The 45,885-nt window shown below is 57.9% G+C and carries 47 protein-coding genes and 2 pseudogenes; 25 read left to right on the top strand and 24 right to left on the bottom strand.

Features of this window, described 5'->3' with window-relative positions; all coding sequences use genetic code 11:
• Positions 1–133: 133 nt before the first annotated feature.
• The 8 genes and pseudogenes from AC07E3_RS19255 to AC07E3_RS19220 form a co-directional block, all read right to left on the bottom strand.
• Positions 134–759: pseudogene (locus tag AC07E3_RS19255) on the bottom strand (IS5 family transposase); the annotation flags it as partial.
• Positions 760–892: 133 nt separating this feature from the next.
• Positions 893–1,600 carry a hypothetical protein gene (locus tag AC07E3_RS19250; protein ID WP_478364125.1) on the bottom strand — a complete coding sequence of 236 codons (708 nt, stop codon included), beginning with the start codon at positions 1,598–1,600 and terminating at the stop codon, positions 893–895.
• Positions 1,597–2,436: an FkbM family methyltransferase gene (locus AC07E3_RS19245; RefSeq protein ID WP_478364123.1), complete on the bottom strand. Its 840-nt coding sequence runs from the start codon at positions 2,434–2,436 to the stop codon at positions 1,597–1,599. The genes AC07E3_RS19250 and AC07E3_RS19245 overlap by 4 nt, the downstream gene beginning before the upstream one ends.
• A complete protein-coding gene (locus tag AC07E3_RS19240) occupies positions 2,433–3,551 on the bottom strand; it encodes a glycosyltransferase family 2 protein (RefSeq protein ID WP_478364121.1) in 1,119 nt (372 codons plus the stop codon). Before AC07E3_RS19240 ends, AC07E3_RS19245 begins: the two co-directional genes overlap by 4 nt.
• 33 nt (positions 3,552–3,584) lie before the next feature.
• A complete protein-coding gene (locus AC07E3_RS19235) occupies positions 3,585–4,523 on the bottom strand; it encodes a glycosyltransferase (RefSeq protein ID WP_478364119.1) in 939 nt (312 codons plus the stop codon).
• A gap of 93 nt (positions 4,524–4,616) precedes the next feature.
• Positions 4,617–5,036 carry a dual specificity protein phosphatase family protein gene (locus AC07E3_RS19230; protein WP_478364117.1) on the bottom strand — a complete coding sequence of 140 codons (420 nt, stop codon included), beginning with the start codon at positions 5,034–5,036 and terminating at the stop codon, positions 4,617–4,619.
• A complete protein-coding gene (locus tag AC07E3_RS19225) occupies positions 5,033–5,485 on the bottom strand; it encodes an NUDIX hydrolase (RefSeq protein ID WP_478364133.1) in 453 nt (150 codons plus the stop codon). The genes AC07E3_RS19230 and AC07E3_RS19225 overlap by 4 nt, the downstream gene beginning before the upstream one ends.
• Before the next feature lie 25 nt (positions 5,486–5,510).
• A complete protein-coding gene (locus AC07E3_RS19220; RefSeq protein WP_478364115.1) occupies positions 5,511–6,125 on the bottom strand; it encodes a hypothetical protein in 615 nt (204 codons plus the stop codon).
• Positions 6,126–6,390: 265 nt separating this feature from the next.
• Between AC07E3_RS19220 and AC07E3_RS19215 the strand changes: the two genes are divergently transcribed.
• Complete coding sequence (locus AC07E3_RS19215; RefSeq protein ID WP_478364113.1) at positions 6,391–7,440, top strand: hypothetical protein; 1,050 nt, start codon at positions 6,391–6,393, stop codon at positions 7,438–7,440.
• A gap of 40 nt (positions 7,441–7,480) precedes the next feature.
• On the opposite strand, the gene AC07E3_RS19210 is transcribed toward AC07E3_RS19215, so the two are convergent.
• The 5 genes from AC07E3_RS19210 to AC07E3_RS19190 all read right to left on the bottom strand — a co-directional run bounded on the left by AC07E3_RS19210 (position 7,481) and on the right by AC07E3_RS19190 (position 12,980).
• On the bottom strand, positions 7,481–8,425 hold the full coding sequence (locus AC07E3_RS19210) for a hypothetical protein (RefSeq protein WP_478364111.1): 945 nt from the start codon (positions 8,423–8,425) through the stop codon (positions 7,481–7,483).
• 205 nt (positions 8,426–8,630) lie between these two features.
• Entirely contained in the window at positions 8,631–10,787 is a 2,157-nt protein-coding gene (locus tag AC07E3_RS19205) for a peptidase domain-containing ABC transporter (RefSeq protein WP_478364109.1), read from the bottom strand.
• Positions 10,788–10,789: 2 nt separating this feature from the next.
• The gene (locus tag AC07E3_RS19200) at positions 10,790–11,995 is read right to left on the bottom strand and encodes an HlyD family secretion protein (protein WP_478364107.1); all 1,206 of its coding nucleotides are present in this window, start codon (positions 11,993–11,995) and stop codon (positions 10,790–10,792) included.
• Positions 11,996–12,114: 119 nt separating this feature from the next.
• Positions 12,115–12,279: a hypothetical protein gene (locus AC07E3_RS19195; protein ID WP_478364105.1), complete on the bottom strand. Its 165-nt coding sequence runs from the start codon at positions 12,277–12,279 to the stop codon at positions 12,115–12,117.
• Between the two features lie 89 nt (positions 12,280–12,368).
• Positions 12,369–12,980, bottom strand: a complete 612-nt coding sequence (locus AC07E3_RS19190) for a recombinase family protein (protein ID WP_478364103.1) — start codon at positions 12,978–12,980, stop codon at positions 12,369–12,371.
• A gap of 131 nt (positions 12,981–13,111) precedes the next feature.
• On the opposite strand from AC07E3_RS19190, the gene AC07E3_RS19185 reads away from it, so the two are divergent.
• The 3 genes from AC07E3_RS19185 to AC07E3_RS19175 are packed head-to-tail and all read left to right on the top strand — an operon-like array spanning position 13,112 to position 16,370.
• Positions 13,112–13,732, top strand: coding sequence for a recombinase family protein (locus AC07E3_RS19185; RefSeq protein ID WP_478364101.1), 621 nt, complete (start codon positions 13,112–13,114; stop codon positions 13,730–13,732).
• Positions 13,733–13,746: 14 nt separating this feature from the next.
• A complete protein-coding gene (locus tag AC07E3_RS19180; RefSeq protein WP_478364131.1) occupies positions 13,747–15,399 on the top strand; it encodes a transposase family protein in 1,653 nt (550 codons plus the stop codon).
• Positions 15,393–16,370: an ExeA family protein gene (locus AC07E3_RS19175; RefSeq protein ID WP_478364099.1), complete on the top strand. Its 978-nt coding sequence runs from the start codon at positions 15,393–15,395 to the stop codon at positions 16,368–16,370. The genes AC07E3_RS19180 and AC07E3_RS19175 overlap by 7 nt, the downstream gene beginning before the upstream one ends.
• Before the next feature lie 211 nt (positions 16,371–16,581).
• Here AC07E3_RS19175 and AC07E3_RS19170 read toward each other — a convergent pair whose 3' ends face one another.
• On the bottom strand, positions 16,582–17,133 hold the full coding sequence (locus AC07E3_RS19170; protein WP_478364129.1) for a recombinase family protein: 552 nt from the start codon (positions 17,131–17,133) through the stop codon (positions 16,582–16,584).
• 166 nt (positions 17,134–17,299) lie between these two features.
• Here AC07E3_RS19170 and AC07E3_RS19165 point away from each other — a divergent pair, with 166 nt between their 5' ends.
• The 4 genes from AC07E3_RS19165 (at position 17,300) to repC (ending at position 24,551) form a co-directional block, all read left to right on the top strand.
• The gene (locus AC07E3_RS19165; protein WP_478364097.1) at positions 17,300–20,278 is read left to right on the top strand and encodes a Tn3 family transposase; all 2,979 of its coding nucleotides are present in this window, start codon (positions 17,300–17,302) and stop codon (positions 20,276–20,278) included.
• A gap of 450 nt (positions 20,279–20,728) precedes the next feature.
• Positions 20,729–21,970: a plasmid partitioning protein RepA gene (gene repA / locus AC07E3_RS19160; protein WP_478364096.1), complete on the top strand. Its 1,242-nt coding sequence runs from the start codon at positions 20,729–20,731 to the stop codon at positions 21,968–21,970.
• Between the two features lie 78 nt (positions 21,971–22,048).
• Positions 22,049–23,044 carry a plasmid partitioning protein RepB gene (repB, locus tag AC07E3_RS19155; RefSeq protein WP_478364094.1) on the top strand — a complete coding sequence of 332 codons (996 nt, stop codon included), beginning with the start codon at positions 22,049–22,051 and terminating at the stop codon, positions 23,042–23,044.
• Between the two features lie 190 nt (positions 23,045–23,234).
• On the top strand, positions 23,235–24,551 hold the full coding sequence (gene repC / locus AC07E3_RS19150; RefSeq protein ID WP_478364092.1) for a plasmid replication protein RepC: 1,317 nt from the start codon (positions 23,235–23,237) through the stop codon (positions 24,549–24,551).
• Positions 24,552–24,594: 43 nt separating this feature from the next.
• On the opposite strand, the gene AC07E3_RS19145 is transcribed toward repC, so the two are convergent.
• Together AC07E3_RS19145 and AC07E3_RS19140 are read right to left on the bottom strand one after the other, a co-directional pair.
• Positions 24,595–24,804, bottom strand: a complete 210-nt coding sequence (locus AC07E3_RS19145) for a hypothetical protein (RefSeq protein ID WP_478364090.1) — start codon at positions 24,802–24,804, stop codon at positions 24,595–24,597.
• A gap of 85 nt (positions 24,805–24,889) precedes the next feature.
• Complete coding sequence (locus tag AC07E3_RS19140) at positions 24,890–25,831, bottom strand: recombinase family protein (RefSeq protein ID WP_478364088.1); 942 nt, start codon at positions 25,829–25,831, stop codon at positions 24,890–24,892.
• 283 nt (positions 25,832–26,114) lie between these two features.
• Here AC07E3_RS19140 and AC07E3_RS19135 point away from each other — a divergent pair, with 283 nt between their 5' ends.
• Positions 26,115–27,233 carry an RHE_PE00001 family protein gene (locus AC07E3_RS19135; protein WP_478364086.1) on the top strand — a complete coding sequence of 373 codons (1,119 nt, stop codon included), beginning with the start codon at positions 26,115–26,117 and terminating at the stop codon, positions 27,231–27,233.
• A 47-nt stretch (positions 27,234–27,280) separates the two neighbouring features.
• On the opposite strand, the gene AC07E3_RS19130 is transcribed toward AC07E3_RS19135, so the two are convergent.
• The 6 genes from AC07E3_RS19130 to AC07E3_RS19105 all read right to left on the bottom strand — a co-directional run bounded on the left by AC07E3_RS19130 (position 27,281) and on the right by AC07E3_RS19105 (position 32,579).
• Positions 27,281–27,811, bottom strand: a complete 531-nt coding sequence (locus AC07E3_RS19130) for an RES family NAD+ phosphorylase (protein WP_478364084.1) — start codon at positions 27,809–27,811, stop codon at positions 27,281–27,283.
• Between the two features lie 71 nt (positions 27,812–27,882).
• Positions 27,883–28,599, bottom strand: a complete 717-nt coding sequence (locus tag AC07E3_RS19125; protein WP_478364082.1) for an antitoxin Xre/MbcA/ParS-like domain-containing protein — start codon at positions 28,597–28,599, stop codon at positions 27,883–27,885.
• A gap of 353 nt (positions 28,600–28,952) precedes the next feature.
• A complete protein-coding gene (locus tag AC07E3_RS19120; RefSeq protein ID WP_478364080.1) occupies positions 28,953–30,044 on the bottom strand; it encodes a beta family protein in 1,092 nt (363 codons plus the stop codon).
• On the bottom strand, positions 30,013–31,191 hold the full coding sequence (locus tag AC07E3_RS19115; RefSeq protein WP_478364078.1) for an ImmA/IrrE family metallo-endopeptidase: 1,179 nt from the start codon (positions 31,189–31,191) through the stop codon (positions 30,013–30,015). Before AC07E3_RS19115 ends, AC07E3_RS19120 begins: the two co-directional genes overlap by 32 nt.
• 653 nt (positions 31,192–31,844) lie before the next feature.
• Positions 31,845–32,309, bottom strand: coding sequence for a type II CBASS E2 protein (locus AC07E3_RS19110; RefSeq protein WP_478364076.1), 465 nt, complete (start codon positions 32,307–32,309; stop codon positions 31,845–31,847).
• A complete protein-coding gene (locus AC07E3_RS19105) occupies positions 32,310–32,579 on the bottom strand; it encodes a hypothetical protein (RefSeq protein WP_478364075.1) in 270 nt (89 codons plus the stop codon). It abuts the gene before it with no gap.
• Between the two features lie 791 nt (positions 32,580–33,370).
• Between AC07E3_RS19105 and AC07E3_RS19100 the strand changes: the two genes are divergently transcribed.
• The 10 genes from AC07E3_RS19100 to AC07E3_RS19055 all read left to right on the top strand — a co-directional run bounded on the left by AC07E3_RS19100 (position 33,371) and on the right by AC07E3_RS19055 (position 40,044).
• Positions 33,371–33,709, top strand: a complete 339-nt coding sequence (locus tag AC07E3_RS19100) for a single-stranded DNA-binding protein (RefSeq protein WP_478364074.1) — start codon at positions 33,371–33,373, stop codon at positions 33,707–33,709.
• Between the two features lie 471 nt (positions 33,710–34,180).
• Positions 34,181–34,864 (top strand): thermonuclease family protein, encoded by a 684-nt coding sequence (locus tag AC07E3_RS19095; RefSeq protein ID WP_478364073.1) that lies wholly within the window; start codon positions 34,181–34,183, stop codon positions 34,862–34,864.
• 10 nt (positions 34,865–34,874) lie between these two features.
• On the top strand, positions 34,875–35,492 hold the full coding sequence (locus AC07E3_RS19090; RefSeq protein ID WP_478364072.1) for a hypothetical protein: 618 nt from the start codon (positions 34,875–34,877) through the stop codon (positions 35,490–35,492).
• A gap of 504 nt (positions 35,493–35,996) precedes the next feature.
• Positions 35,997–36,608: a DUF3846 domain-containing protein gene (locus AC07E3_RS19085; protein ID WP_478364071.1), complete on the top strand. Its 612-nt coding sequence runs from the start codon at positions 35,997–35,999 to the stop codon at positions 36,606–36,608.
• A gap of 13 nt (positions 36,609–36,621) precedes the next feature.
• The gene (locus AC07E3_RS19080) at positions 36,622–37,443 is read left to right on the top strand and encodes a methyltransferase (RefSeq protein ID WP_478364070.1); all 822 of its coding nucleotides are present in this window, start codon (positions 36,622–36,624) and stop codon (positions 37,441–37,443) included.
• An 11-nt stretch (positions 37,444–37,454) separates the two neighbouring features.
• Complete coding sequence (locus AC07E3_RS19075) at positions 37,455–37,697, top strand: hypothetical protein (RefSeq protein WP_478364069.1); 243 nt, start codon at positions 37,455–37,457, stop codon at positions 37,695–37,697.
• 248 nt (positions 37,698–37,945) lie between these two features.
• On the top strand, positions 37,946–38,092 hold the full coding sequence (locus tag AC07E3_RS19070; protein WP_478364068.1) for a hypothetical protein: 147 nt from the start codon (positions 37,946–37,948) through the stop codon (positions 38,090–38,092).
• Positions 38,089–38,385: a hypothetical protein gene (locus AC07E3_RS19065; RefSeq protein WP_478364067.1), complete on the top strand. Its 297-nt coding sequence runs from the start codon at positions 38,089–38,091 to the stop codon at positions 38,383–38,385. The genes AC07E3_RS19070 and AC07E3_RS19065 overlap by 4 nt, the downstream gene beginning before the upstream one ends.
• An 11-nt stretch (positions 38,386–38,396) precedes the next feature.
• Positions 38,397–38,633: an amino acid transporter gene (locus AC07E3_RS19060; RefSeq protein ID WP_478364066.1), complete on the top strand. Its 237-nt coding sequence runs from the start codon at positions 38,397–38,399 to the stop codon at positions 38,631–38,633.
• 547 nt (positions 38,634–39,180) lie between these two features.
• The gene (locus AC07E3_RS19055) at positions 39,181–40,044 is read left to right on the top strand and encodes a DUF932 domain-containing protein (RefSeq protein ID WP_478364065.1); all 864 of its coding nucleotides are present in this window, start codon (positions 39,181–39,183) and stop codon (positions 40,042–40,044) included.
• Positions 40,045–40,171: 127 nt separating this feature from the next.
• Here the strand turns inward: AC07E3_RS19055 and AC07E3_RS19050 are convergent, their stop codons facing one another.
• Positions 40,172–41,104 carry a Fic/DOC family protein gene (locus AC07E3_RS19050; RefSeq protein ID WP_478364063.1) on the bottom strand — a complete coding sequence of 311 codons (933 nt, stop codon included), beginning with the start codon at positions 41,102–41,104 and terminating at the stop codon, positions 40,172–40,174.
• A complete protein-coding gene (locus AC07E3_RS19045; RefSeq protein ID WP_478364061.1) occupies positions 41,104–41,394 on the bottom strand; it encodes a hypothetical protein in 291 nt (96 codons plus the stop codon). Before AC07E3_RS19045 ends, AC07E3_RS19050 begins: the two co-directional genes overlap by 1 nt.
• A 309-nt stretch (positions 41,395–41,703) precedes the next feature.
• Between AC07E3_RS19045 and AC07E3_RS19040 the strand changes: the two genes are divergently transcribed.
• From AC07E3_RS19040 to AC07E3_RS19015, 6 genes and pseudogenes are all read left to right on the top strand, one after another.
• On the top strand, positions 41,704–42,447 hold the full coding sequence (locus AC07E3_RS19040; protein WP_478364059.1) for a ParA family protein: 744 nt from the start codon (positions 41,704–41,706) through the stop codon (positions 42,445–42,447).
• 19 nt (positions 42,448–42,466) lie between these two features.
• Positions 42,467–42,628: pseudogene (locus AC07E3_RS19035) on the top strand (hypothetical protein); the annotation flags it as partial.
• A gap of 122 nt (positions 42,629–42,750) precedes the next feature.
• Complete coding sequence (locus AC07E3_RS19030) at positions 42,751–43,368, top strand: KorB domain-containing protein (protein ID WP_478364127.1); 618 nt, start codon at positions 42,751–42,753, stop codon at positions 43,366–43,368.
• Between the two features lie 14 nt (positions 43,369–43,382).
• Positions 43,383–43,733 carry a hypothetical protein gene (locus AC07E3_RS19025; protein ID WP_478364057.1) on the top strand — a complete coding sequence of 117 codons (351 nt, stop codon included), beginning with the start codon at positions 43,383–43,385 and terminating at the stop codon, positions 43,731–43,733.
• Positions 43,734–44,150: 417 nt separating this feature from the next.
• Positions 44,151–44,690: a plasmid mobilization protein gene (locus tag AC07E3_RS19020; protein WP_478364055.1), complete on the top strand. Its 540-nt coding sequence runs from the start codon at positions 44,151–44,153 to the stop codon at positions 44,688–44,690.
• Complete coding sequence (locus AC07E3_RS19015; protein WP_478364053.1) at positions 44,677–45,792, top strand: relaxase/mobilization nuclease domain-containing protein; 1,116 nt, start codon at positions 44,677–44,679, stop codon at positions 45,790–45,792. Before AC07E3_RS19020 ends, AC07E3_RS19015 begins: the two co-directional genes overlap by 14 nt.
• The last annotated feature ends 93 nt before the right edge of the window (positions 45,793–45,885 follow it).

Below are 45,885 nucleotides of genomic sequence, written 5' to 3'. Positions count from 1 at the left end.
TCATCAGATGCTGGCCTCCTTCCCAGCCAGCATCTTGAATCACAAAATCGGCAATCCGGGAATCCCTACCGATTCAGTCAAGCTCTGAACCGCTCTAGGCCTCAGTGTCTGAATCAAAATGAGTGTCGTGTTTTCAAGGCCTTGCGAGCCTGCGGGTGAGCAGGCGAATATTTGCGATGAAGATCCAGGCCTCGGCGGATGCGATGGTTTGTTCGAAGTCCTTGGCCAGCCTTCGGCACCGACCGAGCCAGGCGAAGGTGCGTTCCACCACCCATCGGCGTGGCAAGACCTCGAAGCCTTTGACGCTGTCCGAGCGCTTGATGATTCCAGCGTGAACGTCCCGACCTTTTGCAATGCGCCCCTCAGCTTCGGCCCGGCATAGCCGCCATCGGCAAAGACATGGCGCAGCCAACGCCAGCGTTTGCGGATCGATTTCAGGACGACGGGTGCGCCGTCACGGTCCTGGATGTCGGCAGCATGGACGATGAGACCGACCAGCAGGCCAAGCGTGTCGACGACGATATGGCGCTTTCTGCCGTTGATCTTCTTGCCGGCATCAAACCCACGAATTCCACCGCTTTCGGTGGTTCGCACGGACTGGCTGTCGATGACGCCGGCGGTGGGGCTTGCCTCTCGGCCGGCCCGTTCGCGCGCCGCCATCACCAGTTCATTGTTGATCGTGCGCAGCAGGCCGTCGTCACGCCAGCGGTAGAAATATTTCTGCACCGTCGAGAACGGCGGGAAGTCCTTGGGCAGAAGGGGGTCGGCTCCGGAAGAGTGTGAAATGACACCCTAAGCGCCCTTGGTGGGTCTCGGCCATATGAGACCTCAGAACATAGCCATTTCTAACGGAAATGGGTGTGTTCGAGCACTCTGGTTCGCTGGGCGTCTATCATGATCCAAAACCACCCGAACCGCGCGGGGGTACGCCACAGGTCGGAATTGAATGCGCTGCAATCATCCGTGAGATTTCTTCGACTATCTCAGGTGCAGAATTCCTTGAGGTATCGAATTCATACATCCGACCAGCTTTCTTAAAGGATCTACGAAATGACGACAAAAATCGCGCTGTCGCTTCTGGCGAGGCTGTGGTCTTTCTATCGATAACGGTCGCATCATCTCGTCGTCTTAGTCTGGACGATCTGACCTCATGCGGTGCGTATAACAGAATATGAAAATCAAAGCGGCGGTATAAGGGGCGCAGAAAGAGTGCAAGGTACGATAAGGAATATAGCCGGCACGAAACTCCATAGGCTATCACGCGGTCAATATGCGATTCACAAAGGATCACATCACATTCGCCCTTGGGCCAAGAGCGGTCAAAGAAAGCAGCTAGGCTGTACATCGAATTTAATAGAGCACTTGAGTGGCTCTTATTGGCATCAAAGCGGTCGAGATATCGGTGAAACCAAGTGCGATGAATAGCGCCCTTGCACCGTGTGACACGATAGCCGCCTGCCTTCAACCTGCTTTCTAAAAGTTCTACTACTGTAGTTTTTCCGCAGAGATCCGGACCATCAACCACAATCGAAACTGGTCTTGCATTAACAACTCGTCGAATAGAGATATCTTGAGCGATTCGCCCTTCAGCAACGTTCATATGGGGTCCACCTGGTTGCCATCACCCATTCTCCTACTCGGGAATTTGGCGTGTGTATCGTGCCACCCAGGCTTTCCGAGCAGAAATGTTAGCACTCTCACCAATCGTGCGCTCTTAACCAACGGTCGATCGCCAATCAAACGATGTCGAATTAAAATGGGAATGTAGAAAGCGAAAGCTAGCGGCAGCGAAAGCCACCGGCCAGGCGCTTCCTCACCAAACAATCCGCTGGTCGCCCATGAGAACCTTCGTTCGACATATGCACCTTCGAGAGGTGGGTAAGGTGAGACTTGAGTGTGTATTTCATGTTGAGGAACAATTTTAAACCTATTATATCCTAGAATGGATAACGTGCGCAACTCAGTCCATATGGCTCTCAACGATGTCTTTGATGATTCGAGTGATATGTATTGTGGCTTAGAGGAAGACTCTCTAAATCCTTGCAATGCTATTAAATCGGTTCCTTCTATATCTATTTTTGCGTAATAGGGAATACCATGCTTCTTTATGATCTCGTCCATAGTAATTGACCGAACTTGGCATCCAATACTTGGTGCCCCCTTTCGCTCATTTCGGGCTTTCCATTGCTTTTGTGTCGTATTGAACTGGCTATTGGATGCATTTTTGTACAACGTAGCAGTTCCTGCATGCTCAGAAATCGCTGCGTTCACAACCAAAAGATGACCAGATTCAATATAAGATGAAAGACGCGTGGACGATATTTCACAAAGTTCAGGATCGGCATCCACGCCTACAACCCTGAAACCCTTTTGTAGATAAAATTCAGCATCAGTTCCGTCATGCATACCAATATCATAGATAAGCTTTGGATTCATTTGCTTATATCGACAGTCCCTTGAGATCGCTTTCGAGATTCCCTATCCAGCACCGTCGCAGGGATCCTGTGCCCTTCTGCTATTTGAATGCGTCCCCACGATTGCTGCTTCGAGGTATTATGCAAATGGCGCCTACCAAGAAGTTCCGCAATGACACCAAAAGCAACAGATAAATCTCGGATAGGCTTCAGAAGAAGCCAATCAATCCAGCCTGGCTTTCGGATAAAAACTCGTTGGATAAGGAACGCGAGAAGTGCCGCGGCTATAATTACCAGGCCAAATGGGTAAACGGAAAGCATTGTAATAGAGAGTAGTAATAGAAGTGGTCGCCATAACAGAACGTGAATACGGGACCAACGGGACATTGATCGAAATAGTTTTCCATATCGTCGTCGGCACATAACAATGCCACGTCCGGATAGAATTGACTTTCTTAGGAGATCCATAAAGGACAACGGATCACGATGGACCACCGCCATGTCGCGACAGAAGATAGTGGGATATCCTTGGCGTATCATTTCAAGTTGGACATTAACGTCTTCGAACGCTTTTCCTTCAAAGTCGGCGTCATAAATACCAACCGCCTGCGCTGCGGAGACGCTGACGACCATATTGCCCCCTGCGCAAAGCGCATGGGGATTTGCCGTTAACGTGTGCGCCGCTCCTTTAAGTTGACTTAATTGAGTTTTGCTCGACTTGCGCGCTTCCCGCTGGCGGACGTAGCCACCTAATCGGGACGATGACTCCTCGACCCGAGGACCGAATATCAGCCCCGAATTAGGAAAGTGGGAGACAGCGCTCCATAAGGCGGCGGACCACGTAGACGTTGGAAAACAGTCATCATCTAGGAATGCGATAAAGTCTGGTGAATACGCGTGTGCGAGCTCACGAACCGCAAATGCTCTGGCCTGCCCTATACTGAGGGGAATTTCGGGTGTGTAGACGTCCAACCCTAATGCCGAAAGCGCCCTTGCGCTCTCGGTGGCTGCCTCGCATGGCCCACACGATAAAATCACCGTGATCGGCCAGCTGCATTTGGCTGCAGATAATGCCGTAGCGATCGCATCTATGTTGTTATGCCGTGCATACGATATAATGCATGCGACAACTGTCATGTTTACCATCGTTGATATGAATAAAGCCTTTGATTAAGTTATTGCTCGAATTAACTTGTCTATAACCTTTGATGTTCTGAGTGGGAAAACCATACCGCGTCCATTTTCAGAGAGATTTTCCAAATAATATGGTTGACTAAAAAGAGGGACAATAGCCTCTGCGATGCATGACTCATTTGCGTCTGAAGATACTTTGATTCCTGATACACCGTGGATGACCCGCTCTTCGAGTGCCGCGACATTAGAAACAACTGGAACCGCTCCCATTGCCGCAGCCTCCAGTGCAGCTATGCAGCACATTTCCTCATAGTTAGTGGGGTAAAGGAAGCAACAGGCTTGCCCAAGTAACTCTAGGTAACGCTGCCTGGGCAATGGACCGTGATGGATTACGCCAGGAACTCTTAATGAGTCTGCAGAGACGTCATTCTTGAAGAAGTTGGAAGCATCATTCTCGCTGTAACCCCATAATTCGTAACCACCAGTGATGTGGAGTACAGCATCTGGCCAGTGTTGTCTTATCAGAGGCCAAGTCCTTAGCAGTCGGTCCAGGCCCCGATATGGCGCGGAAGTATGGATAAAGCTAAAAGGTACTTTATCATAGCTAAGGTCAAAAAGACGATCTTCAACGCCGCAAGTTCCGATAAAAAACGGCACATCATTTGGAAAGAGTTGGCCCAAGCGTTCATACTGGGCCCACGAAACGTACCAGATCAGATCGCAATTCTCGCTTGAGATGGCGCCCGCATCACTAACGTTTCTATCGCCGAGGAAAAGAACCTGACGATCTGCCCTGCGCTTGCCACGTAGAATCGTCGGTTCTCTACACGCAACAATTACGTCATATATGCCTTCTTGGCTCGAGAACGCTTTTATTGGCGCATAAGAAACCCCGTCGTGTATTTCACGAGAGGGGTCATGTGAAAATACCTCAACTGCATTTCCTCGCCTTGCGAGTTCCTGGGCCCAGAGCACGAAAGTGGTTTCATTTCCTCCAAGCCCAGGTCCGACTAATGCGCTGAAAGAAAGTCTGGTTGACTTCGGTGAGATTATCGCGATCCGCACCTGCTACCCCTGTGTGCCCGAATGTATCCTGCTTCGTAAGAATGGAATCGCCTCATAGCCTGGAAGAGGTGCTCCCCTCGATGCCTGATACATCAATATCGCCCGCTCAAGGTCCCGGTGTTGATCAGCAAGATATGCAATCGCAAATAGCCCCGTTCGGTCGGTTCCGTTCATGCAATGAACGAAAATCTTCTGGCCATTCTTCTGCAATGAGCGAACGAATTTAACCAAGCGCTGAACTCGCGCAAAAGGGAAATCCGATTCCCAATAAGACAGCGGAAAATGGATTAACCGCACGCCACTGTACTTTGTCGGCTCACTTCGGCGCAAAGATACACAAACGGTCACGCATAGGTTCGCCAGATCGGCCGCGGCTGGTTGCGGCCCAATCCAGAGGCCAGCACCAAGCTGGAAAATATTCATAGGCCTGATCGCCTTGCGTTGGCGATCTGCCATAGCGCTTGCGCATCCCGAAGCTGATCCGATCCGTGGTCGCCCCATTGTAGAAGATTTGCAACTTCTTCTGGAGGGTGAAATTCTCGCGCGTAATGTTTGCCAGTTGCCGGGTCAGCAGTTTGCGGTAGAAGCCTAGAGATGGCTGCAACAAACCGCACCTGAGCAAATGACCGACGATTGTCTCGGCTCATCTCGTCGACGTGAACATAACCCAGCAATACCGGGTATGAAAACTCTGCTTGGGCTTCTTCCATGCACTCCCTAGTAAGGGTCTGTAGCCAATCTTCCCCGTTCTCAGGGTGCCCACCTGGTAGGTTATAGCGACCAGAGTCATTCAAGACGAGAACTAACCCATCATCGTTATACAGGACGCCATAAACCTGTTCTACGGGCAGAGATCGCGGCGGGAATTCCATGCTCCACTTGACAGAATACTGAGTGTCACTCATACTTTTTATTCTCTTCAATTTTTTCTGAGATTCGCTCTACAAGATTTCTCACAACCTCATCTGCATTTTCACCATTATTCTTAATGATTTCATATCCATTTTTTATGCAGAATAATTTATATGCCGCGCAAAGTTTCAAGTACATTGCCCGATCCTTTCCAAATCTCCTTACGTCCCTCAAATCAATATTCTCGACTGAATGCCTGAAGCGATATGCACGGATGCCGATTCGGCTGTCAATGAAGACCGCGAGATGTGGTCTCGGCAAGAACCTTGAGACGATGGCAGTGAAAAGAAAGCCAGCTCGCCGCCTCATGACCAGATCGTATGCTAAGACCCTAGGCCAGTAAGTCTCTTGAAGAGTGATTGAGGAACTCGGAGGTCTGTAGAATGAGTCGCAGATATAGGCGGCATGAAACACTATGCTCTTTGCCCAAGCATGGATATTTGGCCTCTGCGCCCACTCTACCAGTTCGGCAATCCACCCACGCGAAAGAGAGGTCCGACTGTAAACGACTGTATGTCCAATCTCCTCTAGAGATTGACGTAGAGCTGTGGCAATTGTTGATTTACCCGAAAAATCGGGACCATCGATCGCGATCAGCATCAAATTCCTCGTGGCCTCGGTTAGCCTTCGACTGTCTCCAGCTGCTCAATAGCTGGTCGCCAGCTGAGCAGACGTGGCAGACGAACGCCCTGCGCACAGGAATGTGCCGAGCAATCGACACCATCAGTACCGAAAGAATCAATTTGTGCAAGCTGGCCGCCTCCACTTACCCACACTGCAGAAATGACCTACAAAGCCGGCCTCACTAAGTGAGCTTGTCCTTTCTCCACCATGGGTGCCGCCCCATCAGCAAGGGTTCTGCAAAGTGAACGCCGATCTAGCGAAAATTGTAAGAGATTACTTCGATTCTCACTTCCGGAATCAAGCAGATGCGTTAGCCGCAACTGGCTCGCAAGCCCTTGGAATTGCTAGCTCACGGTCCGACATAGATCTTGTGCTCCTTGCCCAAAACTCATCTGAACTCACCGCAAAGGACGGCACCTACGTTTGTGACGTTATTTCTGGCCGACGGGTAGAGACGCTGGTGATCACATATGACCGCCTCGACCGTATCATCCGAGCTGCTGACGACCGGGATTATAATCGGCTGAGTGATGATGAGAAGCGAGAGGTGGAACGGTTAGTCTCAGCCACGCCAATTGTTGGACACGAAAAATGGCAACAGGCCATGGCCAGCTTTAGACGCGAGCAGTACACTCAACAATTGGTGGAGGACTACCTGAGGGTCGCAGCAGCAAATTTCGAGGACTTAGCAGGCGTCTTGCTCGACGGCGATTATCTCCTGGGGGTCGATTTCTATCGATTTCTAATTCAGACGGAGCTTGAAGCACTGCTTTGTCTTTGTGGTGATACCTATGGAAGAAGAAAGTGGATTCTTCGTAGATTGATGAAAAACGCGAAAATTAGCGCCGAAATTTGCGATGGATTTAAAGAATTTAACTTCAACATGATTAATGATAGGTTTAGCTCTATAGAGGAATGGATGGGGGATGCTCTGTTATTTCACCAGAATATTCAGTATAGTATATTGTCACTTCTGCATTCATTGCCGCCTGTAGATCATACGAATGTTTCGGGTGAGGACGACGGACCCGTCATTAAAACAAGGCCGGCACTCCTTGTGTCAAATTCCAATAAAAGATGGTTTGTCCGAACAGAAAGTTCTGACAGCATGATCGATAAATTAACTGCCGCCATACTTTTGGCGTGTCATAAACCAATAACGTTGCCCGCATTGATGAGATATATTCAAAATCACCCTTTCTCGGATGAATTCTCAACTGAGGAGCTTTCAGCAATTGCAAGGGATCGCGTATCGCAGCTCTCGGATGCACAATTGCTTTACAGCACGTGAGGAAAAGAAAGCGCAGAACTCAGGCACTTTGCCGCTAGGCTCACTCATAAGGAGCCGGACCAAAAAGCAGGCTTAGATGCTCGGGAGTGATCTTATCCTGGGTGGGCGGAAGAAGCTCCAGTTCATCTATCGCTTGGCATATCTGTGATAAACTCTCAGACATCAGATCGGCAAAATCATCCCAATCGTTCTCCGACATTGAGATGGCCGCTGGCGAGGTTGAAAGGAGTGAGTGCACCTGTGCCAGCATTGCGTGAATAGATTGAATGGCGGTTCCTGTTCGCTCTGTGTTCCATACCTGCCTGGTATAAGTTGATAGAACTGTCTCTGCGAACGGATGATTGAGGTTCACGTGCCGAAAAACGTTCAGTGCGTAGGGGAAGCTCACACGCAGATGCGATCGTAAGTCGAGTTCGCCGCACCGGGATTTCATTACGGAAAGCCGTATATAGTTGTACAGGATCGCTGAAAGCTCACTGCCCCACGCAAGCGATGCATAATCCAGTATAGCCGGTACCGTGAACTCTGAGGGCGGTGAGAGAACTGGCGCCTCTTGTGAGCTTGGTGAGATGCCAATGTCCAAGAGGCGCTTAATCAGATTGGGCGGGCCGGCGCACACTTCCTTACTTCCGACCAGCTTCGAATTGGCCTCAACATAGCTGTACAAATTCTCTCCGGATGGGTCCGGAGGGATCGGCGGTGAATCGGTTTCTGAAGCGAAGAACGTGAGATCGATTAATCCCTGAGATAATTTCGATGTGAGGGCGACATAGGGTGGAAGAGTACGGTCTGCACCCATCAGATTCGCAAGCAACCAAAGCTGCGGCGCTCTAAATCCGGCGTATCCGGTCCGGAGTAGCTGAGGAACGACGTCTCCAGACGGGCTGGGCCATGTTCTCTTTTGCACACAGCCGGCAAGGCATTCGAAATAGGCGGTGGTGGCGTTGATGTGCTTCGTCAAGTGGCGCAGTGCGGCCGCATTCATTGGCTTCTCGTGGTGATGACGGGAGCCAGGGAAAGGGCAGCGTTTATAATCCGACGAGCCGGGGGGAAAGAGCAGTGAACGGCCCTCCAGGACTGTCCTGCCATCGATATCCAGGCCTTCCATGGGTAGGAACGATCTGAATGCGCTAAATGCGAGCGGGAAGCTTATATTGACCGGATACGGAATTGATGGACTGTCTTGCATGTCAATCACAAGGCTCTTCACGACTAATCTCGCTGAGTTCGGTCAACTCGCGTGTTGCAGAATCGAGGTTGAAGACGCGGTCGGCCTGCGCAATTGTCGATTCGCGGTGCGCGGTCATGATGATGGTCTTGTTAAGACGTCGCAGTGCAGAAAAAATCTGACCTTCGGTCTTCTGATCCAGGTTGCCGGTGAATTCATCCAGCAAAAGCGTGTCCGCCTTCGAGTAAAGTGCCCGAGCGAGAAAGATTCGCTGCTTCTCACCCACTGACAACATCGTTGAGTTGGAAGAAAGGATTGTGTGTAGCCCCATGCGCAATTTGGGCAAGAACGCGGACATGGCTGAAGCTTCACAGACTCCCTCTATCAGTTCCATATCGGGATTCGGGCTGAAGTGAGAGATATTCTGGAGGACGGTTCCACTGAAGATGTGATCCTCCTGCATGACGGTGGCGACATGCTGAACGAGCGAACGTCGATGCCAATTTTGCAGGGGCTGCCCAAACCAACATATCTCTCCAGCATCTACAGGCAATAGCCCGGTGACCACACGCAGCAAGGTGCTTTTCCCGCAGCCTGATTGCCCCGTGATCGCAATGATTTCTCCTGGCTTCACTTCGAACGACACATTCCGAAACAGCCTTCTGGAGGTCCGATCAAACCGGAATGCAACCTCGGAGCACGACAAAACCGTACCCCTCCTGGGCTGCAAGTTAACCGACGGACCGACAGCATCGGTAGGATGATCGTCGGCCGGGGTATCGATTTTAGACGGAGCGATCATAGGATCTCGCTCCGCAACCAGCAGCGTGCTGAGGTCAGCCAAAATATAGCGGATATCGACAAGGCCCGTTAATCGGCGCAGCAAGTTGGCCAAGCTCAAAGTGAGGAAGGCCTGGTACAGAGAGAAAGAAAGAAACACGGCGAACGTCGCGGCGCCCGACAGGACTTCATAGCCAGCCAGCGCAACCAGCACACAACGAGCGACGCTCAGCAACGCATTTCCAGCCAGTTCCGCGCGGGCCAAAAGACCATTCAAAGAATCATGAGCCGTGGCGGCACGGCGGTACGCCGCCTGCCAAATACTCGATCGTGGCACCTCAAGGCCATTCAGCTTGACGGCTTGAATGTTACGCAAATTATCCATGAGAATAATGTTCTCATGGCTGTCAATCGCCGCCGCTCGGCGAAACCGTTCTATCCGATCTCTCTGAACAATGGTGACAACAGCACAATACGTTGCGGCAACGAGAAGGAGGGCGGTGCCCAGTCGAACACTGATTGCGAACGTAGCCACCAAAAGGACGCCGACGACAAGAAGGTCAATAAATGCTTCTATGACGCCTTCGGAGATAATCTGCCTCACACGGCGGAGATTCTGATAGTACCGCGCGATCATGCCCGGTGTTTTACGCATGAAGAAACTATAGGATGTGCGGAATATGAGCTGATTGAGGACATTCGCCAGAACCGACTCTACGTCGGCAGATAGGGTGGCAATGGCCTTATGTTTTATGAACGAAAAGACCGAGAATGAGAGAAATAGAACCAACGATATAGAAAAGACAATATAGAGCGCCCGATAGTTGGATGGCGAGACTGCGAATTCGAGAATTGCACGAATGTACAATGGGAAAAGCATCACTCCCATAATTGTGATCAGCGACAGGAGTGAACACAGCAGTAGCCTTACAATTGCGTTAGGGGCACTGAGGAATAGATCGCTTATGGAGATCTGCGCAGCTTTCTCAAACTGCGATAGCGGTTTGGAGGCCGAAAACTCCACAGCAACGCCGGTGAAAAAGCGTGACAGCTCATTGGCTTTGAACGTTCGCGGCCCCAATGCAGGGTCGAGGATGAAATACGTGTCCTGGCGAATTCGCTCTAGAATCACGTAGTGGTTAAACCCCCAATGCAATATGAGCGGCGTTCTTAGAGTGCGCAGCCCCTCGATTTCGGAACGTACCGCACGTGTAGAAAAACCAAGTTGGCCTGCGGCCGATAATAGCTCGGGTAGCGATGTCCCTTCGGCTGATGTCGGGAATCGAGCCTTCAGGACCGCGAGGTCATAATGGCGACCATATGCACTTGCAGCCATCGCGAGGCAAGCCAGTCCGCAATCCGCGACATCCTCCTGATACACAAGGGTAGGATTACGCATAGTCACCGTCCAAGCAGCAAATCGACGGGTCTAACTTGACGAGGGTTGAAATAGACCGTGACTTGCGAGCCACCCATTCCCCCCCAATCAGGGGCAACATGTCCTGGTATCGCTAATGGACTCAGAGAGACCAAAAGTGATTTGCTGTCTGATCGAGGCGTCGCGATCGAAGTTATGTGAGCGTCCCAATTTTTTAGTCCCCAATTTAGCGGAAATTGGATCGTTGCGGACTGGCCCTCTTGAAGTTGCACAGCCACTCCTGCTGGTAAAAGGGCTTCTATGACTGGCTTGGCTTCCGCCGCCTTGACCTTGAACAGCACTTCGTGGCTGGAAACGCTTTCACCTATTGCTGGCGGTGTTGAAATCACCGTTCCATCGATCGGAGCCTTGATATTTTGACCGGAGAGTTCTCGAAGCTGCTCCTTCTTGAGAAGCAGATCGGCAATCGTAGTACCGTAGTCTGCATTGGCGCGTTCTATCTCAAAGCGCAGACTGGCAAGATTCATTCTTCGGCTTACTGATCCTAGATGTCCCTGTTCGATGTCCATTTTAGATTGCAGTGCATCGATCCCGGTTTTTGCAGAGTTTATCTGGTCTTCGATCAGTTTGCGCAGCGACGTTAATTGATTTGCGTGACCTTTCTCCGAGACGCCGATGAGCTCGGCATGAAGGCGCTCCGCGGTCACGAAGCTAGAAGTCAACTCAGAGGCAAATTGCTCTGAATTACTGAGATTGTCGGCCTCTTGGCGCTCAAGCTGCGCAATTTTTTCGAGGGTAGAATCTAAGAATCCCTTTGTACGTCGAAGAACTGCGAGCTTGGTGTCCAGAGTGGCAAGCTGATGGGATAGTGACGTCTCTGTGTGAACACTGGAGTCCGGCACCACCTTTGCTAGTACATGCCCGCGGGTGACCGATTGATGCAGCGTCACGCTGACATCTTCAACGATACCGGGTTGATCGATAGTGACATCGATTGTGGCAGGACTCCACGTGACATACGCTTCAGATCGATATGTTACGGGGAAGGGAACGAAACAGCCAGCTATGATCAGAGCTGCCGCAGTTCCGACGCCCCCTAACCAGAGAAGCGGGGTCCATGTGGCAAATCTGCTATCTGTCCCAATTATGTCAACGTAAGGAGCCTCGTTGACGCCTTCCAACGCCGCCTTACGAAACAGTGCTGCCGAACGGTTCGATGAAATGTTCATTACTTATTGAAGCCAATACGCTGCTCTGCCTCCGTGCAGAGAAGCAAAATGGGCAGCTCTCGAAGCTGCCCATAAAGTCCGAGCGTCCGAGCGTCCGTGCTCGGTATAAGCGTTAGCGATCAGGCCTGAATGCCGCCACCGCCGCCGCTGCTCCGGGAACCGCCTGAGATAAGCAGCATCTCCTCAGCTGTCAGATCGCGAACAAGCTCCTTGTCCAGCGCCGTGCACCGGGTGCGTTCGGCGCGTTCAGTGCAGTCCGTTTTTTTGGGAGTACGAAAGTTCATTATTATCTCCAAGTATATGGAAGTGCTGATGATTGTGCCTAACAGCACCCAGTGACAATGCCCTGCGACTGCTTGCAATGCAAGAGTGTTTAAACGCCGAGAACGCGTTTGCCATAGTCTCTTAGGTTTCCCTTTGGATCGACGTAGCGGTACAAGGTCACCGGCTTGATCCTGAGTTCTTCGCAGAGTTCAGCGACGGCGGTGTCCCGATTGGCCATGGCGGCCTGAGCCAATCGGACCTGAGCCCTGGTGAGGGCGAATCTCCGGCCACCCTTGCGGCCCCTGGCCCTCGCAGCCTCGAGGCCGGCCATCGTCCTTTCCCGAATGAGCTCGCTCTCGAATTCCGCCAGGGCGGCGAAGATGCCGAAGGAAAGCCGACCAGCGGCGGTGGTGGTGTCGATCTGGGCGCCCTGGCCGGTCAGCACTTTTAACCCGACGCCGCGATCGGCGAGATTGGTCACCGTTTTCACCAAATGATGAAGGCTACGGCCCAGACGATCGAGCTTCCAGATTACAAGTACATCACCGTCGCGAAGGGCCTTGAGGCAGGCTTCCAGTCCTGGGCGGTCATCTTTCTTCCCTGATGCACGGTCTGAATAGATATGTCGCTCTTCGACCCCCGCCCCGATCAGAGCGTCATGCTGAAGATCAAGCGACTGACTGCCGTCGGCTTTGGAGACCCGAGCATATCCAATCAGCATGTTTCACAAACGAGCGTTTTTCTTGCGGGTACGATGAACAGCGTCGACTGCAGAAATTTTCGCCAGAAAACCCGTTGCGAATTTCTCCATCAGGTTGCACCCTGTGCTCGTCTATTCTGACTGAGGGAACAATGCTGATCGGATATGCACGGGTGTCGAAGGCAGACGGCAGCCAGTTGCTGGACCTCCAGCGCGATGCGCTGATCGGGGCCGGTGTTGACGCCGGTCGTATCTACGAGGATCGCGCGTCCGGACGCAAGGATGACCGACCGGGCCTTGTCGCTTGCCTGAAAGCGCTTCAGCCGGGCAACACCTTTGTCATCTGGAAGCTCGACCGGCTTGGCCGCGATCTGAAGCATCTGGTGACGACCGTCGATGATCTACGCGAGCGCGGCATCGGTTTGCGTGTTCTCGCGGGGACTGGTGCCGAGATCGACACGACCACGGCCAATGGGCGGCTGGTCTTCGGCATTTTTGCGGCGCTCGCCGAATTCGAGCGCGAGCTGATCGCCGAGCGCACCCGCGCAGGATTGGCCGCCGCCCGCGCGCGTGGCCGCAACGGTGGGCGGCCACGCAAGATGGACCGCGAGATGCTTGGCATGGCGATGAACGCGATGGCCGACCGCGCAACGAATGCCGCCGACCTGGCGCGCCGCCTCGGGATCACGACGACCACGCTCTACATGTACGTCAATGGCGACGGCTCACCGAAGGAAGCCGGGCAAAGACTGCTCGACGGTGGTGCTCCGTGAGCCGCGGCGGCGGCATTCCGGCCGAGGCGCTTCTTGATCTTCGTCGCCGGCTGGATCAGTTGCCGCCGCGCCATGTTGAGCGGAGGGTCCTGGTGGATGGTGCGGCGCGTTTGTTCGGCGTGTCACGCGCCTCCGTCTACCGCGCGCTACAAGGTCAATTGCGCCCCAAGGGATTGCGCCGAACCGATCTGGGAGAGCCGCGCAATATCCCGCGCGCCGATCTGGAGCGCTACTGCGAGATCATCGCCGCGTTGAAAATCCGCACCTCCAATCGTAAGGGGCGGCACCTTTCGACCAGACGCGCAATCGAATTGATCGAAGGCCATGGGGTTGAGACGCCGTCAGGCTTGGTGCAAGCGCCGGCCGGTCTCCTGAACAAGGCGACGGTCAATCGGTACCTGCGGCTTTGGGGCTACGATCATGCCCGAATGACGCGGGCGCCTGCGGCGGTGCGCTTCGAGGCACGCACCAGCAATGCGCTGTGGCAGTTCGATATCAGCCCCTCCGATCTCAAGGAGATCGACCAGCCGCTCTGGGTCGATCCAAACCGCAAGGGTACACCGGTGCCGATGCTGTTCAGCGCAGTCGATGACCGCAGCGGCGTTGCCTACCAGGAATATCGCTGTGTCTATGGTGAGGATGTCGAGAACGGCTTGCGGTTCCTGTTCAATGCCATGGCGCCGAAGGAAGGTAACGAGGCCACGCTGCAGGGGATTCCCGAAACGCTCTATCTGGACAACGGGCCGATCGCCAAGAGCGGTGTCTTCCAGACAGTGATGGAGCGGCTCGGCGTGCGCGTGCTGACCCATATGCCGGCGGGATCGGACGGTCGCCGTCCGACGGCGCGCTCCAAGGGCAAGGTCGAGCGGCCGTTCCGGACGGTGAAGGAAGCGCATGAAACACTCTATCACTTTCACAAACCGCAGACCGAGGAAGAAGCCAATGCCTGGCTTGCCCGGTATATCGAAAGCTACAACGCCCAACCGCATCGGCGCGAACCGCACAGCCGTCTCGAGGATTGGGTGAAGAATTTGCCGACCGACGGCCTGCGCCAGATGTGCTCATGGGAGCGGTTCTGTGCCTTTGCGCGGGAGCCAGAGACGCGCAAGGTGGCAGGGGATGCCCGCATCCGCGTGGACGGCGCCTTTTACGAGGTCGATCCGGACCTCGCCGGCGAAACCGTGACGCTGTGGTGGGGGTTGTTCGACCACGAACTGTTCGTCGAGTTCGGTCAAAAACGCTTCGGCCCCTACCGCCCGTCAGGCGGTCCTATTCCTCTGCACCGCTATCGCAAACCACAGAAGTCAGCGACCCAGCAGCGCGCCGATCGGATCGGCGATCTGGCACAAAAGATATCGATCCCGCGCGCCGCACTCAGTGGTTCTGAGGCAAGTCTGGTTCGAACCGCGGATGTGCTGCCGTTTGCAAGTCGTGCCTTTGTCGATCCCGACCCCTACGGCCAGTTCACCTACGCCAATCGTCTCGATGCGTTACGCGGCATCTCCGACATGCTGCACCGGCCGCTGGCCCGGCTCGGCGAAGACGATCTCGCCTTCATCAATGCCCTGGTCGGCCGCACCCTCGACAAGGGGACAATCGAGAAAGACATCAAAGCCCGGTTCTTCCCCAAACGACCGGCATCGCAGGAGGAGAAACCGGAATGCTGACCGCTGAAATAATGGAGCGTTACGAGCTTGCCAAGGACTGGCGGGCGGTGGGATTTTACGAGACCGAGAACCACCGCCAGATCGCGCGGGCCGTTCGTGCGGGGATTGGCGCAGGGCGTCTGATTGCCATCACTGGCCCGGTCGGCATCGGCAAGACCGTCTTCCTGCACCGCCTGCAGGATGAAATCGCCAAGGAAAAGAAGGTCATCGTCGCCGAGAGCCTGTCGGTCGACAAGGCGCGGACCACGGTGCCAACGCTGATTGCCGCCCTGTACTACGACCTCTCACGGGAGAAGGAACCGAAAATCCCCACCCAAGGCGAAAAGCGCGAGCGCGAGCTGCAAAAGCTGGTCGCGGCACGCGGAAACAAGCCGGTTGTCCTCTTTGTCGATGAGGCGCATGATCTGCATGGCAAAACGCTGAACGGGTTGAAGCGGCTGATGGAAGTCATCGCCCGCGGTGGCGGGAAGTTATCCGTCGTGCTTGTCGGTCACCCGAAACTGCGCAACGATTTGCGGCGGCCCATCATGGAGGAGATCGGTCACCGCACCGATGTCCTTGCCTTCGACGGGCTTGGCGAAGAAGCGCGGGCCTATCTCGACTGGCTGCTGAAAGCCTGTGCTGTGGAGAAGGCCGACATCGGCACCTTGATCGAACCTGCGGCATTGGACCTTCTGGCAAGCCGTTTGAGCACGCCGCTCCAGTTCGCCGAGCACCTCAACCGCGCCTTCGAGGAAGGCTTTCGACTCGGCGACAAGCCGATCACCCCGGAGATCGTTGCTTCCACGCTGGCACCAGACTTCGACGATCTCGAACCACGGCTCACCCGGCAGGGCTATTCCGTGAAAGTGCTTTCCGACCAATTCCACGCCAAACCAAGCGAAATCCGCCACTTCCTTGATGGTCAGCTCGATGCGGGCCGCACTCGCGAACTGGCCGATCAGATGCGCATGGCAGGGCTGGCGCTGTGAGAAAGGTCCTCATTCTCATGGCCTTGCGCCCAGTCTCAACAATGTGAGCCCGTCGCAGATAATTTGAGCCCATTCTCATTTATTGTGAGCCGAAGCGATTTTATAGTCTCAAATAATGTGAGCCAGAAATCGCGATGATCTCAAGCTCAAGCGCCGATAGTCTCAAGCCGCTACATGTAGTGCTTGTCCGCCAGCTCGTGTTTTCGACCAGTCACCGGCTGGAAAGCGCTTCATAGAGAGCGGTCTTCCCGACTTTCAGGCGCGCTGCCGCTTCCCGCACCGTTAGACCGTTCGCGACCAACGCTTTGGCGCGTGCGAGCTTGTCGGATGTAACGACCGGCTTGCGGCCTCCTTTCCGGCCGCGCGCCGCCGCCGCCTTTAGCCCTGCCGCCGTTCGTTCGCGAATAAGATCGTGCTCGAACTCAGCAAGCGCGCCGAAGATGGTAAAAACTAGCTTACCGCCCGGCGTGGTCGTGTCGATGTTTTCGGTAAGCGACCGAAGCCCAACGCCGCGTTCCTGGAGTCCCGTGACGGTTTCAATGAGGTGTGGCAACGATCGGCCGAGCCTGTCGAATTTCCACACCACCAAGATGTCCCCTTCGCGAAGATACGCTAGAGCTTCGGCCAAGCCGGGCCGTTCCGCTTTCGTGCCGGATGCGACGTCCTCGAAGATTTTCTCGCACCCCAACTTGGCCAGAGCATCGCGCTGCAAGGTCAGATCCTGGGCATCGGTCGAGACACGAGCATAGCCGAGTGTGGGCATAGTGGAGAGCATTCAGTCCGTTTATCCGTCCGGCAATCTTTCTGTCCGCCTTTCCGTTGTCAAGGCATGTTTGCGGACATTTTCTGTGGATGCCGTCAAATCTCCGTTTGACGGACAGCGCAGTGGCCACCCCTACTACCCCGCTGGGCCAGCGGAGAGAGAATAGATGGCGCAACGACCTTTGCTCAAACCCGACCGATGGTCCGCATTGCTCGACGCACCATCGGATGAGGAGACCCTGATCCGCCACTACACGCTCGGACAGGCAGAGCTCGATCTCATCCAGGCGAAGACATCGGCTCACAATCAGCTTGGTCTGGCGATCCAGCTCTGCCTGATGCACCATCTCGGCCGAAGCTGGCGGCACGGCGAGACCTTGCCGTCCGCAATGATCGAATTCGTCGCCGAGCAAATCGATGTCACGCCCGCCGTCCTGGCTGAATACGGTCGCCGGGAACAAAACCGCCGCGAGCACGCCCTGGAAGCGCAGCGCCATCTTGCTCTGCGTCAGGCCAATAGGCATGATCACCGAGCAGCTCTGACTGCGGCGGTCAGTGCCGCCGGTGCCACGGACCAGGGAATGCCTATCGCCGAAGCCATGATCGCCGCACTGCGCCAACGCGACGCGCTGTTGCCGGCAATCGATACACTCGACCGTCTTGGCCGTGCCGCGCGCGCCATTGCACGCCGCCGCATGGAATCTGCACTGCTCGATGGTCTGTCGACAGAACGATTGTCGACCTTCGATGAACTGCTCACCGTTGACCCAGCTATCCGGATGACCCGACTTGCATGGCTGCGAGCGCTCCCAGAAACGCCGAGCGAAAAGAGTCTGAAGGCTCTGATCGGGCGGCTGGTGTTCGTTCGCCGTTTTGGCATCGATCACGATTGCCGGCACCGCATCCATCCCGACCGCTGGGCCCAACTGGTGCGTGAAGGCAACGTCACGCCCAGTTGGCTGGCGAATGATTTCAACGCCGGGCGCCGGCGCGCGACGATTGCAGCCCAGCTCGTCGAACTCCATGGGCGGCTGACGGATGCAGCCATCACGATGTTTTGTAAAATGGTCGCGAAACTGTTCTCTCGCTCCAAGGTGCGCCGTGATCGGCGTCATCTCGATGCCCGTAAAGAAAGTGCGCGGCTATTGCGCCTGTTTCGGGATACACTGGAAACCCTGGCCGAGGCCAACGAGACAGGCGAAGATGCGATTGATCTTCTGGATCGCGAAATCGGGTGGCATCAGCTGGTGCGGGCCAAGACTGACGTTGACGCCATCGTCAAAAAGACTGACACTGATCCACTCTTGGGCGCGGCCGAACGCTCCGACAGTGTACGCCGGTCGGCACACATGATCATGCAGATTTTCACGTTCCGCTCGGCACGCAGACATGATCCCTTGCTGTCGGCAATCGATCTCCTACGCAAACACCATGAAGCTGGCCGCCGGAGCCTGCCGGGCAAGGTTCCAGTTGGTCACCTCAAGCCAAAGATCCGCAGCGCAGTCTTCGTTGGCGGCAAGCCGGACCCTCGACTGTATGAAGTCGCCACATTTGCAGTGTTGCGTGATCGATTGCGCTCAGCTGACATCTGGGTCGAAGGTGGGCGCACCCATCGGCCCCTCATTGCCCATCTGGTATCCGAACCATCCTTCAATGTCCGGAAGGAAGCCGACGATCTGCGCCTCGGCGTCCCATACGATGCCGATTCCTGGCTGGCGACGAAGCAGCGGGAAATGGATTTCAAACTGAAGCAGCTTGCCTTTCGCGCCCGCACGGGAAAGTTGCCCGGCGTACGAATGGCCGAGGGCAGTTTGATTGTCTCGCCGCACCGGTCAAATGTGCCCAAGGAAGCAGAGGCGGTGAAGTGGCTCTGCCTCGACCGTATGCCGCAGGTCGAAATCACCGATCTGATTGCCGAGGTCGATAGCTGGACCAGGTTTTCCGAGTGCTTCACGCACTTGCGCACCGGCGAACCAGTTCGCAGTCAGCCGGCGCTTTACGCAGGCATTCTCGCCGACGCGACCAATCTCGGTGCAAAACGCATGGCCGAAGCCTCCGATGGTGTCAGCGCTCGCCAGATCGCCTGGGCACGGCTGTTCCATCTGCGCCACGAAACCTTCAAGCCAGGCCTGGCCCGGATTATCAACGCGCACCTGAACCATCCTTACGCACAAATCTGGGGCGCCGGCACGACATCTTCCTCGGACGGGCAGTTTTTCCGAGCCGCCGCACAAGGCGCAAAAAGAAGCGACGTCAATGCCCATTACAGTGGCGATCCAGGCGCCAAATTCTACACCTGGATTTCCGATCAGCATGGACATTTCTACATCCTGCCGATGGGGGCCACTGAAAGTGAAGCAGCCTATGTACTTGACGGGCTCTACGGCCATGAAAGCCAGCTCGAGATTGAAGAGCACTATGTCGATACCGGCGGGGCCAACGACCATGTGTTTGCGATGTTCGCCGTTCTTGGCAAGCGGTTCGCACCGCGGCTTCGTGATCTGAAAGATTGGCGCTTTCATGTGTTTGATGACGCCGGCACCTATCCTTTTTTGAAACGTCATATCGGCGAGCGCATCGAAGCCGATGCAATCCGTGAGGCTTGGGACGAAATCTTGCGGATCGGTGTGTCGGTCGAGGATCGGATTGTTGCACCCTCGACCGTGCTGAAAAAGCTCGCCGCCCTGCCGAAAACCAATGTGCTGTCACGGGCCATGCGCGAGATCGGTCGCATCGAGCGAGCGCTCTTTATGATCGAATGGTATTCCGATCCGGCGCTGCGCAGCCGCTGCAGGGCAGGCCTCAACAAAGGCGAAGCCGGCAACAAGCTGACACGGGCGGTGTTTTTCCATGAGCGCGGCGAAATCCGTGACCGCACTTTCGAGAGCCAGGCGTTTCGTGCATCGGCCCTCAACCTGGTCGTCAGCGCCATTATCCTCTGGAACACGATTTACCTGTCCCGCGTCGTGGATCATCTCCGCGCCGACGGACATTATCTACCGGCCGATCTGCTGCGCCACGTCTCTCCACAGATCTGGGAGCACATCAATCTGATAGGCACCTACGACTGGAGCGGCAAGGCAAGGCCGCCAGAAGGAGGGTTTCGACCAGTTCGCACGCCACAGCGGACATTTCTGGCAGCCTGATCCCGAAATGTCATCCTTCCGGGAATTCCTGTTTTGTTCACGGATTTCGGACACCTACGCACTACTCTTGTAATCACCCCCATGAGGCGGAATCGGTCATCCCGGCAGTTCTGCCGGGGTCGCACCCCTTATGGTGCTGGAACCGTTCCTTGCCGGGGCTTTGAGGCGACTCACTTTGCTGAGTCGGGTTCGGGATTGGCGTAATTCTGCGGTTTCAGGACAAGTCGCGGCCGATTGCTGGCGCCGATGCGCCCTGCCCCGTCAAAACTGCCGGGATAAGATCCTGACCTGTGCCTGCGGAATGCTTCAGGTAAGTCATGGAAAATATTGGGAGAATCGGTCCAAAACGGACAGCCATCGCCATTTCGCCCCGACTCGCATTAAGGTTTCATTAACCAAAAACCGCTTGCGCCCAATCCGGAATCACCCATAGTAATAACGCTTTCCCGCATGTTGTCTTGGAAAAAGCGTTATTTCAAGGAAAGAGAGAATTCGGTGGTTCCGATCATAGAGCAAGACGAGTTGGATTTCGACGAAGAGATCATCCAGCAGGGTGAGTTGATCTCTGATCGGTTGAACATGCTCCGTTTGGAACAGTACCCACCTGACGCGCAAAAAGGACTGCGACTGTTCTCGCTTGCCGAGGTGGCCGATTTCATCGGTGTAACACAAAACCACATCAAGAAACTCCATCTCGATGGAAAGGGTCCCGATCCGACAGTGTCTTCCTCTGGAAGGCGTTCCTACACGGCAGAGCAAATGCTCGAGCTTCGCCAATACCTCGACAAACACGGCCGCAGCGACGTGAAGAATTACGTGCCGCGTCGACGTGACGGCGAGCACCTGCAGGTGATCTCAGTTGTCAACTTCAAGGGTGGTTCGGGAAAGACAACAACCACTGCGCATCTCGCTCAGTATCTCGCCCTTACGGGACACCGTGTTCTCGCGATCGACCTTGATCCGCAAGCGTCGCTAACGGCACTTCATGGTGTGCAGCCTGAGCTCGACAAAAATCCTTCGTTGTTCGAAGCGCTGCGCTATGACGATGAGCGGCGCTCAATCAAGGACATAATCCAAGCCACAAACTTCCCGGGATTGGATATTGTTCCTGCGAATTTGGAACTCCAAGAGTACGAGTACGAGACGCCTCTCGCTGCTGCCAATTCGCATGAGGGCCGTCTCTTCTTTACGCGCATCTCGAAGGCCTTGAAGGAAGTCGACGACCAATACGACGTGGTCGTAATCGATTGTCCCCCGCAGCTCGGTTATTTAACACTGACCGCCTTGACCGCCTCCACTGCCGTGCTCATCACCGTTCATCCTCAAATGCTGGACATCATGAGCATGAGTCAGTTCCTGCTGATGCTCGGCGGCATTCTGCAATCCATCAAAGGCGCCGGCGCCAAGGTAAAGCTCGACTGGTTCCGTTTTCTTGCGACCAGGTATGAGGCGACGGATGGGCCGCAGGCGCAAATGGTTGGCTTCATGCAGGCGATGTTCAGCAAGAGAATGCTGAACAATCAAATGGTGAAGTCCACTGCCATATCCGACGCCGGCATCACGAAACAGACGGTCTACGAAGTCGAGCGTGCTCAGTTCGTGCGTGCGACCTATGATCGGGCGATCGAGTCCCTAAACGCGGTGAACAGTGAAATCACAACTCTCGTTCACAAGGCCTGGGGTCGAAAATGATCGAGATTTTGACAGCCGTGCAAATCGCCAAAAAACAAAGTCAGTTCAAGAAGATATCTTCGAATTCGGGAATGACGAATGGCTAGGAAGCACCTTCTCGCAAACATTAGCGCGCAGCCAACCAAGCCGGCGGAATCCGCTGACAAAGGCGAGTCGCGCGTGGAGTACGCGCGGCGCGGCGCATCACGCTCAATGATGCAATCGCTTGATGATCTGGCTGAGAACTCGATGCGAGTTCTTGAGGGTGATGTGGTCGTTTCACTTGACCCGGAAACGTTAGACCCCTCCCCTTACCAAGACCGAATTGGTGAGGATCGAGCCAAGGATCAGGAGCTCCTCAAAGCGATCAAGGAAGCGGGCCAACATCAGCCTGTGCTTGTTCGTCCGAATCCCAGCGATAGCAACCGTCATATCATTGTGTTCGGACATCGTAGGGTGCGAGTGGCAAAGAAGCTCGGCCAGAAGGTCAGGGCGGTTATCAAGCCTCTCGAAGAGATCGCCCACGTGGTCGCGCAGGGCCAAGAGAACTCGGCCAGAGACGATCTGAGCTTTATTGAGAAATCACTCTACGCAAGACGTTTGCAAGAGTCCGGCATCGACAAGGGCACGATAAAAAGCGCGCTCACCGTTGATGACACCTTGTTGTCCAGAATGCTGTCCGTAGCCGAAACGGTCCCTGCCCCCATTTTGGATGCTCTTGGCGCCGCCAAGGGCATCGGACGTGATCGTTGGGAAGACCTCAAGAAGACAGTACAAGCCCCCGCGAAATCCGCTCAAGCTCTGGAACTGGTTCAATCGGACGCTTTCACGGAACTCGACGAAGCCGATCGGTTCGGCTTTCTGCTTGAAAAGCTAAAGGCCTCCGGATCGAGGAAGCCTAAGAAACAATCGCCAGCGGAAAAGGCCTGGAGTCTGTCCGACGACTCCGTGAAGGTTTCGACCAAGGACAGTGGCAAGGCTTTCACCTTGGCGTTGAAGGCCAAGGACGCTTCACAGTTTGGCGCCTATCTCTCGAGGAGACTAGAGCGCCTCTATCAGGAATTTCAGGAAAACGGAGAGGAGGGCGGCGACTGAATCAACGGCCGAAACCTTCGGCCAAGGGAAATTTGGCAAAGAAAAAGGCCACCGAAATCGCTTCCGGAAGCCCATTCCTTGTGTAGCAGCTAGAGAATCGCACTTCCGAGAATCACAGTCAAGGCTCTTTTGAGTCGTGAGCGCCTTTTCGGCGAGCAGTTTTCTATTGCCTAGCGATAGGTGAGATAAAATGCAGACGCATGTCACAACGACGCCCTTTGGGCGGCGGCCGATGACGATTGGCCTGATGGCAAAGCAAGTCGCCGCGAAATCCATGCCGCAAGGCGCCAAGGTCGAGAAGTGGAAGACCTTTCACGCGATCCGGGATGCCAAGGAGCCGCTTGGCGCCACAGATCGTGCTTTGGCGATCCTCAACGCGCTGCTGTCGTTCCATCCGGAGAGTGAACTGACATCTGAAGGCGAACTGATCGTTTGGCCTTCCAACGAGCAATTGACGGCCCGGGCAAACGGTATGTCGCCGGCGACCCTTAGACGTCATCTGGCCTGCCTGGTCGACTGCGGGCTGATCATTCGCCGCGACAGCCCGAACGGAAAGCGGTTCGCGCGCAAGGGCAGGGGCGGCCAGGTCGAACAGGCCTACGGCTTCGATCTCTCGCCGATCGTCGCTCGCGCTGAGGAGTTCGCGGAGCTCGCAGAGGCCGTCCAGGCCGAGAAACGCGCCTACAAGGCCGTCAGAGAACGCCTGACCCTGTTGCGGAGGGATATTGTCAAGATGATCGACGCCGGCATCGAGGAGGGCGTACCGGGTAATTGGGGCCTGATGACGCGGACCTATCAGGAAATCATGTCCAGGCTTCCCCGCACGGCGCCACGTCAGGTCCTCGAGACCGTCTGCGAGGATCTCGAATTGCTCTGGGTGGAAGTCCATGAAGCGCTGGAATCATTCACGAAATCAGAAAATATGAGCGCCAATGAGTCTCATTCTGAGCGCCACATACAGAATTCAAACTCAGACTCCATATCTGAATCTGAAAAAGGCTCTCGAAAAGAAAATGAAGCGAGCGGCACCGCCGAGGAAAACGACAACCTGCGGAGCTTGCCGAAGCGGGAGTTGCCTTTGGGTATCGTGCTGGATGCGTGCAAGGGCTGGCGCGATCTGGCCAAAGACGGGGAAATCCGAAACTGGCGGGACTTTTTGGCGGCCGCGGAGGTCGGTCGCGTAATGCTGGGGGTCAGTCCAAGCGCCTGGCGCGAGGCCTGCGAGGTTCTCGGCGACAAGCATGCGACGATTACGCTCGCCGCGATCTATCAGCGGGCCGATCAGATCAACAGTCCTGGCGGCTATCTGCGCAGCCTGACCGACAAGGCCCGGAAAGGGAAGTTCTCGGCATGGCCGATGATCATGGCGCTGCTGAATGCCAAGCTCGAGGCGGACAAGGCGGCGGCCCAGGCGTCTTCTCAGACCCAGCAACCACCAGAGAGCCGGGAAGGGGGCTTTGAAGTGTCCGATGCTCTTCGTCAGTCGATGAAAAAGTGGAATTCATGACGCGCATCGGGGCAAGAATGCCGGTTTTCGCCAGGCCCGTGAGTCATTCGCTGTCGACGAGGCAGTCAAAAGCATCGAGCAGGGTGTCGACGATCGTCTGGCCGAGAGCATTGGCCGCGCCGGAGAGCTGCGCTTCGTCACCTGATCGGGCGGCCGTTGCAAGCACAGAGCCTTGCTCAACGATGATCGTGTTGGCGCGATCGATCGCCCATTGCGCAAACTCCTCGCGATTGTTGATGACCATCGTATCCATGAGTGTGCTCCCGGCTTTACGGTTTGTTTGCCACGTTTCGCCTACGCTCGAGGCGCGCGATTTGTACTGCGTTCGCGCTTGTCTATCACCCCGGCACTTCTGCCTCGCCGGCTTCGATCAGGCCGCTGCGTTTTGCGCGGTCGATAAGGTTTTTGACGGAAGAGGGCGCCCATTTGGTTCCGCCCCGTGGCGTGCGCTCATGCAGCCGTTCGAGCTGAGTGCCTATCTCGCGCAATGTAAGCTCCGGATTGGACGAATGGATTCCGGCGACGAGCGTCATCAGACGATGCTCCGGCGGCCGTGGTGGCGACTTCCGCAAAAGTGACGCATCGGCCATGCCTTCCGAGACCATCCATTTGACCGCCCGCCGCAACCTTTCCGGCGTCCAGTCGAAACCGCGCTGTTTGAGAACCCGGGCAATGTCGTCCCACGTATGATCCGGCCGCATCCGCTTCACAGTCGGAAGCCATTGTGTGGCGGTTGCCTGGAGCCGTTCACCATAGGCTGCTTTCTGCGCCAGCTTCATCTTCGAGAGCATCTCAGGTCGCCGTTCGCGGATGCCCGGATTGCCTGGCAAGCGTCCTTTGGACTTTGCCGCTGAGATCCCGGCCTTGGTCCGTTCGGAAATCAACGCCCGCTCAAGCTGGGCCACGGCGCCGAGCACTTGCAGCGAGAACATGCCCTGGGGCGTGCTGGTGTCGATCGGATCGCTCAGCGATCGAAAATGCGCACCCTTTGCCGTCAGATCCTCGATGACATCCAGTAGATGGCTCACGGAGCGCGCCAGGCGATCGAGGCGTACCACGACGAGCGTGTCGCCGGCGGCGATATCCTGAACAAGCCGTGAGAGGGCAGGGCGGGCGCGAGAGGCGCCTGAACCGTGTTCCTCGACGATCGTTTCGCAGCCGGCCGACCGCAACTCCATTTCCTGCGCCTGTGTCGCCTGCTCGTCCGTAGAGACGCGCGCATAGCCGATAAGCCGTCCCTGTGGTCGACGAGACGTACGATTTCGTGTGTCAGTGGCCATTTGCAGCGCCTGGGAGATCATTGAGACCCGGATTTCCAAACATAGAAGATACGGATAACTGATCGTTTGTAAACGTCTGTAGAGCGCCTTTTCTTCGCCTCTATTGCGCCGAGGACGGCGGAAATCAACACTTTTCGGGCTCCTGAGGTCTCCAGGGCGCAGCCCTGTACAGTTCGGATGCTCCGTCGTTATCGACAGTGAGTTCGGCTGGTGTAAATATCCCCTGTGGGTCCAGAAAAATAGTAGATAGCTTGACCAACGCGAATCATCTAGCGTTATTTCAATGGCTTACGATATCGGCAAACTGCCTCTGGACACCCTCATAGGATCCGTTTCCCGCGCCACGGCGGCGCTCGCCCGCCTCGACGAACGCCTTGCCCGCTCAGCCGTCCGCGAGGGCTGGATCGAGCGTTCCCACTTCGCCGACGCGGCCGCGGCGCTCTGGCTGGAGGGCGAGCTCGTGCATGTGGAAGACCTTGTCCTGCACGATGCGCACATGAACATCCGCGCCCCGACGCACGAACTCACTCGGGCGCATGCGGTGTTGCGCACCCGGCGACAGATTTTTGCCCAGGAACCCGACTGGGCACTCGGACGTGACGGGCTGCGCCAGCTTGCTGGCCGCGGCGTCGCCGGCACGCCGCAAGGCGGCCGGAATGGGGAGGGGGATCGGGAATCCAGACGGCCTGACGAGGCGGAATCGGAGCCGCCCGATGGCGATCCGCTCTCGAGCGCGTTCGCTGCGCTCGACGCGGTGCTCGAGCGCTCGGCCAGGGTGCTCGACGGCGCCGCGGTGGCGCCCATCGAGAAGTCGGCACCGACGGACCGGCCGGAATTGGTTTACGATCTCGATTGGGACGAGGACGCCCGCCTGGACGAGTGGCAGGCCGTGCTGGCCGACACGGGAGACCTGCCGGTGGTCCTGCGCGCGGCAATCGGGCTCGAGGCCTGGACCGAGATTGAGGTGCTGCAGCATGCCGGGTGGCTCGGGCCACTGCTGGTCGGAGCCCTGCTGCGGCAGGATGGTCTGACCGGGCACCATCTGGCCTGCCTGCAGCTTGGCGCCATGGCAATCCCGCGCGAGCGCCGGCGGGCGCGGACCCGCACAGATCGGTTGGTTGCGCTCCTCGATGCCATCCACGAGGCCGCGTGCGCCGGCCTGAAGGAGCACGATCGCCTCATACTGGCACGTGACCGGATGGAGCGGCGTCTCAGGTCGTGCCGCGCCAACTCCAAACTGCCCGATCTCGTCGAGCTGGTGCTTGCCCGGCCGCTGGTGTCCACCGGCATAATCCAGGCACGGCTGAAAGTCTCGAAACAGGGGGCGCTCAATCTCCTCAGTGGGCTCAGCCTGCGAGAGATGACGGGGAGGGGACGCTACCGTGCTTGGGGCATCCTTTGATCGGGCGGTCTGCGACGGAATGGGTTTCGTGGCTGTTGCCGACCGGCTCAGCCTTGCGTGTGATCCTCCGAGACGAGCCGGATGTTGAGCTGCCGCAGTGCCGGCACGAGGTCCGCGTGACGCTCGAGTGCAATGGCCCGACGGGCCTTGAGCAGCCCGGCATCGACGGCCCGGTCATAGATCGCCACGCAATCGGCGCCGGTCAGGCGCGAATGGTAGAGGATACCATCGACGGCGAAGCCGTCATAGAGCGCCTGGCTGAGCCTGCGGCCTTCCTCATGCCGTTTGGCCCGCGCGGCGTCGGTGCTCACGCCAAGCTTCAGCAGACCCGTGGTCCTGACGTCAATCACCGTCAGCGGCGCGGTGGCAGAAACCTCCGAGACGGCCCACGCGCCGACCTCGGAGGCATCGAGCGTGCGGTCGGATGTGCCCTCGAAGCGGTCGCGGACGATCGTCTCGGCGATCGCCGTCGGCAGGTCGCGGGCGATGTAGAGCACCATGAACGACCGGTCGGGACTGGCAAAGCGCGACTGGCCGACGCCCATGCCGAGCGGCGTAGCGGCATACGCCCGGCGCATTGCGCGCAGGTACTGCTGCGGCTCGAACCGGATCGCCAGCTCCGCGACGGTTTCGGGATCAAGCTCCACGATCAGCCGAAATCGAACTCGGCGTCCGCGACGACGTCCTCGACACGCCCGGCCTTGAGGCGGTCGAGCGGCGTCTCACCGGTTTCGCTCACATGCTGCCGCGTGAGCCACAGCCACGCCGTGCGCGGATTGCCGATGATCGTCGTGATCCGGGCCATGCCCTCGACGGGACGTCCGTCGACGAACTGGGCTAGCGGGAAGACGTGCTTGCGTTCGCCCTTGAGCAGCCCGATCACCGCGCCGCGCTTGTGCCAGTCGTGCAGGGTCGACCGCTTGGTGCCGAACATCTTCTCGATGTCGCCCGGGCCTGCAACCGGACCGGCCCAGTCCTCAAGGCGCGTCGGTATTGCATAATCGGCGAGGCGGCGCCGGCCGGCCTCGAGGTCGAGAATCTTGCCATGCCCGGTGCCCCGGCTGACCTCCACGGGCTTGTCGACAGCGACCCGAGCGAGTGCCTTGCCGGGGCGCGCGAGCTCGGCCACCGCGGCTTCCACGGCTCTCGCCAGGGCCCGCTCATGGGCCGCGATCTGGCGCTGCTGAGCCGGGGAGAGGCGGGATGTCGCCGCCGTCAGGGCGGCAACCGCCTTGCCGGTCGCCTCGAGCGCGGATCTGGAAATCCTCGGATGGCGTCGTGACAGGACGTCTAGAATGTCCGCGACCGTCTCGCGATCGACCTTATCTGCATTGCGCGTGTTCACAGCGACCATCATGGCCTCCATCTGTTGTCCATCACCAGTTAGTGCAGATTGTCCGGTATGTCCAGATTATTGACCGCTGATTTGCTGCTGATCGAGACCAAGTGCCCCGCTCCCGACGCCCCCAAACTCGGCCAGCGGACTCGGTCTCCTGGTGCCCGGCGTCAAAGAGAACCAGTAACTCTGACCTGATCCAGTAGTTCTCGACAAGCCTTAGCAACGACGGCTGTGCGCCTTGCCAATATTAGTCGTAAGACGGTATTTTCGGGCCGCTGCAGAGCGGACATGTCAAATGGCTGAGGCGTTGTTGACCCGACCCGCGATAGCTTCTCGGTTGAGCACTAGAGAGATCGAGCGATACGCTAAAAAACGACAACCTACAGAAAATCCCCTTGTGCGGAGTACTCGCTGACGGCGTCCTCTTCGAAAGTAGTGCCAGCCATTGCTCCAAGGTCCTGTACGATTCTGACAAAGTGATGGGCCATATTCAGTTCCCGCCATCCCGTTGCATCTCCGCAGGTGTCGGTCATCCCTTTCGCGTTTTGCCAGATACGGTCGTCTGCGTAGGAGAAGCTCCTGCCACAGTATTCCTTGCTCTCTATGATCTGCTTACAGACCTCGCGCATGGTAGGTGTGAACGCCCCCGAGTCGCTCCCCCTTACAACCAGCGTATGGGCCTTGCCGGTGTAACGCAGGTGTGGCCTGGGCCGCCCTCCCCCCTTACGCTTGGAAAACACCATGCGTCCGCAATCGGCGCCGAAGTCTCCATAGGCCAGTCGATCCGGCTGGACACCTGTCTCCCTGAGGGCGGCGAGGAAGGTCGTCCATTCCGCCCTAGCGATTAGCGTGCGCTCATTTGAGCCGACCGGCAACTTCTCCGGATAGGCGGACGCCTGGTAGACGATCTTGTTCCACCTCGCCGCGCCATCGAGTTGGTCGAAGATTTCGGCGATGGCCGGCGCGAAGTCTTCCCCGAGCGGCGCGCCGGTGAAGTCCACGAACAGGACGCACTCCACTGAGCGAAGCCTTGCTTGCTCCAGGCCTTCCAGAAGAGTCGCGGGGTCGGCGTTCTCGAAGTCCATGTAGATTCCAGCCTTTACGAGTCCTTCTCGCAGGAGCTTTTGACGCGCCGGGCTGGACAGGTCCGTGATCGCAAGAACGGGAAGTAGCCGGGGATTCACCCCCGTAGCAATGCGGAATAGCATATCGAGGCCATCATCACCGAGCGCCGCGGCGGCCAGTTGCGGGTCCAGGAATGCGCGCCGATGGGGCCAGCTTTTCCCGAGACGATCGCCCATCAAATAGGCGATCTCGTCTAGTGTGGGAACGCGCCCTTTTTCGGGATCAGGCTCGGTTGGCGGGGGCACTACAAAACGCGGGCAGACATGGGCCTGGTAGCGGGATGCCAGTTTTCCGCATGCCGCGAACTCCGCAGGCTTAGCTCTGAGGGCCGGGTAGTATGGGAGCATCACTTCTTCCTTTCTGCGCATTGGCCACAAACAGGGTCCTTACGGTGTTCCTCCCAATCTTGTTTGCGAACAGGGACCAGTCACCCCGCTCTTTGCGTATCCGGCCAAAGACGATCGCCGGATGGATACCCAACTCATTGGCAAAGCGCTCGACGACCTGAGCGGACTTCGCGATGCGGGCGGTGGAGCGCCGCCAGCGCTCCTCAGGGATGAGTAGGTTGGAAGCAAAGCGGTTCGCCTCCTCCTCCTGTTCATCCACCGATGTCTCCTGGTCTGTCTGATCGTAGAAACCTACGGCAAGTCCCGTGGAGAAGTGTAATGTAACATGGGCGAGTTCGTGCATCAGGGTGAACCAAAAGTTGTCCACCGTATCCGTCCGCACGGTCATGCCAATGACTGGCCTGCCGTCCACGATGAAGGCAGCTCCGTCGATCTTCAGACCGGGAATTTGCGACTCCACCACCAGGACGATGCCGCGGCTCGCGAGCATCTCCTGTGCCCTAAGGGGGCCATCCGACTCACGGCTGAGGCGTACTAGTTCGGGCATCCAGTTCAATTCGAGCGGTTCGTGGACATCCTCGATGTACCCAAATGCTTCGCGGGCTCTTGCCGTAACTCTTGCGCGCCAAGCGTGGAGAAGGACATCCTCCGTGTGGTCCACCACATTTAACCCGGTTCTAAGGAGGCCAGGGCTTCCGAAGTCGATCCTGCTCTCCGCAATGTAGCGACGGAGCTCCGACTCAGTGAAGTCATTCGCGAACCATTTGTTATCTCGACCGTGTTTCAGAATTTTCCTGATTTCGGCCTTAGGTACCCCGTCGATCACCTTGTCCAACCCACGGAACTCCGGTTGATCCGGCATGTCCGCCCAAGGACGCACCCCAAGCAGGGCCGCTATACGGTGGTAGTTCTTCAAACTGATCTGGCCGTAACGCTCTGCCTCCCAACGCTGCACCTGCTGTTCCTTCACGCCGAGGCGCCATGCCAGGTCCTTCTGAGAGAAGCGGTTGGCGATACGCGCGACGATCAGCATCAGACCGAGGTCGTGGTTTACCAGGGCCTTGAGCGCAGTAGGTCTCTGGGTTTCCTTCGCTTCCTCATAGGCCTCAACGGCATGGGTGAGACGATCGCGTTCGGCCTTCATCATGCTAGCTACTTGCGTAATCACCTCCGGAGGTAGTCCTGCCACCACCGGCTCAAGCGCACGTTCTGAGCTCAAAGCCTCAGACAAGCGAGAAATTCGGGCGCGAGCCTCCCGTGCTTCCTTCTCGTTCAGAGTGATTCCGTTCGCTGACATGCCACCTTATACCCAACTTATTTGTTGTGTACAAGGGGACAACTAAAAAGTTGGATCGGAGGAATCGAGGAATGTCCTCCGTTTACCGCGCTCTTAACTCGGCGCGATACGATATCGATCAGAGCCTGGTTTGGTGGACCGCACCGCAGTTAAGAGCCCAGCGACGCGGCAGTTCTTAGGCCGGACTCTACGGCGTGGCTGCGCAGACAAATGCCCGCTTAGGCCCGCCGATATCTACCGGACTCCGGCACCGGTTCAGGCAAAGATTGCCTGGTCGGCTTTGCGCCCCCAGATCGACCGTAGTGATCAGCTTGCCTATATGCCAGAAGCAGACATCGTTGAGCGTGCCGCAAACCTCCTGGATCAACCGCACAGATCAGCTCTAACCGGTATGAAAGGCTCAAGCTTCGCGAACGCCCAAAGCACGACGGCGGCCGTGGGAACGCGGACACCGATTTTCGTGGAGGCATCTCTCGTGACGGTCAGCCGAACGGTCGGGTTGACTATCGCACTGCCCGCCGCACGAGGCGATTATACTGCTCAATATTATTCTCGTCGGGATGCTCGCCACCGCCTTTCCAGTCATCTGAGACCAGCCATTCCTCGAAATAGTAGAGCCAGGTTGTCGCCCACGGCACGAATGTCTGATCGATCCGCATCGTGCCCGTCCACTCGCGCGTCCCTGGAAGGGTAAGGCAAAGACGCAGCGGATCGCGATAAACGTGCGGCAGGGGCCGCCCGCCTGCTAGTTTCGGAAGTTCGGGGTCTGTGACAAACACGTCCGGCGTTTCGCCGCGCCGGAACGTAACGCGCATGGAGTATTCGCGGCTAAGGGGCGTCGGCCTGTCGCGATAATCCCAAGTCAGACCAGTTGCATGCAGCCGGCCCGTTCCCGCGCAAATCGGGTTGGCGCGCAGGAACATGTACTGCTGCGCCGGCGTCAGATCGGGGCGGCCGCGGATCAACACCTAGTCCCCGAAGAAGGTGTTCGGCTGGACCGGCGTGGCATTGGCGGCACTGGAGAGCGTGAGCCCGACCGCCGGCGCGACGTACAGCTTCTTGCTGATGCGCGCCTGGGAGACCGCTTCGGCGCGGGCATCGACCACCTTGCCGACAACAGAACGGGCGGACTTTTTCGACTCCTGCACCAATATATGGGTTGCGGGTTGAGGATCTGGTTTCCCCACGATGCGGTGATAGACACCTGGTCGCCGAGCCATGAGCTGGTGATCGCTCATCGGATCATCAGGAACGGGTGCCGTGTTTTCCGGAACGAGCCCGGGTAGGCAGTCCCTCGGTTCGGGGCGCGCTTTCCGGGATTGTCGAGGAAGCCGACGGCGTGGAGGAGCAGACGAGGGGAGGGAAGCCGCAGATGAGACTGTCGGGCCTGGCGACGAGCTTGCGCCGGAGATAGCGAAGACCGAGAGGTGCTGGCGCGCACGAGTTGGTGGGCGCGGCCGGGCAAATGCGGGCCTGGAACGGTGTGTAGCCGTCGGCGTGGGAGGGGGCCTGCACCGTCATGTGCAAGCCGGCCGCCGCGGTCGCTAAGGCGATCATTATCCAAAAGCGCGTTGCCGGTCAGATCCGCGAGCCAAGGAGGACATTTGCGCGGCATGACAGATCGTCATCGCGAGGGGCAATTGCGCCTCGACAAGACAATCCGTGCGCTGTTGAACGAGCATCATCGTTCAGTGGCGGCCGCGGTCCAAGGCGAGGTCGCAAGCACCGCTGGCGCCTCTGCCCTCAAAAGGGATCCATTCCGACCGAGGCAGGATTGGACGCCGCGATTGCTCTGAGGGGGACAATCATGTCCCTGTGCCGGCGCGATGAAATGCGTTGAATTCATCTGCGAGTTTTGCCGGGTGCTCTCCCCTATGAGCTGTTGATGAACGGGGCAAGTTGCGCCTGGTGCGGCTCAAGACGTCAATCGGAATGACGGTTTCCACACGCGGACCCTCCGCAATTCCGATTGACGTCGCCGCAACTCAGTCGCGGACACATGCCCGTCAACAGCTAATGGAGAGCACCAATGAAAAATCGCGCTGAATTCGACATCATCGGCCGCGTCGGCAAGGTCAAGCCCTTCGACAACGCCACCCGCATCTCGGTCTGTGCGAATTATCGCCGGCAAGACGCCGAAGGCCAGTGGAACGACGACCCGCACTGGAACGAAGTCGTCGTCTTCAACAAGCGCACGCGTGACTACATCAAGAACGAGATCCAGTCCGGTGACCTGGTTACCGTCCGCGGCAAGATCAAGCAATCAACCTTCTCGGATCGAGAGACCGGCGAGGACCGCTACACGGTCGATCTGATCGCCCTCGACTTCGGCCGGCTTTCCAAGAAGCAGGCGGAGAACGCTGACTAAACGAGGCGGCCGCGGCCAGCCAGGCCGCGGCCTCCATACACCGCGAGCAAAGAAGGATTACCGACGGCAATGAACCTGTTGAGCCGGACGTTTGGCGCAGTGCAGCCAGCATATCTCATCCGATCCTACTTGATCGGCATCGCATTCTTTGCCTTCTTCATCTTGATCCTATCCCAGGATCCGAGTGGAGGCGGCATTCATGCGAGCCCCCTCATCTATGCGATCCTGTGAACGCTCTGCTTTCCTTTCGCAAAGCTGGTGTGGGATGAACTGCGCAATCTCCTTCTCGGGGACAATTTCTTCCTTATGAACGCCCTGTTTCTCATGGTGCTCAAGCTCTTCATCAATGCCTTGCTATGGGCTTTTGCGGTCTTCATCGCGCCCCTGGGCATGCTCTATCTCTGGTTTCGGACCAGATCCCCGGAACAAAAGATGGAATGAATCCACGGTGTCCGTTCGTCGTGAGCATACATGACTTTCCGGTCGGCCAGCTTTCTCGTGATCGCCTTGGTCGCAGCCTTTGTGCTCTACCAGCTCAGCGGCGATGAACGCCTGCAGAACACGGCCTCAGGCATCCGACAGGCCGTCGATCATGCGCGCGCTCAAGAGGTCCTGGCCGATACGATCGCCGGCGTCCCGCGCATTCTGCGCGGGCCCGCCCGCGTCGTCGATGGTGCGACGCTCGAATTCCTCGAGCCGGCCGTCACCGTCCATCTCGCAGGAATCGACGTGTGCGATCGCGCTCAACCGGCGTACTTTCAGGCAACGCCATGGCCATGCGGCGCCGTCGCAACGGCCTGGCTCGTCTCGCAAACACTCGGACAGACCGTCGAATGCCAGATCCTCGACCGGCTCTATAACGGGGAAACCCTCGGCCGGTGTGGCGTCAACGGCGCGGACCTCGCAGCCGAAGCGATCGTCAACGGACACGCTGTCGTCTCCGACGATGCTGCGGGCGTGCCCGTCAACCGGTATCGCGTGCTGGAGGACAACGCTCGAGACGCGGGCACGGGGCTGTGGTCAAGCACCTTCACCCCGCCGGCCGAGTGGCGCAACGATCGCGCTCGCGATCGCTCGTCGGATGTTCGGCACGTTCCCGATCCGACAGAAGAACCGGACGAGGAAGGCGAAACGAAATCCCCGTTCGATCCGTGAGGAAAGGCCAGTGAAGACCGCCGACAACAGAATCTTAGTTGAAGACAACACGGATCGTGTGCGCATCACCGTCAAGTCTGGCGACATCAGCCTTGTGCGATGGCCTCTCGTCGTCTTCATCACCGCCGTCATAGCGTTGGCATGGGGCTGGCAAACGTTCCTTGCAGTTGATGGTAGCTCCGGTGCTACTCGAACTCTGATGGGTATCGGGCTCTCTATCGGGGGCCTTGTCGTCGGCCTCGGTGCCTTTGTGCAAATCCTGTCGATCCTGATTTTCTACCTGTTTCAAAGTCGGACAAGAACCGTCGAAGTGTCAGCGTCAGGTATGTCGAATGGGGGCACAGCTATTCCGATCGAGGACATCACCAGCTTGTTCATCGGCAACAAATTGGGAGAACGGATCGACCGCCAGCCGGGCGAAACCCACACCAATGCAAATGCTACGTCCAGTCTGGTCGGATTTGGTCGCCAATTCGGTATGGCGCTCGAAAGCAAGATGGCGGACAGGGCCTATTCGATCAACGTGAACTGCCGTGGGAGCGAAAAATCGATCATGAAAAGCCTCACGGCAACCCAGGCCGAATATCTCATAGGTGAGATCAAGAAGGCCATTTCAAGATTTGAATAGAGATCCAGGGCATCCGCGGCCGGTTTCGGCCGCGGCCCGCGCTCTATCGCCGGCGGCGTGCGCCGGCGAGCGAGCCGATTGCCCGTGCCCGGGCGGGCGGCGCTACTGGCCGTCCCGTCTCCTGCGGAGCCAGCCCGGCCGCGAGCTCGCCAGCACCCGCGCCCGGATCGTCTCGGCCCATGCGGGTGACGATCACGGAAGCATGACAATGCGGCCCGAAAGGCGGGCCTGGTCGGATCCTTTGCAGGGTGAAAGAGGGCGCTGCCCTCTCTCCCCCCAAAAGGGCCGCCTTGACCCTGCCCTGCAGCAAGTCGGTCGCACCCTTTCGGGTGCAACCGCGTTGCGCAGTTCAGGGCCGCTCGCGCCCTGGCGCGCGCTCTGCGCCGGCCCTTTTCCCCCCTCTCACCCGGTCTCATTGGCGACGGCCTAGCCGGCAGGAGCGGGGCTCCTGCCCCTTCGGGACAGGAAAGCCGCTTCGCGGGAAAGGAAAGGAGACCGAGCACCATGCTTTGCAAATGCCAGAATTGCGACTGGACGGGACCGGACAGTGAGGCCGAGCCGATACATGACATCTGGTCGCGTGTCGCGGTCGGTGAGCCTATGCCGGCAGGCGATTGCCCGGAATGCGGTGCATTTGTGCACCCTGTAGACGAAGCGGACACATCCGGCCAGCCTGAGGCGATCACCGCCTACATGTTCGATCCGGGGACGCAGGCCTTGCGGCTCGTCAAGCTCGACGCACGCGATCCCGTGCGCGACATCAACAAACTCCTCGGATGCATCTTCACCGAACGTGTGCCGGTAGATGACAAGCATGTCATCTACATTGACGACAACGGCATGACCGACGGCCTGCCCGGTTTCTCCATCCTGGACAAGTGGCCGAACCCGCTTGCCGGTCGCCTCGTCGTCGTGGGGATCGGGGAGAGCGGCCATATAGCTACCCCCACGATCAGCATGCGCGACATGGCCGAAAAGCTGACCGCCGTGCGCCCTGCCCTCGATCCGCTGTTCGAGACTTTCACCGCTCGAAGCGAGTCCGCATTCATCGCCGGAACGCGCGTCGGCAATTTTGCCGTGCGGCTCGTCACGTCAAAGCCCGAAGTGGCATCCTAAGGAGGGCCGAGCCGTGGCGAAGCTGACCAAAGCACAGCGCAAGGCGCATGCGGAGGCCGAGGCGATCCTGACCAAGGATCGCCTCACCGAGGACGAGAAGGATTTCGTGTTCCAGAACTGGCACGAAGGCGCGACCCACGTGAACGGCGCAGCAGGAGCTTTCTTCACTCCATGGGGACTCGCGGCCGATTTCGAACTAGACGCGCGCGGCGGCCGCGTCATCGATCTATGCGCGGGCATCGGTGTTCTGTCGTTTTTCATCCATCACAGAAGCCGATGGGGCGAGCGTCTGGCCGATATCACCTGCATAGAGGTCAATCCCCGATATGTAGAGGTGGGGCGCAAATTGCTCCCGGAGGCGCGATGGATTTGCGCGGACGTGTTCGACTGGCGCGAGCTTGATCTTGGCCGGTACGATTGCGCCATTTCCAACCCACCTTTCGGACGCGTCAAGCGTCGAGGCAACGGCCCGCGTTACCGTGGTCCGGAGTTCGAGCTACACGTCATCGACATTGCTGCCGAGCTGGCCGACTACGGCGCATTCATCGTGCCACAGCAGTCCGCCAGCTTTCGCTATTCCGGAACACAAGTCTATGAGCGGATGAAAGTCGGTCGAGGCGTGGAGTTCGAGCGCCAGACCGGGCATGCCATGGAATCCGGTGCAGGCGTGGACACGGCTTTCTATCGCGACGAATGGAAGGACGCCGCCCCCCTTTGCGAAATCGTGTGCGTCGAGTTCGAAGAAGCGCGGCAGCGCAAAGCCGCCGAGCGCCAACGGCTCGCCGCCCGCCCTGCCCCGGCCATGGCGGAAGCCGAGCAACTGGCGCTTTTGTGATGGGGGAAACAATGTCCACGAGAAAGACAATCGAGGTTTACGACACGCCTTCCGGCATGGGCGGGAGCTTCACGGTCTCAATCGTGCAGGAGCTCAACGGCGAAGCCGTCGAGGTTCGCGTTTGGTACGGTCGCGCGACCGTTCACGGTTGGAAAGCATGGCCGGAGTGGGACGGATACACCTTCCGCACGACGCGCGACCGGTTTGCGAACCGGCGCACCATGAAGCTTTTCAAGACGGGGGCAGGATCATGAGCAAAATAGGTCATAACGGCGGGCCACCCCTCGAACCAAGTCGGCCGCCTGTCACAGTCGCTTGCCGCAACTGCAAACATTGGAAGCGGCCTGCCGAATCCTGGGAACGCGATTATCGAATGTACCAGATCAGGCGGATCGGTCGACGCGTCAAAAGACCGACCGGCACTTGCGACCGAGCCTTGATCGGCGGAAGGCGGGCATTCACGGCGACACACGCGGCATTCTGGTGCGGGAACATCGAAGCTATGCCGGAGCCGCCCCGCACGGCTGGCGGCGGTGTCGTGACGATCTGGGGCAAGGGGGACCGTATCATCTGGCAAGGGCCGGCCGACGAAGCGCCGGCCGAGCAACTGGACCTGTTGAACGATTTCAATCTTGGAGGCACGGAATGATCGTCTACAACGTCAAACGGCAGTGGTTTCCGATGAAGGCGGACGCCGAGACATACCGGAAAAGGGAAGGACTCCCGCCCGAAGCGACCATGAAAATCGATGTCAGAGACCGCGACCAGCTTGCCGCCTTGCTCAACGGGCTATGCGAGCCAACAGCCAAGGGTGAAACGCCGGCGAACTTCCCTGCCCCCGAAAAGGTCATGGACGATGCCTATGTCATCCCCGATAAGGACATTCCGCGGTTCCTTCGCGAGAGCTGGGCGCGGATGCTGGGCGAAAAGACCCCCGACTAGGAGGGCGAGTCGTGTCGAATTCGCGCAATGAAAAGATCAAGTTGGAGGCCAATTATCTCAATGGCCTCGCTATCGCCGTCTTGGCAATCGGTGGGATCGCTCCCCTGGCATCGGTGTTCTATGGCACGGCCGCACCAAGCAGTCCCCTGGTGGTCTTCTACGGCGTCGCCATTTGTCTTCTTTGCAGCTTCGCCTTACATTGGATGGCGAAGCGGACCTTAGGAGGTCTCGACAATGACGATACTTGAGCAAATGGCCTTGCTGACGATCTTTCCGGTCGGCGCCCTCGTGATCGGCCTTATCGTCTATTGGTCTGCAAAACGTGAGCGCGAGCAGCACCGCACACACTGACACGCGGCCGCATCGACCGGCCGCCTTCCAGTTGAGGGGAGCCCCCTTGCGGCCCCTCCCCTCAAACTCCCCTTCCCGTAATCGTGAATAACGGCGTTCTCGGCCTGGCAGGCCCGGCGCAGTCGTAGCAACGCGTGCACTGTCGTAATGGCGGCCAGCTCGCCGGCGAGCTGTCATCGATCCTTTGCAGGGTGAAAGAGGACGCTGCCCTCTCTCCCCCCAAAAGGGCCGCCTTGACCCTGCCCTGCAGCAAGTCGGTCGCACCCTTGCGGGTGCAACCGCGTTGCGCAGTTCAGGGCCGCGCGCGCCCCGGCGCGCGCTCTGCGCCGACCCTTTTCCCCCCTCTCACCCGGTCTCATTGGCGACGGCCTAGCCGGCAGGAGCGGGGCTCCTGCCCCTTCGGGACAGGAAAGCCGCTTCGCGGGAAAAGGAAAGGAGACCACAATGACCGTCTATGCAAACACCGCTCGCTTCGATCAGGCCCGCCCGCTCACCGAGGACGAGTTGCGTCGCCGTGCGCCATCCATTTTTGCGACGACCGCCCACGAAAGCAGGTCCGAGCGCTTCAAGCCTATCCCCACGATCGAGGTGCTGCGCGGCCTCATGCGCGAAGGCTTCATGCCGGTCGGCGCAAGGCAGGCCCGTCCAAGGGATGACAGCAAGACCGACTTCACAAAGCATCTTATCCGGCTCCGCCGTCTGGACGACGACAAGTCCTATAGCGTGGGCGATACCGTGTGCGAGATTCTGCTGAGGAACGCCAATGACGGCACGTCCGCCTATGACCTCATGGCAGGGTTGTTCCGTATCCGATGCCTCAACTCCCTTGTCGCACAGACCGGCACAATCGATAGCGTGAAGGTGCGGCACAGCGGCGATGTCGCCGGGAAGGTGATCGAAGGCACCTATCGCGTCCTGGGCGAAGCGGAAAAGACCCTCGCCGCCCCCGCCGATTGGGGCACGGTCAATCTCAATCGCGAGGAACGGCAGATATTTGCCGAAGCCGCGCACGTTGCCCGCTTTGGCGACAGCGAAGGCGAGACAATAACGCCGATCAAGCCCGAGCAGCTTCTTATCCCGCGCCGCTATGAGGACCGGGACGAGGATCTGTGGACCACGTTCAACGTGGTGCAGGAAAACGCCATCAAGGGCGGGCTGCGCGGCGTTTCCATGGACCAGAACGGCCGGCCTCGCCGTGTGTCTTCGCGGGCTGTGAAGGGCATCGATCAGGATATCAAGCTGAACAAGGCCCTTTGGGTGCTTTCCGAGAAGATGGCCGCTTTGAAAGGCATCAAGTCGGCGGCCTGATAAGACCGGTAACGCAAGGACAAGGCCGCTAAAAGCGGCCTTGTCCCCTACCTACCTCAAATCGCGGCGGGATGTTTGCTCAAGCAAACATCCCGCCTTGCTCTCGTAAGCAGAGCTTCCCCTTGGCTTATCGCTCTCTGTCTTCATAGCGATCATGGTCCTTGTGAGGGCCGTCGCGTTTGGGGCCGTCCGTCAGGCGATTGAGCTCGGCGGTGTCAATGACGCGAGGTGTCGGAAGTTCTAGCCCCTTATCCACCATATCAGCGATCTTCTCGCGGGCTACTGCAAGTCCGCGCTCGACCGCCTGTGGATCGTCCGGGAATTGCTGCCGTAGCTTCTTTTCGACATAGACTTCCAGAGCAGCTGTATTCGACGGTCGATCTGGATCGTCTTCATCGCCCCTCGCCCGCCCTTGCCTGTCGGACCTATCGGAGGGTTCCTTTTCGCGGGCGAACTCCCGTTGCCTGGCATCCCTAAGAATCCGCGTCAGATATTGCGTCTGTCCGAATGAGCCAACGACGAGCGAATGGCGCGCATACTCCGCATTGTCGCGAAGAAGGCCGCGATCCAAGGCAAATCCCCTGGTTTCCGCGAACTGGTGCATGAACATCATCGTGGTTCGCGTGTTTCCCTCACGGAACGGATGGACCTTCCAGATTTCGATGATGCGCGCTGCGAAGGCGTCCATGTCCTCAGGCCGAGACATGTCCCTAAGACCGGACCAGTCGGCGGTGTTCAACTCATTCAGGTGATGCTCGCCCTGAATTCGAACAAGGTGGAACGGCGCATAATCGACGCTGGCACCGTCCAGCTTTTCCTCCGCCTTCACAATGTTGATGGTGCGTGTCTCGCCGGCGAAGGGATAGACCGGCCCAAAAATGCGCCGGTGAATCTCGCTAAGATGTGCGAAATCGAAGTTGCCCCTAACAGGATCATCATGGAGACCCTGAAGCGTTTTCAGGGTCTCACGATGCTCTTTGCTGGTGAGCTTTTCCTGGTCTCGAATATTGAAATGATTGATGAGGACAGTCGTGCCCGGATAAAGGTACGGGTCTCTCATCAAGCAGCGTGGGACCGTCGTGCTTCAATGAAGGCGTCTGCGTAGCGGTCACACTCATCGCCACTCAGAAGTCCGGCCTGCTCGCAAAGCACAAGGAACTGCTCAAAGGTGGTCGGCTCGTCGCCGGACACGGCCATGGCAGACAACGCCGCCTTGTGACCGTCGGTCAGCATCGCGGCAACGAAGGGCTCAAGCGGCCTGGTGTCGAGCGAGTCTATGGCACGCTTGGCCAGCCGGATCGCCTGGGAACGATCCTTCACAGCACCTTTTTCCAGCAGGTCCGCGGTCATGGTCTCAGACTCCATTAACTGAGCTGAATTTCTAGCATAATTCGGGTTTCGTCGCCAGTGCCGGCCTCCGTTTGCTCAAGCAAACAAATTCCCGGCGCTCCCTGCCACATTTGGACATCTCATCTCATAGCAAATTGTCATTCCCAAAGGTAGTAAGAAGCGAACTTTCGATGTGAATCCAGAATCTTATCGTATATATGAGTCAAAAATGTCACATTCAAACTGCGCATTTAGTGGAGGTCCCGACAGAGCGGTGCGGCGCGCCGAATTTCGTGGTATCGAAGGGTGTCCACATGCAAGGAGTCGCAGATGAAAATCCTGCTCATTTCGAACCGCAAAGGCGGTGTCGGCAAGAGTACGATCGCGTGCCACGCCGCATGGCACCTTGCGGAGAAACGGCGCGTTTTGGTCGTCGAGCTCGATACGCAGCGCAATGCGTCGAGCACGCTGAAAAAGCACAGGATTGATACCACCACGTCACAGCTCTTGAACGGCAAGACGGACATCCCGAAGCTTGAGACGACCGGGATTTCCGTCATCGAGGCCGATGACGCACTTAAATCCCTAGAGATCAAGCCGAACCAGCATATCGCGTCGCTCAAGGCCAACGCCGAGCGTGCGGCCGAGAACTACGAGGTCGTGATTTTCGACGCCGCGCCTTCGGCCGATGCACTCAACATCGGGCCAATGCTGTTCGCAACCCATGTGCTCGCGCCCATCACGCTCACGCGCTACAGCCTGCAAGGCATCGAATCGCTGTTGCAGTCGATCGTCGGCATGCAGCAACAATATAACAAGGACCTCGTATTCCTTGGCATGTTGCCGAACCAGTACATCGCCAACAGCCCGAACCAGCGGGAAGCACTGAAAGACCTTTTCGAGCGCGTCGGGGACAAGTTCATGTTCAATGCCGTGATTTCTCAGCGGCAGGCGTACGAGCACACTGCCAGCACCATGGAACCGGCCTGGAAAGACACCAAGACGGCCGCACGCGTTGCAGGGAAGGAAATGCGCAGGGTCATGCAGCAGCTCGAAGACCGCATGTTCGCTTGAGACCGGAGAGGATCATCCCATGACTACATTCGAAGGCATCGACTTTTCCGGGTTTGCGCAGGTCGGCAAGAACCAGGAAGCGAAAGACGCGCCAACCGGGGGTCAGGTTGAAATCGCCCTGGATCAGATCATCGAAGATCCCGATCAGCCGCGTCGCAGCTTCGACAAGGCCACCATCGAGGAAATGGCGGCTTCCATCAAGAAGCACGGCATTTTGCAGCCGATAATCGTGCTGCACGCCTGGCGAAGCTTGATCGGGTTCCCGTCGTTATCCGCGTGGAGCCCACGGACAGTTACGACCAGATGGTTGAGAATATTCAGCGGGAAAACCTTCTCCACGCTGATATCGCGCATTTCATCGAGTCGGAACTTGCCAAGGGCACCAAGGCCGCAACGATCGCATCTTCGCTCGGCAAGCCTCGTTCCTGGGTATCGCTCTATAGCGGATTCTCAAAGATGCACGAGGCCATTCGTGAACGTGTCGAGGACTTCGGCATTCGAGCGGCCTATGAGTTGCAGAAGGCCATGGAGATCGACGAGAGCGCGACGCTGGCCTTCATGGAGGTCAACGAGTCGATAACACAGCGTGATGCGATCGCCTTCGCGAAAGGACTGCGCTCGCCGTCGCAACCTGGCTCGACGGGACCGGACGACGCGGATGAAGAAAGTCGAGAGCGCCTGCGCGCGGGCTTGTCCGATGCCGGCGGCGACACGGCCGACAGCGGATCGACCAAGCGGAGGACGGCCCCAGCCGCAGTTGCGATCTTCGTGCAAGTGTCGGATCGTATCGGCCGCTTGCTGACGGATCGCGTTTCGGAGAAAGGAAGCCAGTACGGCGTGGTTTCATTCGAAAACGGAGCTGATATTCAGGAGATCAGCTTGAAAAAGATGAAGCTGACGGAGATCATGAGTCCCGAGTAGGGAAGGGCAGTGCCATGAAGGATCGAATTCTTGACTACATCATTGGCGTGGCCGGCATGGTGTTTTTCACCGTGCTCTATGGCCTTCGCTTTGCACTGTGGCTGATCCTCATGGCGCTTCGCTATCCGGTTCAGTGGGTCTTTGGTGGACTGACGATCGGCGGACTTCTGTTCATGACGGTCATACCGGCACTCGCCTATTTCGGCGGCTACGCGGCCGGGGAAGGGAAGGGGCCGGGCTTTTACCTGTTCTGCATCGGGTTTGGTCTGGCCGCTCTCGTCATCTCTCCGATCATCGTCGTCGGCTACGACGCGCTGCTGTTCAAGCTCCAGCCGGACGACCGGGACGTGATCTACTTCAATTGACGTCGGAGCCAATCACCAGGACATGAGCCCCGGAGATGTCCGGGGCTTTTTTTTTGCCTGCGGAGGTTTCGGGTCTTGGCACGTTTCCTTGGTGAACCCTCGGAGCCGCGCAAGCCCCGGCGACGACGCCGCACGAGCCCATGCGGGGGCTTTGAGCGCCAGCGTCCCTTGCATGAGGGAGGCGGTGGCGTAGGGGCTGGCGAAAGCGGCTTCACGGGTGAACCCTTGGTGAGCGCTCGGGTGGGGTGGCAGGGGAGGGCGAAGCCTTCCCCTCAATGCTAAGGCGCAGCCTGAGGCCGAGCGAAGCGAGGACCGCTGCAACATGTGTGTTTGCTCAAGCAAAGTTTTTGGATTATACATTTCTATGGCAGGATAGCTGAAGCGACTGAGTTTTGCCAAACATCGATTGAAAGAGCCTTGAAACACATCAGCACTCACGTAGACGAGGACCTGGCCGAGCGCTTTGCAGCTCTGGCTCAGGCGCATGGCGGCAAGTCCGCCTTGCTGCGTCGACTGATATCGCTGGCGGTAGACGGGCAGGGCGATCAACATTCGCCCGCGTTGCCGGATCCTGCCGGTCCCGCCGTTCACCTGTCGGTGCGCTTGTCCGCCAATGAGGTGGCAGAGGTTCGACGCGCGGCGAAGGCGCGGGGCATGAAGCCTGCACAATGGCTTCGGTCAGTGGTTCGGGTGAGACTCGGCGCCGGCACTCAATACAGTGCGAACGAGTTGCACCAGTTGCGCGCGCTGACGAACCAGGTCCGCAAGATCGGCGTGAACCTCAATCAGATCGTTCGCGCGGCCAATGAAGCGCGCCTCGAGCACGCTCCCTTTGCGGTCGATACGAAGGTCCTGGAATCCGCCCGGTCCGAGGTCGAGCGAACGCTGACAGATTTGCACTTGATGGCGCGGGGCAATGTGCGCGCCTGGGAAGGAGATGCCGATGGCGCGGAATGATCCGAAGGTTCGGATGCTCTACGAGGATTTCTATCGCGAGTTGGGCGTCGATGCTGCCTGGCTTCGGCCGTCCCGCATGCGCGTTTTCGAAGATCCGACGATGCCGCGCAGCTCGTCGCGGCCGCCGAAAAATCCTGTGCTGTCGAAAGCGGCAAAGGCAAAGCTCGCGCGCGTGACGGGGAAGGCGCCGGAGGTGTTGGTGAAGGTGTCAGGCCGGACGCGTGACAGCGGGCACCTCAAGGCGCACATGGAGTACATCACGCGCAACGGAAAGGTCGAGGCCGAAACCGATTACGGTCGTATGAAAGGCAAGGAGGCGGTGAACGACCTGCATTCCGATTGGAGTGATGACGAAATCATCTACAAGGGACAGCACAACGTTCGACGGGCGCCGCTGTCGGTCAATCTCGTGCTATCCATGCCGCCGGGCGTGGATCGTGAGGCGTTCCGGAATGCGGTGCGCGACTTTGTGGAAGCGGAAATACGGCCGCGGGCCGATGTCATGGTGGCCTTCCACGACGATACGAAACATCCGCATGCCCATGTGACAGTGCGCGGCCGGCAACACAACGGACGGACGTTCAATCCCGGCAAGCCGGTTCTTGAACAGTATCGCGATCGCTTTGCGTCTGCGTTGAGGGCGCGCGGGATCGAGGCGGAGGCGACGCCGCGGTTTTCTCGCGGTCGTACGATGAAGGCCGATCGGCAACAGATGCGCCACATGCGCGCGCGAGGGCTTGTGCCTCGCAACGATCAACGCGCGATCAGCGACGTTTATAACGAGCGCCAGAACGCACGTGGTGGCGGCACAGGCGGCCGTGAGCGCCGTCAGGGTAAGGGGAGGGCGCATCGTCCCTGGGAGACGGCCGCAAGAAGCCGCCAGGAGGGCGTGAGAGCCGTTTATGCGGCGGCGGCGAAGGATCTTGCTCGGAGCGGGAACACGGCCGATCAGCAGCTGGCGCGTCAAGTGGAGCAATTCATGCGCTCCATGCCGGAGCCGGTTTTCAAGCGCGACCTATACCGGCAGGCGCTTGAAAAGCAGATCGCGGATCGCGAGAAGCGCAGAGAGAGCGATAAGAAGCGCGACGGGCCTGAACGCTAGTACTACAGTTGCAGATGGCCTCTTTTCTTGTAGTGAGCGATCATGGCCTGGGCTTGATGCCGTCGTCGCCAAAGCGACCAGGCGAAAATGAAG

The organism is Nitratireductor lacus, from assembly GCF_056431025.1.
The sequence above is the reverse complement of the archived record's forward strand: the minus strand, read 5'-3'. Positions and strand labels throughout refer to the sequence as shown.

Excerpts from the sequence above, each read along its gene's own strand:
- AC07E3_RS19040 (WP_478364059.1), top strand. The coding sequence starts at position 41,704 with ATGAAAATCCTGCTCATTTCGAACCGCAAAGGCGGTGTCGGCAAGAGT.
- repB (WP_478364094.1), top strand. The coding sequence starts at position 22,049 with ATGGCTAGGAAGCACCTTCTCGCAAACATTAGCGCGCAGCCAACCAAG.
- AC07E3_RS19100 (WP_478364074.1), top strand. The coding sequence starts at position 33,371 with ATGAAAAATCGCGCTGAATTCGACATCATCGGCCGCGTCGGCAAGGTC.
- AC07E3_RS19070 (WP_478364068.1), top strand. The coding sequence starts at position 37,946 with ATGCCGGAGCCGCCCCGCACGGCTGGCGGCGGTGTCGTGACGATCTGG.
- AC07E3_RS19085 (WP_478364071.1), top strand. The coding sequence starts at position 35,997 with ATGCTTTGCAAATGCCAGAATTGCGACTGGACGGGACCGGACAGTGAG.
- AC07E3_RS19190 (WP_478364103.1), bottom strand. The coding sequence starts at position 12,980 with ATGCTGATTGGATATGCTCGGGTCTCCAAAGCCGACGGCAGTCAGTCG.
- AC07E3_RS19175 (WP_478364099.1), top strand. The coding sequence starts at position 15,393 with ATGCTGACCGCTGAAATAATGGAGCGTTACGAGCTTGCCAAGGACTGG.
- AC07E3_RS19250 (WP_478364125.1), bottom strand. The coding sequence starts at position 1,600 with ATGAACGTTGCTGAAGGGCGAATCGCTCAAGATATCTCTATTCGACGA.
- AC07E3_RS19170 (WP_478364129.1), bottom strand. The coding sequence starts at position 17,133 with ATGCCCACACTCGGCTATGCTCGTGTCTCGACCGATGCCCAGGATCTG.
- repA (WP_478364096.1), top strand. The coding sequence starts at position 20,729 with ATGTTGTCTTGGAAAAAGCGTTATTTCAAGGAAAGAGAGAATTCGGTG.
- AC07E3_RS19140 (WP_478364088.1), bottom strand. The coding sequence starts at position 25,831 with ATGGCCACTGACACACGAAATCGTACGTCTCGTCGACCACAGGGACGG.
- AC07E3_RS19195 (WP_478364105.1), bottom strand. The coding sequence starts at position 12,279 with ATGAACTTTCGTACTCCCAAAAAAACGGACTGCACTGAACGCGCCGAA.
- AC07E3_RS19130 (WP_478364084.1), bottom strand. The coding sequence starts at position 27,811 with ATGCGCCGGGCGTATGCCGCTACGCCGCTCGGCATGGGCGTCGGCCAG.
- AC07E3_RS19105 (WP_478364075.1), bottom strand. The coding sequence starts at position 32,579 with ATGAGCGATCACCAGCTCATGGCTCGGCGACCAGGTGTCTATCACCGC.
- AC07E3_RS19165 (WP_478364097.1), top strand. The coding sequence starts at position 17,300 with ATGGCGCAACGACCTTTGCTCAAACCCGACCGATGGTCCGCATTGCTC.
- AC07E3_RS19225 (WP_478364133.1), bottom strand. The coding sequence starts at position 5,485 with ATGGAATTCCCGCCGCGATCTCTGCCCGTAGAACAGGTTTATGGCGTC.
- AC07E3_RS19075 (WP_478364069.1), top strand. The coding sequence starts at position 37,455 with ATGTCCACGAGAAAGACAATCGAGGTTTACGACACGCCTTCCGGCATG.
- AC07E3_RS19135 (WP_478364086.1), top strand. The coding sequence starts at position 26,115 with ATGGCTTACGATATCGGCAAACTGCCTCTGGACACCCTCATAGGATCC.
- AC07E3_RS19230 (WP_478364117.1), bottom strand. The coding sequence starts at position 5,036 with ATGAATATTTTCCAGCTTGGTGCTGGCCTCTGGATTGGGCCGCAACCA.
- AC07E3_RS19125 (WP_478364082.1), bottom strand. The coding sequence starts at position 28,599 with ATGGAGGCCATGATGGTCGCTGTGAACACGCGCAATGCAGATAAGGTC.
- AC07E3_RS19095 (WP_478364073.1), top strand. The coding sequence starts at position 34,181 with ATGACTTTCCGGTCGGCCAGCTTTCTCGTGATCGCCTTGGTCGCAGCC.
- AC07E3_RS19045 (WP_478364061.1), bottom strand. The coding sequence starts at position 41,394 with ATGACCGCGGACCTGCTGGAAAAAGGTGCTGTGAAGGATCGTTCCCAG.
- AC07E3_RS19240 (WP_478364121.1), bottom strand. The coding sequence starts at position 3,551 with ATGACAGTTGTCGCATGCATTATATCGTATGCACGGCATAACAACATA.
- repC (WP_478364092.1), top strand. The coding sequence starts at position 23,235 with ATGCAGACGCATGTCACAACGACGCCCTTTGGGCGGCGGCCGATGACG.
- AC07E3_RS19200 (WP_478364107.1), bottom strand. The coding sequence starts at position 11,995 with ATGAACATTTCATCGAACCGTTCGGCAGCACTGTTTCGTAAGGCGGCG.
- AC07E3_RS19185 (WP_478364101.1), top strand. The coding sequence starts at position 13,112 with ATGCTGATCGGATATGCACGGGTGTCGAAGGCAGACGGCAGCCAGTTG.
- AC07E3_RS19065 (WP_478364067.1), top strand. The coding sequence starts at position 38,089 with ATGATCGTCTACAACGTCAAACGGCAGTGGTTTCCGATGAAGGCGGAC.
- AC07E3_RS19205 (WP_478364109.1), bottom strand. The coding sequence starts at position 10,787 with ATGCGTAATCCTACCCTTGTGTATCAGGAGGATGTCGCGGATTGCGGA.
- AC07E3_RS19210 (WP_478364111.1), bottom strand. The coding sequence starts at position 8,425 with ATGAATGCGGCCGCACTGCGCCACTTGACGAAGCACATCAACGCCACC.
- AC07E3_RS19025 (WP_478364057.1), top strand. The coding sequence starts at position 43,383 with ATGAAGGATCGAATTCTTGACTACATCATTGGCGTGGCCGGCATGGTG.
- AC07E3_RS19015 (WP_478364053.1), top strand. The coding sequence starts at position 44,677 with ATGGCGCGGAATGATCCGAAGGTTCGGATGCTCTACGAGGATTTCTAT.
- AC07E3_RS19220 (WP_478364115.1), bottom strand. The coding sequence starts at position 6,125 with ATGCTGATCGCGATCGATGGTCCCGATTTTTCGGGTAAATCAACAATT.
- AC07E3_RS19050 (WP_478364063.1), bottom strand. The coding sequence starts at position 41,104 with ATGAGAGACCCGTACCTTTATCCGGGCACGACTGTCCTCATCAATCAT.
- AC07E3_RS19245 (WP_478364123.1), bottom strand. The coding sequence starts at position 2,436 with ATGAATCCAAAGCTTATCTATGATATTGGTATGCATGACGGAACTGAT.
- AC07E3_RS19055 (WP_478364065.1), top strand. The coding sequence starts at position 39,181 with ATGACCGTCTATGCAAACACCGCTCGCTTCGATCAGGCCCGCCCGCTC.
- AC07E3_RS19115 (WP_478364078.1), bottom strand. The coding sequence starts at position 31,191 with ATGATGAAGGCCGAACGCGATCGTCTCACCCATGCCGTTGAGGCCTAT.
- AC07E3_RS19120 (WP_478364080.1), bottom strand. The coding sequence starts at position 30,044 with ATGCTCCCATACTACCCGGCCCTCAGAGCTAAGCCTGCGGAGTTCGCG.
- AC07E3_RS19030 (WP_478364127.1), top strand. The coding sequence starts at position 42,751 with ATGGTTGAGAATATTCAGCGGGAAAACCTTCTCCACGCTGATATCGCG.
- AC07E3_RS19145 (WP_478364090.1), bottom strand. The coding sequence starts at position 24,804 with ATGGATACGATGGTCATCAACAATCGCGAGGAGTTTGCGCAATGGGCG.